Here is a 46755-nt window from a genome sequence, read left to right on the forward strand (position 1 = left end):
GTACTATATGTACGGGATTAGCAGCCAGTATGGGGGCTTTTCTACTCAGTGCTGGCATGAAAGGAAAGCGCATGAGCCTGCCAAATTCGCGAATCATGATCCATCAACCTCTCGGTGGCGCACAGGGACAAGCCACTGATATTGAAATTCAAGCTAAAGAAATCTTGTACCACAAGCGGAAGTTGAACGAGCATTTAGCCGAACATACAGGTCAACCGCTAGAAAGGATCGAGCAAGATACAGAGCGAGATTTCTTTATGTCGCCCCAAGAAGCGATGGATTATGGTTTGATCGATCAAGTTATCGACAAGAAAGCTGTTGGTAGACGACCGATGGCGGCGGTTGGCTAGATTGTTTTGTAGAAACGCGCAACTGCGCGTTTCTAGCTTACACCAATGCGATCGCGCTCGGTTTGCAAATAGTCCAAAAATCCCTGTAATTCCCGCTCGGTCAATTGATGCCGCTTATTCTTGCTATATTTTGCTTGCAGGTATTTAGGACCTTCTTTAGCATCCCATCCAAGTTCCTGCAGCTCTTTGACGGCTTGAGTTGTTTGACTATATAACTCCAAATAGCGATTGAAGTCCCGTGCTTGTAGGGCTGTTAACTCGTAGCGCGACCCTTTACCGTAGTTAGTTTCCAAACATTCGCGTTCGTCGTTTGCCTTCAGCTTTGCTTCCTTCAGTTTGACCTCAATCTTTTGTAATTCCGTAGCTAAGTCCGCAGATGATTGAGTTTCTTCTCTTGTTGTATCATCTGCGATCGCTAGAGATTCATTAGAGGACAAATCTGCGCTTTCATAATTGTCTTTGGATAAAGGCGGTTTACTGCTACTAGCAGCGAATAAGTCAGCAGCAAAATCTCCGCCAAAAATATCTGTTTCCAGTGGTGGTTCGGAATTGGTGGCTAACGATTTACTGTTGCCTCTACCACCAGTACTGATGGAAGTCGATTTTTGTTCTTTTGTAGGGAGTTTTAATTCTGGCATGTAGCTAAAATCTAACTGCGATTCAGTAGGAGTAGGAGGACTAGAAGAATCGCTGGGTTCAGATAGAGATGCAGCTGGTTGCGCCACAGGTATTTCTGGTGGCGTAGGTAATGCAGGAATTGTTTGATTTTTTGGGGCAATTGGGGCGAGAAAATCGTGGTTGAAACAAGCGATCGCTCTTTCTCTCGCCTTATCTTCTGCTGCTTCCAGCGTTTCTGCTGTTGCCATCCCAGTAGCACGAACGACACCATCAACCTGTACCGCTACCCGCACGACAAACTTACCCTGATAAATTGTCAATAACTCTGAAATTAAGCTTTTGTCATTTGTCATTTGTTATTCGTCATTCGTTGTTTGTCAGGAGCCAGGAGTCAGAATTCAGGAGCCAGAATGAGAAGAATATATCAAAATTCTCCCTTGTCTCCCTTGTCTCCCTTGTCTCCCTTGTCTCCCTTGTCCCAAAACACTCTAGCCCCTAGCCCCTTTCCTATATGTCGCTTGTTTCCTAAAATAGAATGGGGATAGCCAATTTTAGTAGATGGCGTACTGCTTACTCAAATGTTACCGACTTTTTGAAGAGAGTGTAACAAAACTGAGTAAATGGTATTTCAACTCAATCGGGCAAATCCTACTGCATCACAAGTGTTACATCTTTTGACACTTCAATCCTCGTTATCTCACTGCCTAGCTGCGATTTATTTGTGGCTATATATCCGTTGGTGAGAGGCGACCGACTCGCACGCAGCATTACTACATCCGTTGTGTAGAGTATAGACCTTGATGATGCAACCCTCTCGCCTTTCCTAGTAACAAAGGTTATTTTGGGAGTTGGGTGAGATACTGCTGTTAGAAGTCCCAACTGTTTCACCCTACCAAAGCCAAAGTTGCGCCCAGTGGTAAAGATCTGGCTAATGGTAGAGATAAAAGGAAAAAGCGTATTTTCCACAGGCAGGAAGAGATAGCTGACTGCCTAACCCAGACAACAAGAAGTATGATATTTTGACCGGAGGTCGGCTCGCTACATGGAGTTTTCAATCGCTACACTACTAGGTAATTTCACAAGTGATAAATTAGTTGCAGCAAAAGCCCTAGAAAAAAAACTAGATTATCAAGACGAAAGTAGTATTCAAAGGTTATTTATTGCCCTAGACGTACTGGAAAAAATCGGTGTTTTGGTTAAGGAACACGGTAAATATCGTCGGGTAAGAGAAGAAGGAACAATTGAGGCTAAACTTCGCTGTTCTAGTAAAGGCTTTTGCTTTGCAATTCAAGAAGCTGAGGGAGCAGAAGATATATACATTCGCGAAAGTCATCTAAGTAATGCTTGGAATGGCGATCGCGTTTTAGTGAAACTGACGAAAGAAGGTAGCCGTCGTCGCAGTCCCGAAGGCGAAGTCCAACTCATTTTAGAGCGGGCAAATCAAAGTCTGTTAGCAAGAATCAAGCAAACAGATACTAATTTTAGAGCTGTTCCTCTAGACGATCGCCTCCTATTTGAAATCGAACTGCAACCCGACGGTCACGACTTAGCACAAGCGATTGACTATTTGGTACATGTAGAAATCCTCCGCTATCCCATTGCCCAATATCCTCCTTTAGGCAGAGTGGTACAAGTTTTAGGCAGCGATGCCGAAGCCGCCTCAGATGTAGAGTTGGTGTCGTGCAAGCACAACCTACCCCGTGCCTTTTCCTCATCCGTGCTTGAAGCAGCGGTCGAATTACCAGCTCAAATTAGCCGCAAAGAATTCAAAACTAGAAGCGATCTGCGTCCGCTCCTCACCTTAAGTTTCCGAGAGTCAGCGGACGATACGACCTATGTTGAAAATGCTTTTACTTTGGAAAAAACGACGACGGGACAGTGGCAATTAGGCGTTCATACTGCCGATCTTGCCTACTTTATCGATCCAGATACGCCTTTAGATCGTGAAGGGTTGAAACGTTCCAGCAGCGTTTACCTGGGAGAAAAAATTCTGCCTTTATTCCCCGATGCGGTGGCGCAACGGAGTGCATTCGAGCCAGAAAGCGATCGCCGTGCCATTTCCGTTCTGCTAACTTTGGATGCAGCAACCGGACAAATCGTGGAGTTTGAAATTCAACCGAGCGCGATCCAAGTTGATTACCAACTCGATGCTGAAGTTGTAGAGAATATTCTAAGCGATCGCAGTGCAGAACTAGGACTACCAGCCGCAGTGGGAGAAAAAGTGGGGCAGCTAGCAGTATTAAGCAAAGCCTTGCAAGAGCAAAGACAAGCTAGAGGTAGCTTTGCCCTCAATTTACCACCTCGTCAGTACTCCTACTACGACGAAGGCAGGTTAGGAGTTCTGACTCAAGGAGAACCCAAACTCTCCGAATTGGTCACTGAGTTGTTGTTATTAGCAAATCAAGTTGTTGCCGAGCATCTAAACGCTTTGGGCGTGCCTGCGATTTATCGCATTCAACCGCCTCCCGATGTCGAAGACGTGCAAGAAACAATCAAGCTAGCAGCTAACTTAGGAGTAGAGCTGGGCTTAGATCGAGAAGATGCCGTCCATGCAGGAGACTACCAAGAATTTACCGAGCAGTTTGCGCGATCGCCCCAAGCAGAACAAGTCTTGACTTATTTGTTACGGGATACGCTAAAGCCGAGTGCCTACAGCAGTAAATTCCAGCCATACTTTAGCTTAGCTCTACCTGGCTACACCCACTCTCACGCTCCCTTGCGGCGGTTTGCCGATCTAATCGTTCAGCGAGTTTTACATACAATATTCGAGCAAGGGCGCGATCGCCGGACTACACGGGCAAAAGACAGCATAAATTTACGTCATAGCTCCTCTCATGGCAAAATTGGCTGGAACGTCTTGCCTCCAGAAACGCAGCAGGAGCTAGAAGTTTATATTGCAGGTGCGATCGCACAGTTGAACGAGCGAGACAAGGAAGTTCAGGAAGCCGAAGACGATTTAGTTGGGTTACAAAAAGCTCAACTGATGAAACAGCGCATCGGCGACGTGTTTGAAGGCATTATTACCGGAGTCCAGTCCTACGGCTTTTTCGTGGAAATAGAAGTCTCCGACACTAAAGGCAGAACGTTGCGAGTTGAAGGCTTAGTCCACGTCAGTTCTCTCAAAGATGACTGGTACGAGTATCGCGGCAGACAACAAGCTTTATTTGGGCGGAAAAACCGTGCTGCATATCGTTTAGGCGATCGCGTTTCCGTACAAGTCAAGAGCGTAGACTACTACCGCCAGCAAATCGACTTAGTGACAGTCAACGGCGATCGAATGCTTAGTGGCGATCGGCTAGAGGACACCTCACCCCTCGATAACGACTTGAGCGACGACTCAGATACGTATTTTGACGATGAGGAATAATCTACCGCTGATCCTGGGCGTCAGCGGGGCATCAGGATTAATTTATGCCGTGCGAGCGGTGAAATATCTCTTGGAGGCAGACTACGAGATCGAGCTAGTTGCCTCCAAATCAGCCTACATGGTTTGGCAGGCGGAACAAAATATTCGGATGCCTGTAGAACCCTTGCAACAAGAGCAATTTTGGCGACAGCAGGCAAGGGTAGAATCTCTAGGAAAACTCCGCTGCCATCCTTGGGGAGATGTAGGCGCTAACATTGCCAGCGGCTCGTTTCGTACGCTAGGCATGATAGTCATGCCTTGTAGTATGAGTACGGTAGCAAAGCTTGCCAATGGTTTGAGTTCCGACTTGCTCGAACGCGCTGCTGATGTCCAGTTGAAAGAAGGGCGCAAGCTGATTGTCGTGCCTAGAGAAACCCCCTTTAGTCTGATTCACCTCCGCAACCTCACCACGCTAGCAGAGGCAGGCGCTAGAATTGTGCCAGCAATCCCTGCTTGGTATCACAATCCAAAAACTGTCGAAGACTTAGTGGATTTTGTCGTTGCTCGTACCTTAGATCAACTCGATATCGACTGCATTCCAATCGAACGATGGCAAGGACGATAATAGGGAGTAGGTAGCAGGGAGTAGGGAATAGGGAAGTTAAAAATTAAAACTTAAAAGGAGCCAGTGTGTTGGGCGGCTCTGCCGACAGTCCCGCAACTGGCGTTCAAAATTAACTGCTTCCTTGTCTTCCTTGTCCCCTTGTCTTCCTTGTCCCCTTGTCTCCCCTCAAAATTATGGCTGCCATCCGCTTCTTTCTTTTATTGATATTACTGGGAGGTCTGACGGTACTGCTGGTGCAAAACTGGACACCAGTACTGTCTTTGGTATTTTTAGGCGGACAAACTCAGGCATTACCTTTGTCAATCTGGATTTTGTTTAGCGTTGCCGCTGGTGCAATAACCTCAATATTCATTGCCAGTTGTTTTCAGATCGCTAGCTATTTTGCCCAACCGAGAGCGAAAAAGCAGCGCCGTCGAGCCGCAAAAACTTCGACTCGGTTTGCTACAGAAGAGAAAAATCCTAACAAAACGCCAGACCCTCCTAAAACAAATACCTACAGCTATACTGCTAGTTCTCCACGACCAACTCAACCATCCGTGCAGGAATCGGACGGATGGGACACTACAGCTAATGACGATTGGAACTTTACTGAAGATACAGAACCCGCCACGCAAGATCTCGATCGCCAAGAGTATACCGATCGCGCTGTTGCGGACAGAAAACGCAGTAGCAACCTTGATGATGACTGGGATTACGTTCCTCAAGACACTCAGCGTCAACCCCAAGAGCGGCAAAAAAACTATGCTAGCGATGAGACCAATCGCCCAACTAGCAATGATACTAACGAACCTAATGAACCCAAAAGTAGCGATCGCTCTGCTTCAGTTTACTCCTATAGCGCTCGCGAACCAAAAAATTCAGGTATAGGTAGAACCGAATCAGTCTATGATGCCGAGTACCGCGTTCTTACCCCACCCTACAAACAACAAAATACGTCTCCGCCACCACCCAGTAACCGCCCTCAAAATAACGATGACGATGATTGGGGATTTGTGGATGACGAAGACTGGAAGGTGGATAACGAGGACGATTCGTCCCGTTCAGAAAAATAATTTAGCGCCAGACTTAGTTACGTCCGTGATGCGATCGCTACGCTCAAGTGCCTTCGCTTTAGCCGCTCCCGCGATTCCTGTCTAACCCTGCCTTGCATAGCAGCTTCCTGCAATCGCATGAAAGCCAGAAAATCTTCTTGTCCGTAGTGATGTGACATCAGATAACGCAATTTCTCTTCAGCTTCCAATGTCAGATATCCAGTTTTAATTGCCTGGAGAGCTAGGTCGCGAATTTCAGCCATATTCAACTCCTCATGCACCACAATCGGGAAGCTTACTTCCCATTTATCAATCCTAGACTTTACAAGTCTACATATAGTTTCGGTTAACTTAAAGAAAATTTTATACTATGTTGCGTTTTCTTATGGTAACTATACCAACATTATACTCTCAAAGCTTACTACTAAACTTCTTTGAGTAGTTGACTTTATAGTTACAGAGTAATAAAAATCGATAGTCGATCGGTAGTTAGTTGTCAGTGACTAGCAGCTAGTATCAGTGGCTTGAAGAATCTAGTTACCTGATACCTAGTCACTAGACACTTAAGTTGTCTCCTTTGCCCTCTTCTAACTGCCAGTTTGCCAACAACTGTTGTATTCTTAGCCGTTCGATATAAGGCCAACCGCCCGTAGTTTCAACGTCTTTTAGTAAAGCGTAAAGTGCTTGACGATTATCTGGCAAAGATTCTTGAAATAAACCATCCCGAATTTCCCGATGCAATTGCTCTAACTGTCGCAGTAAGGCTAAAAGAGCGAGATTATCTCCCCGACACTTATCGGCTAAACTCAAGACGATAATAGCAATTTGCTGTAACTCTGACTCTTCTAGCTGCCAATTCATGCTGTTTTGGAGGGGGTGAGGACTATTTGTACTGCGTCACTATAGCTCGAATTTGCTCGGCGACCATATCTGTTTGTTCTAACATTGCCAAATGTCCGCATTCAGGAATTTCGATCGCATTTTCGCCACAGGCTTGAAACAAGGGGTGAAAACTGGCAAGATGGCGGACGTATTTTGGTTCCATAATCTTGTCTTTGTCTCCTGCCAGAAAATAAACTGGTTGTTGGAGTTGTGACACGATCTGTGGTAAGCGATTAATTTCAGTCTCCGTAGTAGAGTCTAGAAGCGCTCCTAGAGCTGCTTCTGGATGAGCGATCGCCAGATCGACAATGCGCTGACGACCCCACGAGCGGGCGATCGCCCTGGCGACATTTGCCCGCGTCATCCATAAATCGACTAACGGTAATAAAGGCAACCAACGGGGACGAAGTTTCACCAACTGAGTCCCAACGGCGCGAAATTGCTCGAAAGATTCCTTCAGATAAATTCCGCCACCAGCATTCACGCAAATGACCCCCTGTACGGACTGGGGCATTTGCTGAGCCGTCCAGAGCGCGATCGTCCCACCAAGGGAGTGACCGATCAACCAAGCGCTGGAAATGTTAAGTTCCTGCAATAAACATTTCAAATCGCGAGCATAAGCAGTGGGTGAATAGGGAGAATTATCTTCTTTTGTAGCATTGGAGCCATTTAACGCCAGATCCCGAGTATCTGCTTCAGCCTTCTCTTGAGAAGAAATGGCGTGAGATTGACCAAAGCCACGCAAATCGTAAGATAAACATTGATAGTCTACTGCCAGCCTTTCAATCAGAGGTTGCCAGTAGGCACGGCTGAGAAGCCAACCGTGAACGAATACCAAAGCATGGGGAAAAGTCGTCGGTGCAGTCAACTCGTAAACGTGACGCACTCCCGCAATCTCTATGGTTGCCATGCTTCTATCCTAGCCTTAACGCTACCTCAGCAGTTGTAGAGTTTATCTTTACTTCTTTCTTTTGACAGGACGCTTGCCCTAGAAGTTTCCTTCTTGCCACTTGCCGCTTGCCTCTTACCCCTAATTCCTTTAAGGTGCTAAAGTTAAAAATGGCTGGTTATGAGTAAGCTAGTTGTACTTCAACTCTAATTCTGTGTCTCTCATACTAGGGCATTCATTTGACAACCAAACTGTCGCTTGAATCGGGTGGTGGGAAAGTAGACGTTAGAACTTGGGTAAGAACAGCGAAACTAGAAAAACTAGAAGTATCATACTAGTTCGTGTAGTCAATATCGTTTCTATCTCATAAATTGCATTGGCATGGGTTTTTGGAAAGGCTGGTTTAGCGGTTCTGAAACTGCTACCGGAACCAAGACAGCGCCAGTAGAGGAGGAAGCCGTCGAATCTATGGGCTTTTCTGCTCTAAATGGTGAAAGTATTGTTTTTAGCACCGATCGCAACATCGACCTTTACGAGTTGGAAGAACTTTGCGATGCTGTCGGTTGGGCGCGTCGTCCTCTCCGTAAGGTTAAAAAAGCGATTCAGCACAGCTTTCTCGTCGTGTCGATGTGGCAAGTACGAGGAACTCAGCGAAGGCTAATTGGATTTGCCCGTGCTACTTCAGATCATGCCTTCAACGCTACTATTTGGGATGTCGTCGTGCATCCTAGCTTTCAGGGAAAGGGGCTAGGTAAGGCATTGATGAAATACGCAATTAAAAAACTTCGTGCTGAGGACATCAGCAACATTACTCTGTTTGCCGACCCCCACGTGGTAGATTTTTATCGGGGTATGGGTTTTATGACCGATCCTGAAGGGATTAAGGGGATGTTTTGGTATCCCAATTAGCTAGGGAAGGGAGTAAGGAGCAGGGAGTAGGGAGTAGGGGAGAAAATTTTTTTCTTGCAACTGGCGCGAAATGTAGTGACTTTGACTAAGTGCTTGCATAAATCCAGGAGCCTCTGGTAAACTAGTAAAGTTGCAAAAACGCAAAAGGGTCGCTAACTCAACGGTAGAGTACTCGGCTTTTAACCGAATAGTTCTGGGTTCGAATCCCAGGCGACCCATATTTTTAACTCGATATGTTTGTTTAGCGTTCAAGTCACAGTAGACGCTGGACAAATTGGCTTTGGCTCCAAGGTAGCAATAAAGCGATCGTGGTGAAGATATCCCAGCACCTTACCTCATCTCTAAATCTAAGTCTCTAGTAATGATCTGAAATTTATCTTAAGATTAGCGTAATAAACACGCTTGTTCAAAGCAACTAGCTGATAACAAAACTAGGAGGACATTGTATGGCGCTCGTACCAATGCGGCTGATGTTGGATCACGCGGCAGAGAATGGATACGGCATTCCAGCTTTCAACGTGAATAACATGGAGCAGATCCAAGCAATCATGCAGGCTGCTAAAGAAACAGACAGCCCCGTGATTCTACAAGCCTCTCGTGGCGCTCGTAAGTATGCAGGTGAAAACTTCCTGCGTCACCTAATTTTGGCAGCAGTAGAAACTTATCCTTATATTCCTATTGCCATGCATCAAGATCATGGTAACGAGCCTGCTACTTGCTATTCAGCAATCAAGAACGGCTTTACCAGCGTCATGATGGATGGTTCTCTGGAAGCTGATGCTAAATCCCCAGCTAGCTATGAATACAATGTCAACGTTACCCGCGAAGTTGTAAAAGTAGCTCACGCTCTAGGCGTTAGTGTAGAAGGCGAACTCGGTTGCTTGGGTTCTTTAGAAACTGGCATGGGTGAAGCTGAAGACGGACATGGTTTTGAGGGTAAATTGTCCCAGGATCAATTGTTAACCGATCCAGATCAAGCAGTTGATTTCGTAGAGCAAACTCAAGTAGATGCTTTGGCAGTGGCAATTGGAACCAGCCACGGCGCTTACAAGTTTACCCGCAAGCCAACAGGCGAAATTTTGGCGATTAGCCGCATTGAAGAAATCCACCGTCGTTTGCCCAACACTCACTTAGTCATGCACGGTTCTTCCTCAGTACCCGAAGACTTACTGGCTCTAATCAACCAGTACGGCGGAAAAATTCCCGAGACCTACGGCGTGCCAGTAGAAGAGATTCAAAAAGGAATCAAGAGTGGAGTACGGAAGGTAAATATCGATACCGACAACCGCTTGGCAATCACTGCTGCGGTACGGGAAGCTCTAGCTAAAGATGCTAAAGAATTTGACCCCCGCCACTTCCTGAAGCCTTCCATCAAGTACATGCAAAAAGTCTGTGCCGATCGCTATCAGCAATTTAGCGCTGCTGGCAACGCTAGCAAGATCAAGCAAATTTCTACCGATGATTTTGCTGCTAAGTATGCTAAAGGCGAATTAAACGCTATCACCAAAAAGACTGCAACCGTGTAATTCAACACAACGTTGCGAGACAAGCGTAAGGTGGGCATTGCCCACCTTACATTTTTGCTTGAATTATCGGTCATCAATCCGATGACCGATTAAACAAACACCCGATGCTGTAACGAAGGCATTTGACGACGGACTTGTTCGAGACGAACGGGATTAATTTCCGCGATCGCTACGCCTGGGCGATCGCCTGCATCGGCTAAAATCACCCCCCACGGATCGATAACCATTGCATGTCCGTGAGACTGACGTAGGGCGTAATGTTTCCCTGTCTGCGCGGGGGCAAGAATATAACAAGTATTTTCAATTGCTCTAGCTTGTAACAAGATTTGCCAATGGTCTTTACCAGTGTATGCCGTAAAAGCCGCTGGGATAAACATCACATCGGCTCCCTTGTATGCTAAGTGGCGGTAGAGTTCGGGAAAGCGGACATCGTAGCAAATGGAAAGCCCTAGATGACCCAATTCTGTAGAGGGATAAACCACTGGTAACTGCGTTCCAGCTTGTACGGTACTGGATTCGTGGTAAGTATTGCCATCAGGTAAGTTGACATCAAATAAGTGTACCTTTTGATAGCAGGCGAGTTCTTCCCCACTTGGTCCAATCAGTAAGGCTGTATTATAAACTTTGCGCTCGTCAACTGGTACAGGAAACCCGCCACCGAGAATTGTTACTTGAAACCGTTGCGCGACAGTTCGGAGAAATTTTTCGCTTTTCGAGGCGATCGCTGCTGCTTGGGCAATTTTATCCTCTTCCCGTCCCAAATAGGAGAAGTTTTCCGGCAAGGTGACCAACTCCGCGCCTTGGCGGACGGCAAGTTCGATTAATTCTTCAGCCTGTACCAAATTTTTCTCTAGGTCAGGCACGCTAGTCATTTGAACGGCAGCAGCGAGATAAGACTTCATGTATATTCCGATAAGACAATCTGAAGTAGATTATTAAAAATATATCCTTCAATAGTGCCTTTCGCGTATCTCAGAAAAGTTCTGTTCTTCTCCTGTCCCCTGTCTTCTGCTAACGACAAAGCGCTATTAACCAACAACAGGTTAAGTCCGTGCTGTTTGAGTTTGTTGCTCCCAAAACTTATTAACTAGGATAACAAGGGAACTCAAGAATGTGCCGCTACCACTTTGAGAATTGGGTAGAGTGCTGTCGGCTTTCTATCTACAATAGCTTTGACATACTCCCCAGCATAGCAGGACGCGGCTTTAAACCGATTTTCTTGGTAACAGTGCAAAAGGCTGCTCGAACTTTGAAACAGCCTTTCTTTAAAGAGGAGATATTAACAGTGACTCCCAAGCCATCCCTCATAGTTGTGTTTTTGAGTCAGAGAGGGATTTTCTACTGGAACAACTTGATAGCGACTGGGACGAGGAGCAGCTAAAGTCACAGTATGAGTACATAGTTCTTCTTGATGGAAAACAGTAACTTCGATCGCGTCTCCTGGTTGATAATCTCGCAGGCGATCGCTCAGATTATTTGCTGTTGCTTTTAAGCCATCAATGGCTAGTAATTCATCCCCTGGCTCGATTCCGGCTTGCTGCGCTGGTGCATCGATTTCCACAAATTTAATCGCGTCCTTGCCATTTTCTGCTTGCACTTTCATACCTATATAAGGTAAGAATTCCTCATCTTCTGCGACTAATTTCAAACCAAAAGGTTCGAGATAACGATCGAAAGGTAACTCTTCCGTACCATCAACGTAGCGTTTAAAGAAATCATCTAAATTTGTTTCAGCCACAGATTCAATCACCTGTTTTAACTGTGCAGGAGTAAAACCAATTTCATCTTTGCCGAATTGCTCCCACATCTGACGCATAACATCATCTAACGATCGCCGATTTTGATGTTTCTCTCGGATCGATAAATCGAGTAAAAGCGAGACTAATTCCCCTTTTAGATAATAAGAAATTTGGGAATTGTTAGTATTACTATCGTAACGATACAACTTAATCCAAGCATCAAAACTTGACTCAGAAGCAGGTTGTACGAGTCGTCCTGGCGTAGTTTGTAGGCGAGTAATTTCCTTACTCAAATTCTTCAAATAAGTCTTATCGTTATAAATACCCGCCCGTAAGGGAATAGCTAAATCATAATAACTAGTCGTCCCTTCAGAAAACCATAGCGATGGTGTGTAATTCTCGTTATCGTAATCAAAAACCTCTAACGCTTTCGGACGAATCCGCTTGACATTCCAGAGATGAAAAAATTCGTGGGCAACAAGTTGCATGAAGCGCTCGTACTTCTCGCGATCGCGAAATCCAAAGCGAGAATAAATCAACGAGCAAGCAAATTTATGCTCTAACCCGCCATTATTTTGCGATGCTAGATGCAACAAAAATATATATTTGTCGTAAGGTAAACCACCAAATAGTTCTGCTTCCACCTCGATAATCTTTTTAATATCGGGAATCATCTTGGCAGCATCGGCATTACCTTTACCCCAAATTGCCAGTTCGTGCGACTTACCCAGCACCTCAAACTGATGCGATTGGTGACAGCCAATTTCAAACGGACTGTCTACCAACGTATCAAAATCTGTGGCAGTAAACGTGTTAGTTTGCCCCGCTACTGCTGGTAGAGGAGTCGTGACGCGCCAATCCGATCTCGGTGGTGCGATCGCGACTTGGATCGGTTGCTGTTCTAGTCCTGGGAGGCGAAAGAAGATAGCCGCACCGTTAAAATAGCCGTGAGTCGCATTGAGGTGATTCGTCCGTACTGATAGCTCGTTAGCGTGGATGCGATAGCGTACAGTAATGTCAGGGCGATCGCCTGTTTCTACTTGCCAGTGATTTTTACTTAACTTCTGCCACGCTAAAGTCTGTTCCCCCGCGCTGGCAGAAAAATCTTGTAAGTGTTTGGCATATTCTCGCACCAAGTAAGAACCTGGTGTCCAAACTGGCATTTTTAAATCTACTACTGGCAATTTCCAACCGCTTAAATGCAAAACAACCTCAAACAGATGATTTTCTGGTTGAGGCATGGCAACTTGATAATGAATTGTTGGTGTAAAGCTAGAAATCTTACCAACTTGAGTTAATGTAGCTTCAGTCATCAATGGTAGTGAGTTGTTGGACTTAGGATAAATCTAACAACTCTTTAGTAATTGTTGGTTGATTGACAGTAGAGAGTGACTAGTGAGGAGTGGCTAGTGGAACTAGAATTGCTCCCCCCCTCTCCCTTGTCTCCCCTGCTCCTGAAGCTCCTGAAGCTCCCTGCTCCCTCATAATGCAGGTCACTGCTTCAGCTGTTCCAATTGCCGCTCTACGTTTTCGATGATTTGATTGAGAGCGAGGAGAGATTGGTATCGTTCGCCATGTTCTTCAGCGTCGATGCTAGCTCGTTCTTGCAGTTGGCGCAACTTTTTCTGAAGCTGGTTGGCGATCGCCATTGCGTCGCGGCTTAAAGTATCTATTTGTTGTTGTTGATAAAACTCTAAGGCTTCTCCGCGCAAAACTTGTAAAGTTGCTTGTTCGCCGTTGCTACCTGGCATGACGCGCAGGCGCAATAAGACTCGTTCGCCATGATAAAAACGCTCGATCTCTACCTGTTTTGCTTCCTTCGCTGGCGCAAGAGGCATGTGCGTCAATTCTTTCAGTTGCTCGATCGCGTCCTGAAACAGCTTTGCTGGAACCTCTGTTAGCACGCACTGCAAGTTTCCATCTTGGCTACACACGATCCGCCCTTGCTGTAGCGATTTACGCTCGAAATAAAGCCGTCCAATGCCTTTTTCTAAAACCCGTCCGAGTAATTCTCGTACGAGTTTCTTGGGAGGTAGGGTTTTGAGGGACTCGACTGAGTTAGTAGAGTAACTAGCTGGTACTTTAATCGCCGACAAACCTGATGGAGTTGGGTTTGCTGGAGATTTTTGCTGGGACTTTGGCGTTCCGATCCCGCCTAAACCAGATGGTTTAGCAGCAGTTTGTTGAGATTGTGCCGATTTAATTCCACCTAAACCAGAATGTCTAACAGCAGATGGTTGGGATTGCGGTGTCTTAATTTCACCCAATCGAGAAGGTGTGGGTTGTGGCGTTTGTGGCTGAGAAGTCTTCCGGGCTACAATATTTTCTCGCTCGTCAGCTAAAATAAGCGTCGGTTTGTCATTCGGGCTGAGTCCTGTTAGTCTGTCAGTTATAGGTTTAGCAGCAGACGCACCAGGATATCCCGCAGCAATGGAGTGCAGCTTATCTGAGCTTAAATCGTTGTTTTTTGAGCGATTTAAGTAGGCTGACATGAGCTGGCGGTGGTCTTCTGAGTCGAGCGCCTGGGGAATTAAAGTGTATTTTAAATATGCAGCGATCCGTTCGACGTATTCTATGGCAGCAGTATCATCTAGATTTACCATTCCCAAAATCAGGTTTTGTCCCTCTACAGCTACAGGCAAAACTTGATGGTACAAGCAAGCTTCAAAAGGCAACATTCTATCAATGAGGGTGTAGATTTGCTCGGTATTTAGTTGCAATCTACCGCTTGCTGGCTCATCATTTTGGGAAGAAGAATCTACCATAAAATTAGAATATTTGTCTGTATACTAAGTTCCAATATATTCGCGTTCAGTGAAAACACGCAACGGTTAAGCACTTTAGTTTACAGAGATTTGAATGGAGAAACGGAAATAAGAAGTCGAGGTAAAATTCCTCATGCTTGGCTGCGCATTTCTTGAGCTATCAAGTAGAGTTTACCCCATTCAGTCATAACCTGATGGCTCTTTAAATTCAAGGTTTTCGCAATTTCTTCATTATTCTGATTCGCTTTTTTCAACTGGACGATTTGTTGTTGAATTGGAGTTAATTGCCTTAAAAAGTCTTCCCACTGGTTTTGTGTCAGTCCCATGTTGTGTTCTATGAGGGAAGTCTCTAGCCATTCGCTCACGAGTTCTGGTTTATGTTTGAGTCCAAATACTCGTACGGCATGGTAGTTAATTTTCTCCCGCAAACGATAGATCTCTTTAACTGAGATGTTTAACTGAGCAGCGATCGCTTCTTGCGACTTACCTTGTAAGTAAAGCTGGAGCCATTGTGCGGCAGTAGTTCCCAGATTTTCTTCGAGATAGCTAGAAAATTCTTGTTTCACTAGCTGTCGCGCGGTTTGCTGTTCTTCTAAGCTTTGTTCTTCTTGATAGTCTGCGACTGCTTTGGGATCTAACAAGCTAAAGGAGTTATCGCTATCATCGCCTAATATTTCTTCAGACAGCAGGCGTAATTTATTATTGACAGGAACTTGTGTGACTCCTCCCCGTGCCGTGCGGCGCAAATAATTGACAAAGCGATAGACCAATAAGGGTTGACTGCGGATCGGGCGCAAGCAATATTCTTCTAAACTAGCAAATAGCAGAGCGTTGCGTAATTTTAGGTCGTCCGTACACTCAGCAATCCAAGCTATTTGCTGTTGCATGTAGCGATCGCTTTGCAATAATTCTTGTAGTACTTCTTGCAATACTTCTGTAACTTGACGCTGGCGATCGCGACTCATTGATACGAGCGTGCGGATTTTATTGCGCAACAACTCCAAACTACAAAGCCTTGTCATCAATTGACGATAGGCGCGCTCTGGTGGCATTCCTAAATAACGTTGCTTGAAGATGCGAAAGCGATATTCCATCGCTTGTTTGGCGATCGCTTGTTCGTTGGTATTAAGTTGTTCCCAATCTTCGATCGCGTTGCCGACTAACCAACGAATGATACTCTCTCTCGTGGCATCGCTTTGTTCTGGACATTCAGTGCCTAGATGCGATCGCCAACTTTGTATCAGGTCTGTTGCCAACTTACTCATGAGATGGCACTCCTCCAATCCCTGCTTTACAGTTTGCATAACAACCTGCATTCTTCCTACCTACTACCTTTTGGAGCTGCTTGGGTTGGCAGTACGTGGTGTTTCAGGTCGTAATGATGAAACTTTCATCTCTTTTTATTCAGCAATCTTACCGACGCTGTGACTAATAGAGTGAGTTCCTAGCTAGAGAGGCATCAAACTTTACATTTGGAAGTCTTGTCAACGTTCTCCCCATGCGTGTCATGACCCTAGCTAGCCTGTCATCAGTACGAACTTCCACCCATATACTGTGAGTAGCGGTTCATTTACCCAATGGACACTTATGAACCTCTATTTATTTCTCAAGTCTCAGTACAAATATCGTGCAATAATTTATATTAATTTACATTTGCTCTCAATGGTAGGATATTTTTTAGAAATGATTGGATAAATCACTAATATAATATCAAGTAACGATGCATTAAGCATACCAATTTGTCAAGATTCAATGTTGAATTTTGTCTTAAATCATCTCTTTTTCGTCTAGCTCGAAAAAATTCTGTATTTTTAACTACAGCAGAAATATTTTTTGATGTATCGTTTTAGTAAAGCCGCGAAATGTTTTAGAAGGGCGATCCGAAGGGTCTTATGAGTCAGTTAGTGTCTGAGTTTCATGCTCAAAAAGTAGAGATATTTTAGCTAGTAATTGCTAGATAACTGACTATTGCTCGATCGCGATTGACAAATAACTCGCAAGCGATTCTGTTGCTCTAATAGTGAATCGTTTCCAGAAATACAGTATATGATGAAGATTGCTATATTTTCGCCAGCTATTTTAAGAAGTATTTAGCTCTATTATTGCTCCAATATGCAAGCCGAAGTTCATGCGATCGATCATCCATTAATCCAACACAAATTGACGCTGATGCGGAAAGCCGAAACTAGTACGGCAAAATTTCGCACGTTGTTAAAAGAAATCAGCTTGTTACTAGCTTACGAAGTAACGCGGGATCTACCGCTCAAAACCGAACAGATCGATACACCAATTGCCTCTACAAACGCGCCAATGCTAGCTCCCGATAAAAAGCTAGTGATAGTATCGATTTTACGGGCAGGGCAAGGAATTTTGGATGGAATGTTGGAGTTGATGCCTTCCGCACGAGTAGGACACATAGGCTTATATCGCGATCCTAAAACTTTAACAGCGATTGAGTATTATTTCAAAGTTCCCGATGAGGTGGAAAAACGAGATGTCTTAATTGTCGATCCAATGCTGGCAACCGGAAATTCAGCTATAGCCGCCGTGGATCGCCTCAAAGCTATTAACCCTAACTCTTTAAAATTTGTCTGTTTGCTAGCTGCGCCCGAAGGAATCAAACATTTCCACTCTCAACATCCTGATGTACCAATTTATACTGCGGCAATTGACGATCGCTTAGACGAACATGGTTATATCGTTCCTGGCTTGGGAGATGCAGGCGATCGCTTATTTGGCACGAGATGAAGTGTAGAGACGTTACATGTAACGTCTCTACACTGGTTGCTACTCACTTTTTTCCTTGAGATAGGGAAGACCTAAAGCAGATGGGGGAGAAGATTTTCCGGCTAAGCCGACTAGGGCGAGAAGGGCGATCGCGTAAGGTAGCATGACCAAAAATTGATAGGGAATATTAACACCCAGAGCTTGAATGCGAAGTTGGAGAGCTTCGGTAGCGCCAAATAGCAAGCAAGCCAAAGTAGTACCAATGGGATGCCATTTACCAAAAATTAGGGCGGCGATTGCAATAAAACCTTTACCGGCACTCATCCCCTCAGCAAAAAACTTGACCTGTACCAAACTTAAGTATGCTCCTCCCAACCCCGCCAAACAACCGCTGAGAATGACGCTGAAATAACGCACCAGTTGTACGGAAACTCCAGCCGTATCCGCAGCACGGGGATATTCCCCTACAGCACGCAGGGTTAAGCCAGGATGAGTGTAGAACAATAAGTAATTCGTAAATACAACCAGAAAAATAAGCAAATATACTAGAATATTTTGCGCGAATAATAGAGAACCAATTATGGGAATATTGACTAACCCAGGAATGGCGATCGCCTCAATACCTGGTAATTTCTGCGCACCACCACTAAAGATCAGCCGCGCCAGAAAAGATGTCAAGCCAGCAGCAACTAAATTAATTGCCAACCCAGAAACTAACTGATCGACACGCCAAGACACGCTCAGTAGTGCGTGCAGTAGCCCTACCATACCTCCAGCTAGAATAGCCGCTAATACGCCCAGCCAAACGTTGTTACTGTAAAATGTTGCAGCCGCGCTAGCAAAAGCACCAGCGAGCAACATCCCTTCTAAGCCAATGTTTAATACCCCAGATCTCTCTGAATAAAGACCCCCTAAAGCTGCAAATGCTAGCGGTACGGCAAGGCGCACGCTAGCAGCTAGATAATCGGCAAAGAAAGATTCATTAGTCATTTGTCACTGGTTATTTGTCATTTGGGAATAGCTAATTTTGAACGCCAGTTGCGGGACTGTCGGCAGAGCCGCCCAACGCACTGGCTCCTTTTAACTTTTAACTTTTGACTTATTCCTTGCCAATTATCTGCTGGAGAATTAAAACAGTTTAGCTTTGTTCGATTGCGCCACAGGCAAGCCGACCACCGCCCGATTGTGCTGCCGTGCCTCCAGATATCATTAAATCGGGTAATTGGTGAACGATAATAGCGCTGCTATCTTCATCAAATAGAGAGACGGGGCTTTCGTAAAGGGTAATACGACTTGTAGCAGTTATCAGTCTGCCCTCACCTTTCTGATTAATATCTATATTTGGTAAATCTCCTAAATGATAAGGGTGATTTTCTTGGACAGGTAAGGAGCTACCGAATGGTCCTGGATCGAAATGTCCGCCAGCAGTACTAAATCGGGGTTCTGCTCCTTCATCACAAATAGCTTTTTCGTGGAAGTGAATGCCGTGTAATCCTGGTGTGAGAACGCTAGGATCTCCTTTCAGATAAAGATCGACAAGAGTAACTCCATTACTAATTTGTCGTAGCTTTAATTCTCCAGCAATATCGGGACCGAAGATCTTTGCTTTGGCAGTAATGGGGCGAGAATCCTGAGCAAAACTTCCTTTAGAGGCAATGGCGAGGACGAACATTGACACAGCCATTACGATTAGTACAACCCTAAATCCGAATTTTCTCATATAAATTAGTTCTGAAAACAGCACGGAGAAAAGCCGCTGAAGGCAAATTTCAACAGCTATGGCAGATTTTTGGCGATCGCAAAAAGTTCATCGAATTGAGAAACTCGATACATTAAAAATTACTACAGGGCTGGTACGAGTTTTTACGAAGATTTTCTGAAGATTGTCAGCAAATTTAGATAAACGAGTTAAACATCGAACTCTATCGATCTGACCAATAAAAAACAGGAGAGTAGCGATCGCCACTCTCCTGCTCTAAAACAGCGCTGTTTTAAACTTGACACTATTTAATGACATAACTAGCGGTTAGAACCACGGGGAGCAGTAAAGGCATCCCAAGCGGCTTTAGCTGCATCTGCCAGCCGATCGCCAAATTCGTGTATTTCTCTGGCGACCGATTCCCAGTTCTTCTCGGCTTCTTGCTTGAGGTGTTCGTAGGAGTTCTCCAGGCGATCTCTTTCGATCAAAGGCTGATTCCGTTCTACAAACTCCCTTGCCTTACGTACAGCTTCTATGTACGTTTCGCGAGTGAAAGAACCGGCAGATTGTGCCTCTAGTTGAGCGCGGGTTTTAATTGCTTCAATCAAGGCTTTTGTTTCGTTTTTAATTTCATCGCTTTCCCCAGGCATTTGCTCGTCAACAAGAGCGCTGCTATCTTGGGGAATGATTTCGATTCTCACGGAGTTGTCTTCTTGATTGCCAATTTCATTAGTCATGGTTCGATCTCCTAAATGAGTAACTTGCGATCTATTGCTTGCTTAACTGATGACTACTGACCGAAGGAAAACTTAGTAGACTGCGGTAACTCTCTTTCCAATTTTAAAAGTTGCTCGATCCGTGCTTCAGTTGAAGGGTGGCTGGAAAACAATCCGCTCATGAATTGTCCTGAAAAAGCATTAACAATGAGTAGCGGTTCAAAAGCAGGATTACCCACCATCGGTGCCTGTCTAGCAGCACTTTCCAACCGCTGTAGCGCTCTTGCCAAAGCCCGAGGATTGCCAGTCATCCGTGCCGAACCAGCATCAGCCGAGAATTCGCGCGTCCGCGAAATAGCGAGTTGAATAATTGTTGCTGCAACAGGCGCAAGTACAACTGTCAGTAATATTCCAATCGGGTTGGCACCACCGCGATTATCTCTAGATGTTGGTGCAGAGAACCATAAACCATAGCTAGCCATTTGAGCTAAGAAAGAAATTGCCCCTGCGATCGTCGCTGCAACTGCTTGCGTCAGGGTGTCGCGGTTTGCAACATGAGTTAATTCATGAGCAATGACACCTTCTAATTCATCTTCTGGCAATAATTCTAAAATTCCTTCCGTTACAGCAACAGCTGCGTGTTCGGGGTCGCGTCCAGTTGCAAAAGCATTCGCTGCCCGCGAGGGAATGAGGTACAGTGCAGGCATCGGCAATTGAGCGCGATCGCACAACCGTTTTACCATTTGATATAGTCCTGGTGCTTGCTGGGGACTAATCGGTCGGGCGCGATAAGCTGCCAGTGCGATCTTATCTGACTGATACCAAGATACTAGGTTAGTAATTGCAGCAATGGCAATCCCAGTTATAACACCAGCGCTACCACCAAGAATCCAGTAGCTGATTGCAATTAATAAACCACTTAATAAACCTAGCAGTGCAACTGTTCTGAACTGATTCTGCATATATTTTCTCCTTGTAATGCTGTTATTAACGCTGAATTTGTATAGCAACAACATTACTCAAAGCGCACTCTAATTGTATCGACCTTGATTCAGATTTAGGAGGCAGATAACCTCCCCCTTGAGTACGGATCTACTCACCTTTATGAGGGGTGAGAGAACATTATTGTGTCATGCCACAATTTTTTCTCAAGGAAATTACTTAATTGCTACTATCTATACAGATTTTGAATCTATCGGTAGTAATAAATATGAAGACCGATCGAGAATCAAACGTTAAAAAACAGTATTTTAAGAATATCTGATAACTAGAATACAAAAATATTGGTATTCATAACTGTTGCGTTCCAGAACTACTGACTACGATCGCTGTAGTAGCGAGCGATCGTTTGTAGATGACAGATAATTTTATAGTAAGGTGAGCCATGCCCATCTTACTACCAACTACTCATGATTATGAGTTGGAAAGATTTAATCCAACTGTTAGCACTGCAACAGCCAGCAATTCGCAATCCGATCGCGATTAGTTTTGGTGCGATCGCTGGAGCTTTGAGCCGCTATTATCTGACTTCATGGTTTGTGCAACGCTTCGGTAGGTTTTTTAGGTTCCTACACCACCTTTTCCACCTATGGCTTAGATACGGTAACATTAGCAAGAAACCATCAAATTGCAACTGCTAGCCTCTATTGGTTAGAAAGTTATCAGTTGACAGTGGAACCAGTGGCTGGATTCTTTTCTAGTCACTAGTCACCAGTCACTAGCCACTCACTACTTACTACTCACGACTCACTTCCCAATGACCAATAACAAATTACTCAGAATTCTAGAACCGGAAGTGATGGACTCTTGGGAAGAAGCAGTTGAATACGATGCGATGGATTTCGTAGAAGTCAACACTGCTTTTGCTCAAACCGCAAGTGAGTTATGTCGGATGGACACAGCTAAAGTTCTCGATGCGGGGACTGGTACAGCTCGAATTCCAATTATTCTCAGTCAAATGCATCCTCATTGGCAAATATGGGGAATTGACTTGGCAGAAAATATGTTGAAATTAGGTTTTCAGAGCGTCAAAGCCGCAGGCTTGCAAGAGCGAATTAGTTTGGAAATAGTAGATGCTAAGCGCCTACCTTACCCTGACGATTACTTCGATCTAATCATTTCTAACAGCCTCGTTCATCACTTACCGAACCCCTTGCCTTTTTTGCAAGAACTCAAACGAGTATTGCAACCCAAAGGAGCCATTTGTATTAGAGATTTAATTCGTCCAAATGATGCGGCGACTATAGATCGGTTAGTTGAAGGAATTGGTACGGAATACAGCGATCGCCAGAAAGATTTATTTCGCGATTCTTTGCACGCAGCTTTTACAATTGATGAGGTCGAACAACTCGTCACTCAAGCCGAAATTCCGGGTGTGAGGATTTATCAATCAAGCGATCGTCATTGGACTGTAGAGAGAGTTTGGAATGGGAATTAGAGTATTTTGGGACAAGGGGGATAAGGGAGACAAGGGGGACAAGGAAGCAGGGGAGCAGGGGAGCAGAGGGGCTTAAGGTGCAACTACCAACTACCAACTACCAATTCCCTACACCCTTTCTTCACGCACCACGCACTACTCTTTACTGATAACTGATAACTGAAAAAGTGGATATTTACAAATCTGCAATTAGACCGTTTCTATTTGATGGCATTAAAGCCGATCCTGAGTGGATGCACGATCGCGTCATTCATTCTTTAGATTGGCTGGATCGAAATCGCGCGCGTCCTGGTGTGAAACAGATTTTAGAACAACTGCAAAAATCTACAGGTTTGCAAGACAAGCGATTGCAACAGCAACTTTGGGGAATTGATTTTCCTAATCCTTTGGGATTAGCTGCTGGGTTTGATAAGGATGGGGTAGCGGCTCATATTTGGTCGAATTTTGGTTTTGGCTTTGCCGAAATGGGGACGGTGACATTTCATCCTCAACTAGGAAATCCTCGTCCGCGTCTATTTCGATTGCCTCAAGACTTTGCCGTTCTCAATCGCATGGGTTTTAATAATCATGGCGCAGCGGTGATGGCGCAACGGTTAGCTGAGAACAATAATTCTCCTACTTTTAGACCAATACCACTAGGCATTAACTTAGGCAAATCAAAAATTACTCCCTTAGAATCAGCCGCAGCCGACTATCTCAACAGTTTTCGGTTGTTGAAAGCCTGGGGTGACTATTTTGTGGTGAACGTTTCATCTCCAAACACTCCAGGGTTGCGATCGCTCCAAGACGCAGCTCAGTTAGGCTTAATTTTAGATGCCTTGCAACAGGAAAATCAGGGAAGAAAACCGATTTTAGTGAAAATCGCTCCCGATTTAGAGTGGGAAGCGATCGTCAATATTCTTGACATTGCCCAAACTTATCAATTGGCTGGAATTATTGCCACTAACACCACAATCTGCCGTGATGGATTAAAAACGCAGATAATTGCTAAAACTGGCAAATCAATTGTCGAAGAAGCTGGAGGAATCAGCGGTTTACCCGTACGCGATCGCTCTACAGAAATTGTTCGGTTTATCTACCAACAAACTCAAGGACAGTTACCAATTATTGGTGTTGGAGGAATTTTTACGGCTGAAGATGCTTGGGAAAAAATTATCGCTGGTGCTAGCCTAATCCAGGTTTACACTAGCTGGATTTACGAAGGAATCGGTATAGTCAACCACATCCTCGCGGGATTGCTGCAAAAAATGGCAAAACACGATTTAAACTCTATTTCCGAGGCTAGAGGAAGTCAGTTATCAGCTCGTCGAGGCAGCGACTAGTGGCTGGTGACTAGTGATTAGATGAAGAATTCTACTACTAGCTACCAGCCACCAACCACTCGCTAAATTCGATAAAACTCCTTAGTTTCAGCCGAAAATCCCCAAGAAATGCCATCAGGATCGCGACTGCGAGTCCACTCAGGAAAATCTGGATCGTCTCGCCGCTTATACACAGTGCTGGAATAGACATTCAGCCGCTTAGCCAGTTCTGACTGGATCAGGGTTTGGGGTAAAGGTTGATTTTGGTTGTGGGATATTGATTGTTCTGTAGCTACTGCGATGTCGTCCGGCTGTGGCAATTGTATGGAGGTTGCGCTTTCTGGAGCATTAGGAGTAGGAGAAAAAGCTGAGACAGTTTCTAAAGGAAGCGATTCGGCTTGCTTAACTGACTGTGAGGCAATTTGCTGAGCATTCTGAGCTTTTTCTTTTGCTGGCTCTAACTCCTTAAGCGGTTCGCTCTTGTCCAGCATACTGCCTAAAGTGCTGGAGGTGATAAAGTAATAGACTGTCCCTAAGTCTTTATATTCCTGTCGCTGAGCGCCAAATTCGGCTGCTTTACTATCTAAATAGTATTTAGCTGTAGCAGCAGACAAATTTGCCTTGATTGCTAAATCTAATGGCGCGATCCGACCTTGATTAGCTTGAATGACTTGCAAAAAAATGGGATTAACTTGCCGACTCCATTGTTGCCACTGATAGTACTGCCATACTTTATAACCAATACTAAAGATTGCTAGCCCCAGCAGTAAAGGCCAAGTTGTAAAGAAGATGACGATCGCGAATGCTATCGGCAACAGCAAAATCAGAAAACCATCGACACCTCTTTCTAAAGATTTTTCTTTCATTGCAATTTTGGCAAAAAGATCCACTTGTTGGCAAATTAATCATAAACTTGGCAAAAGTAGAGCGCAATTTTTGTAACTCTTAACAATTGCGATCGCCTTGGGCTTTTTTGCCAACGGCAAAATTAGCAACTATCTATAGGGTGATTTTATAGATATAAAGGCGTTTCCCGCAACATCTCTACATCTGTCAAACCTAGTAACGTTACTTCCCAAACAAGTCGAGGCTGGGCATAACAGAGTAAGTAACGCCTAGTTGTCTCCAGTTTTTCCAAGGGAAAGTGCTGCATTTCTCTAGCCAAAAACTTTTGCCAGTAGCAATACTGAAGATAGTCTACCAACCAAATTTGAGTTTCTAAATCCAGAGTGCGATCGATTTGACGTGCAAGATCTAGGGCTTCATCGCAAGATGGAGAAATCTGCTGAAGTTTTGCCAGTAATTCAGCCGGAATTACCTCTAGCTTTTGCCAAGCCGCGATCGCTGCCCCTGGGCTGCCCTGCGCTAGTGCCAAAATAGCTGGTTGGCTCAAAATATGCGCGTAGCCGACTTGTTGTAGTACTTGAGCTAAAGACTGAGAGTCCAAGCGATAAAAAGGAATGCGCTGACATCTCGATACCAGTGTTGGCAATAACGATGCAGTAGAGGGAGCGATCAACACAATTGTCGCCTGTCCTGGCTCTTCCAGGGTTTTTAATAGCGCATTTGCCGCTGCCTCTGTCATAGATTCGGCTGACTCGATCGCGACTACAGCACGAGGTGCTTCCAGAGGTGGACGACTGAGAAATTGCTCGATATGGCGAATTTGTTCGATGCGGATAACTGGTGCTGCTTTGCGTTTTTCTTCAGGCTGAGGCGGTTCGATCCACAAAACATCGGGGTGATTGCCCAACTGCAAGCGCTGGCGCACTTGTTGCTGCTTGGAATCTGGAATTTGAGAGCAGAATAATTGTTCTACAAAGTATTTGGCTGCCATGCATCTTCCCACGCCCTCCGGTCCCGCAAATAAATAAGCTGGAGCAACGCGATTTTGCGCGATCGCCTGAGTCAATAATTCTACTGCTTGATGCTGTCCGATAAGTTGGGCAAAAGAAGCGGTCATGGAGAAGTTGTAAGTCGTGAGTCGTAGGAGCGGGTTTAGCGAATAGTTCGACAACTGAGGCAGTAAATCTTGGGACAAAACCCGCCCTTATAGAAGTCGTAAGGGTAGTTTTAGCAAATAGCTCGACAACTGAGGCAGTAAATCTTGGGTCAAAACCTGCCCGTACAGAAGTCGCAAATCGGAAGCATCTAGCCACCAGCCACCAGTCACTAGTCACTGATAACTGTCAACACCTGCCAGACGATCTTGGGATGGTAGAAGCTAAGTGGCGATTTGAGCATTTGCCCTACCTCCAACACTAAGGCATGTAGTTCTGGTCTAGAACTCGTACCTTTCATCAACTGCCGATTATACCAACGCATGAACTTGCCTAGCTTGCCTGACGATGATTTATTTGAATTGTTAGTTGGGTGCTGCTCTGTTTTGAGAAAGCCTAAGTCTTGAGTTGTTGCTATAGTCCAAGCAAGAGAATTTTGTTTAGCCAAACGTTTTTGAAAGTCTGAGGTATCTAAATCTAAAGCATTTACATTAGAGGCATATCCTTGCTTTATCCAGTCGCGTAATGCGATCGCTCCCATAGCGCTGACTGTCATCCCCTGCCCGTAAATCGGACACAGGGCGCAAACTGCATCGCCTAAAGCAACAAAACCTTGCGGTAGTCTAATTTTTTCGTACTGGTACAATCTGTTAGCAGTCGCACGATGAGCGTAGGTAGGGGACACAGGCTTGGCAGATGCGATCGCCTCGTAAAATCTCTGACTGGGTAGACTGCGGGCAAATGCTAAAAAGCCTTCATCGTCCAATGGCGGAAAATCTTTGCTGTAGCCGCCTAGTGTAGCAATCCATTCTCCTCCCTCGATTCTGGCTAAATATCCCAATCGTGTATTCTCTGGTGGAGATTGGGATATTAACATAATTTTCCAATCTGCATCAAATCCTACCGGAGCGCGGTAGCGGCGCGTTGCATAACCGAGAAATGGATTGACGACGGTTTCATCTGGTGGGGTAAATCCCGCGCTTTCTAGCCATTGTGGTGCTTGGGAACGACGACCGCTAGCATCGACAATTAATGTAGCGACTAGTTCGCTCTCTGTGACTTCACTCACGGGACGTAGGCGAATACCTGTAACGCGATCGCCATGAGAATCGCGCACCAAACCCGTTGCGCGATGTTTGGCAATAATTTCAATATTAGGTATCTCTAAAATACGCCGTCTAATTGCCCACTCTAGCAGCGGACGACTGCAAGTGCAGGAAATGATTTCTGAGGCAGATGTCGTGTTGGCACTCCAGTTACCGTAGGTAAAGTGATGAAACTCCCGCAACCAATCAATTGATAGTGCGCCAGCAGTAGAGAGTTCAGCACCGATTCCCGGAAAAAGTTCTTCTAATATTCTGTACCCTTTGGCAAACAAAACGTGAGGTTGTACTGATTGGGGTACGCCTTTTCTAGGTTGAGGCTGGCTGGGTAGCATATCTGTATCGACGATCGCGACAGTCGCAAAATCATCTGCTAGTACCCGTGCAGCCAGCATACCAGCAATGCTCCCTCCTATGACAACAGCACGATCTTGTCCGTGTCTCCGTGTTGAGTTCATCGTTGCAGTATTTCAGCTAAGTTTTGGCGCAAAATCGTCTGAATCTGTTGACGAACTTCGCTTTCACTCAAACTAGCATCAACTCGTACAATGCGGTGCGGATCTTGTTGAGCTAATTCTAAATATCCCTGTTGAACGCGACGATGAAAGGCGATCGCCTCTTGTTCGATGCGGTCGTTGCTTCCCCGTCCTTTAGTTCTGGATAAACCGACTTCTACATCGAGATCTAACCAAATTGTTAAGTCGCTTTCCAGACCAGCAGTTGCGATCGCGTTGAGTTGATGGATTAAATTTAAATCTAAACCGCGACCGTAACCTTGATAAGCAATCGTGGAATCGGTATAGCGATCGCACAGAATAATTGTGCCAGAAGCGATCGCCACCTTGAGCGTTTCTTCTACATGCTGAGCGCGATCGGCGGCGTACAATAACAATTCAGTCGTGCTGAGTATGGGTGCTTCACCTCTAGATTCCAGCAGCAAGGAGCGCAGTTCTGCTCCTAATTGAGTCCCCCCAGGTTCCCTCGTTACGATGACATCTCGTTGAGGAATCGCAGAGCTGAAAAGCTCCTGAAGCCAGGATTGTGTGGCTTGAATTTGTGTTGTCTTGCCACTACCTTCAACACCTTCAAATACAATCAGTTTGCCTGGTGAGTTCAAATTCGTTCTTTATCAGTTATTAGTTATCAGGGGTAAGGGAGCAGGGAGTAGGGAGCAGGTGGCAAAATTATTTGTTGGTAATAGCAGCTTTGAGACTGCGGCAAAATTCGGCGATCGCAGCGAGTCCTTGCTCTGGTGTCCCTTCAGCTAGACGTTTCACTACGGCACTACCCACAATGACTGCATCTGCACCCCACTGTTTTACTTGTGCTGCGTGTTCTGGCTGAGAAATGCCGAAGCCAATTCCGATTGGCTTATCGCTCATCTGCCGAATTTGTTGTAACAAGTCCTGCGCTCGTGCTTCTAATCCAGTTCTAATCCCAGTTACGCCAGTCACGCTCACCAAATAAATAAATCCTTGGGAATGCCGTGCGATCGCCTCAATTCGTTCTGGCGAGCTGGTAGGAGCCACTAGTAGTATAACTTCTACCCCGTATTGGGTTGCCACCTGCAAGACGTATTCCGCCTCTTCTAGAGGCAGATCTGGTATGACTAACCCTGCGACCCCGGCTTGAGAGATCTGTTGAAAAAACGACTCGATTCCTCGGTATAAAATCGGGTTGTAGTAAGTAAATAAAATAATTGGCGATCGCAAATCTGACTTGACAGCCGCGACTACCTCCAAGACTTGCTCTAACTTTGTTCCCCGTTGCAAAGCGCGGGTAGCTGCTGCTTGGATCGTCGGTCCATCAGCCAGTGGATCGGAGTAAGGAACGCCCAATTCGATAATATCTGCACCAGCCGCATCCAAAACCCGTAGTGCCTCAGCGGTCGTTGCTAAGTCAGGATCGCCTGCTGTAATAAATGGGATCAAGGCACACTCATGGCGATCGCGCAAAGACTTAAAACACTCGGAAATAGCAGTCATAAATTAGGGGTTACGAATTAATCTTTTCTTCTTTTTCCAGTTCGGCTTGCAGCTTTTCCAGTTCTTCCGGTGAGAGTTCGTCTAACTTTTTTTGCCAGAAAGCTTCTTCATAGGCGCTTCGCTGCTGGTGATAGGTCATCTTCTTCCCCATCACGCGAAAGACATAGCTTAGCAGCCATCCAATCAAACCACCTACTAATAATAGCTGGCTCCAGATCCCGGCTTCTAGATTATCTAAGCCAGCAACTTTTAAAGTAACGTATGCTAAGCCTCCAGCAGCAAAGACTCCTAGAGTCACTCCTATCGCGTCAATTCGTCGCATTGCAACTGTGTCAAACACTCCTATGTATTCTTTACCTATGTCTGAATTTGGCGGCGCTTGGGTCGAAAGTTGAGAAAGGGCGATAAAACCAATAAACCTGGGAAGAAAAAGAATACCATAAAGTACATAAAACCGCGCTCGAAGGAAGTAGCCGTATACCACCTGAGATTTAAGTAGAGCATTAGTGCGATTGGGACGACAAGCAAGTATGCTCCTGCCAAAGCTAAGTACAGTAGGGCTACCATCATAAATTTTTTCCCAAGTAGGTATAAATGAACGAGCGATCGCCTAAGGCGAGTTCTTTGTTAACTAAGGTGTATTCCCTGTTTTTAGATATTGTACCGCTCTTCAGTTATCAGTTATCAGCGATCGGTGAGGTGAGTGGGAGGTGGTAAGTTGTTCCGACTTACGAATTTTCCCTTGTCTCCCTTATCTCCCTTGTCTCCCTTGTCTCCCTTATCTCCCTTGTCTCTCTTGTCTCCCTTGTCTCCCTTGTCTCCCTTGTCTCCCTTGTCTCCCTTATCTCCACACCTACTTTCTTTTTTTAGTTGCATAAATTCCCCTTTAGTGCTGGAATAGTAAAGCGGGGTAGACAACCCTGTCACAACTCACACTAATAGCTAAGGGGGCGTGGCGGAATGGCAGACGCTACGGACTTAAAATCCGTTGACCTTAAACGGTCGTGAGGGTTCAAGTCCCTCCGCCCCCATAAGATACTTTAAAAACCTACGCTAACAGCGTAGGTTTTTGTGCTTTAATTACGTGTTTACGTGTTTGCTCCGATTGCAATTGTCTGCCAACTTTTCCATTGAAATAGCTATAAACTATCCCGCAATATTACTCAGAAATCTTCCTTTCTCGAACCCCTCTACCCGTAATTTTACGGATGTTTGTTTACCACATGTTTACGATAAAATTGCACAGAAATACTCTACTGTACTAAAACTTTTTAAACTATAGTTCATACTATATAACACCTAATTCGAGCGCGAACAAAATCGCTTCCTACATGGAAAGGCATTGTATGGTTAAGCCTACTATCTTCGATGCTACTGGTTCGTCCAGCGAAGCACAAACTGCAAGCAATCTTACCTCGCGGCAAACAAGCAACTTTGAAGAAGCACAGGAAACTATATATGCTTACTTGTTAGATATTATTAAGCAGTGGTCGCCTGAAAATGTTTTGAAGGAATTCAGACATTTATTTATTCAAGATGATGACCCAATTAACTCCAATGTCATCCGCTCTATATATGAAATTGTGTTTGCCAACGATCGCCAAGAATTTCATTATACGCTCAAACGGTCGTGTTATATTCTCGTCAATAACTGGGTTTCTAAAAGAAAATTTAAATACATCCAACAGCTACTGGAAATTTTAAACGATCCGATTACTAAGCGAAAGTCTCTTTCGCCAATGGTCGACCGCTTAAGAGGTTGGATGCAAGCTTTTGCTAAAAGCGACGATTATCAAAAATTAGAATTGTATGCTCAGGCTAAATTTCAAGAACACGCTCGTTGGAATTCTCGCTATGCACCAATCTTGCTCTCAACTCAATACAACGACTTAAGAAACCCAATCGAACAACGAGAAGCAGCTAGAAATCGAGCATTACAACTACGGTGTAGATTTAAGTTTGACTTGGCGATGTATATGGCACGGTTTGAATCTGCTGGAATCGACAGCCAAATTCAAAATCCGACAGATGTAGGAGATGAAATTCTCCGAGTCATTAAGCTTATTGTAGCTAAACGCGATTCTTATAGCTATGCAAACATGGCTAACGTATTTAGCAAAACAACTCAAGGACAAAACTACAAAAAGTTTAAGCAAAGTTTAAAAGACTATCTACTCTGCTATGGAGAAAGTCAGGAGTTTTCTGATACCTTAAAACTCAATTTATGGCATAAATTAGATTCGTTATATGAAACCTGGCACGATCAGCCACTAACCGATACAATGTTGTTGAAAACATGCAATAAACTGATAGACTATTTAACAACAGATAAGCGAAAACAGCCTTCACCACTACTAGAATCATTAATATCGCAAGGTAATCCGCTCACGGTTGTCATACTCTTATTGAAGATTGTCTTAATTTGTCAACCCGCACGAATACGTTTAGAAGCTTGTGTTGCCGACTTAATTATGTATCATGAAAAGTCTCCAGAAAGTTGCGTTTGGATGACTAATTTTATTGAAATTTTCACGATTATCTTTGCAATTTATGCAGACAATATGACAATATCAGTTAAATGATATCTTATTAAATTTGTAGAACATTTGTATGGTGAGCATTGCTCACCTGATTTTTATTGATATTTGTAGGGCGAACAATATCCACAGAGTTATAAAAAATATCTATTATTCGCCAATGATTGAAAATTGCTACTATCTGTCATTCATCATTGATGATTTGCAGGTAACTAACCACCAACCATCAATTACCGACGATCGATCTCTCATTTAACCAAGCCAATCCCGCGCCAGCAGCTTCAGCAGTAATACTAATAAAGCGATATAAAGCGATCGCGCTAATGACTGCACCCGTAGAAAAACTGTGTTGCAATAAAGCGATCGCCGTGACTTCAAAGACTCCTAAACCTCCAGGCGCACCAGGAATTACTAATCCCAGTACCCAAGCTAAACTAAAAGCAGCAAATAATAAAGGAATACGCTCTATTGATAGCGGAATTATAGCTAGTAAAGTTAGTAAAAAACCCGTTCCTCGCAATCCCACGAAACCCAATTCTCCCAATAAAGGTCGCCAAGGATAGCGTTTAATTTGACAGAGAACGCGATCGCTTGTATTTGTAGTAGTCGATTGAAATTTCATTCGACTGAGCAGCCGCATCGCCAAGTTTAGCAAATGAGGGTGAATTGCTAACAATACCCCAGCCAAAACAAAAAATAGTAACAATCGGATATAACTTTGAGTTAGAGCGATCGTCGATTGGATTCCCAGCAAAGCCAACACGATTGCAGCAGCCGCCATTAATAGAGGTTCTAACAATACGCTTAAAGCTGCTATGCTGGTAGGAATACCAGCAGTTTTTGCCGCAGAAATTCGACCGTAGTAATGCCAGACATTCCCTGGTAAATATTTAGCAATATTTGTTTGTAAATACACTCGTACGAATTGAGGAATATTGACGGTCTGGTTGAATTCCTCTAATATCCAAGTCCAGACCCATCCAGACCAGATATGGGCAAGTAGAGTCACGCATAAAGCGATCGCTAAAGTTAGCCATCCTAAAGTAGCAATCCGAATTGCTGCTACTTCTTGCCAATTGTTTTTGAAAGCTGTTATTAAGAAAAATAAAGTCCCGCCTAGTATTATCCAGCGCAAGTAAGGTTTCAGGCGTGACAAAATGTGCTGCATTCAGTTTCCAATGTGAATCTCTCTTGAGTTAGAAACAAATTGAACTATAGCGATTGCAAAATGCACCCTTTGCTAGAGGTAGCGATCGTTCGTAAATGCCTAAGATTAGCAATCGTTGGTCAAATTCGAGCCACTTTATACAATAACGCCAAAATGCTCTTGACACACATATAAGTAAGTCTAATTGAAAGCATGAAATTTAGCACGCGGCTGAGATTAACAGTACTAGTGTTTATTGCAGCACTTAGACCAAGGGCATTTGGCGGACTGGTTCAGTAAATAGGAGGGTTTTATGCAAAAGTTAACTACTTTGTTCAAAAAACTAAGATTGCGCCAAGTGCTGACAGTATGCCTAGTCAGCGTATTACTGATCTTCAGCGCAGCTTGTAGCAATGCAACGACAGCCCAAGGTGCAAATCCTAATAACCCTGCTGTACAAGCGGGTGGCAACAACAATCCTCACAAAAATCCTGGGGTTAACTACAACAACGTAGATAAATATACTACCGATCCCACAGTTAAAGAGACACCCGATAAATCGCCAACTAATCGCGCTAGTTTAGATGGATATTCTCTGCTTGTAGCAGCTAACAGCGAAGGACTTCTTTACCCTGGAGCAGAAACCCCAGCCGGTAGAGCAGAAAAAGAAACTGAATTACCAATCAAAACAGCGAAAGACTTTAGACAACCCGAAGCAGGCGGGTTGAACCAAAGAAATGAAGATTTAGGAGAGCGGCTTGGTAACCGTTTAGAAAAGGTGCAAGAAGCTTTTAAAGAGGCATCGAAGTTTACTCAAGAAAAAGCAGCAGAAGGTAGCAGAAGACCAGAAGCTCAAAGCAATCCTGCTTTAGGTCAATAGGTTCCAATCGAGTAGCAAAATTTTGTGGCGAAACAAGAACAAAAAACATCTTGCTCTCACAAATAACTCTATCCAATTAAAGGGAGTATTAACATGAACAGGATCGTAACTGCTGTGAAAAAAGTTCATCTAGGACGAATTTTGGTCACCTGTATGGCAGGAATTTTACTCTTCGTTAGCACTGCTTGCTCTAGTGCTGTACAAGCAAAGAGTCCTGATGCAGGAGTTGTGACTGGAAGAAGACAGAATGTCCCTGCTGGGAAATTAGCCGTCCCAGGACAGGAGAATCCTAGACCAGAAGTTCCAGGTGGTACGGCAACTTCTCCCGATTCCGGCGTGGTGAATAAGTTCGAGGGAGGACCGACAATGAATGAATTTAGCGATGTCGATCCCAGAGCCAGAGATTTAGAGAAGGCAGCTAACAAAAAGGCTAATGCCTTAATCGAAAATGCCGAGCGCAACGTCATCGACCAAACAAGTGATGTTGGCGAAAACACCAAGCGAATTCTAGGTAAAAAAGGAGAGAACGCAGAAGATTTCGGTAAGAATGTTAACCGAAATACCGAGAGTCTCCAAGACAAGATCAAAGGTACTGCTGAAGACCTAGCCAAAGGCGCAAAGCGCGGTACGGAGAATATTAAAGACAACACCTCTGATGCCCTACGAGGAGCAGACAGAAACGTCAGCCGTGCTGCTGAAGATGCCAAAGATACAGCTAGAGATTTAGGCAAGAGCGCTCAACGCAAAGCTGACGAGGCAGCTCAAAACACTCAACGTAGTTTGGATCGCGCCGGACAAGCTGCTAGAGATGCAGTTGACTAATTTTCTTGAATAAGTTCTGTAGCTGAGGGTGAGTCTATGCTCACCCTATTTTTTGCTAAAAACAAACTCAGTGATTTGACTAATTTACTCAAGTTCTTTTCTATGAAGAGCCACACAGTAAGCAGAAGCCATTTGGTTGAAACGATTAAAAATTTGTTCTAGCCAGTGAGAATCGGCATTTGGAAATAATTGCTGAAGTCCGACAAAAGTAGAATACTCAACAATCGCAAGTTCAAGTGCAATTTTTTCGTCAATTTGTCCCATCTCACCAATTAAGCCGACTAAATATTGAATTCTCTGCTCGTCAACCTGCTTGAGGACGAGTTGCACTCGTCGATCGACTCCCGACCAATTTCTAATTGCTCGCTCAATATGTCTGTCTATTCCTGCTGCTAGACGGTCGAGTTCTCGACGGCGATCGCTCAGATTGTCAAGTTGCTCGACGGTTGTGATAATCCGGTTTGTATACTCGGACTGCCAATACTCAAGTAGTGCGTTAATAAATTCGCCGTGATTCTTGAAGTGGTGGTAAAAGGAACCCTTTGTCCGACAGGTGACTTGACAAAGGCGTTCGATGGTTAAAGCTTTTTCCCCCTCAGAACCCAATAGTTGCAAGCCAGTATCGAGCCAGTCTTTGCGGGTCAATCGTTCAGCCGTGGTCATGTTGAGAACAAACCTAAAAATCCCAGTAGAGTAATGGGGATGAAGAATACCCACTGCGGGTAATCAAGCGGTTTTAGCCTCCGTAGAGTTATTAATCCCACATTAAGCAACGCACAAGCAGCTGAAATACTGGTTGCAGCTAGAGCTAAAGGAATATTAGTTGGCAACAGTGCAGCCCAGGCATACGTACAGGTCAAAAATAACAGCGCGATCGTCACAATGTGCCAGCAGTAGTACATTGTCAGCTTGGGTATTTCTTGGAGATCTGAGGCATCAAGTAATGGTATTACCACCTCACGTCCACCCCAAAAAAGATGAGCGAGGAAAGTAATTAGCGAGATAACGGCAGCAGCAAAAAGAAACCAGTTCATGACATTCTCCTTCTTTGCCGAGATATTCATACAATACCATACCAAATGGTATGTTTAAGTTTAGCTGAATTCGCTCAGCACAAATTTCTAAAATATTTTCATTCTGAATTCTGTTCGTACCAAGCTTGCAGCGCTAATCGATGAACTTCTCGCCAAGGGAGACCGTGCCGTCGAGCAATTTGCCAGCAATCTTCGTATTCTGGCTGGACGTTAGTAATTTGACGCTCTGTGGCTGTACCAGTCCAAGCAATTTTAACTCGCACCGTACCGTAGTCGGTTGTTACAGATTGGATTTCGCGCTGTAAAGCCAGCCGTTGTTGAGTATAGTGGCGAATACCTAAAGTTGTAGTTTCTCGAAAGACGATCGCCTCAAGATCGGTCACCTTGTCAGGGTAGCAAATTACAGTGAGCAAAATGCCAGGGCGAGATTTTTTCATCCCAATTGACTGCGTAAAAACATCCAACGCTCCAGCCGCTAGCAGCGCCTCCAAGGCGTAGCCGATCGCCTGGGGGTTGAGATCGTCGATCTGGGTTTCCAGTACCGCGATCGCCTCTAGAAAGGGGCTAGTATTCGATCCTTGTAGGGGCGCATCATGCAACGTCTCCACACCCAGCCACAAGCGCAGAATATTAGGAATCGGTAGATCGATGGAACCCGCACCCTGTCCGATCCGCTGTATCGTCATGGTGGGTGGAGAGCCAAAATCTGTAGCTAAAGTGGTGGCGATCGCGGCTCCCGTAGGCGTAACTAATTCTTTTTGGATACCATTGCTATAAACCGGGCAAGCCCGCATCTCCCACAATTTCAACACCGCTGGTACGGGAACCGCCATCTGTCCGTGGGCGGCTTTAACTGTCCCGCCTCCCGTGGGTAAGGCAGAACAGTAAATCTTATCTATCCCCAACCAATCTAAACCCAAGCAAGTACCGACAATATCTACAATGGCATCCACCGCACCAACTTCGTGAAAGTGGACTTTCTCTGGCGCAATACCATGCACTGCTCCTTCCGCAACAGCTAGCTGACGAAAAACAGCTAAACTCCAAGCTTCAGCACGAATTGGTAAATTAGCTTTGAGGATTAAATCTTCAATCTCGGGCAAATGACGACCGTGATGATGGGTATGATGGTTGTGGTGGTGATCCTCGTTACCCAGTAAATCGACATGAAATTTTGTTGCTAACTGCCCGTTACGGTGAACGGATTCAACCCTTAGTTGGTATTCTCGTTCGATTCCTAAACCCTTAAGCTGTTCTTGTAAGTATTCTAGCGGCACGCCAGCATCTACCAGCGCTCCTAAACACATATCACCAGCAATGCCAGTAGGACATTCGAGGTAAGCTAGTTTTGTCATAAGTTAGTGGTGCGTGGTGAGTGGTGCGTGAGGAGAATTCGGAATTCGGAATTCGGAATTAATGCGTGAATGCGTGAATTGCTCCCCTGCTCCCTACTCCCCGATCATGGCTACAGTCTACACAATTCATCCCGACAATCCTCAAACTCGCACCGTGGAAGAAATTATCGCAGCGCTGCGCGATGGTGCAGTCATGCTGTATCCGACTGATACTGTCTACGCGATCGGCTGCGACCTTAATTCTAAATCGGCAGTAGAGCGAGTGCGCCAGATCAAACAGCTATCAAATGATAAGCCGCTAACTTTTTTGTGTCCTTCTCTCTCTAATGTGGCAACTTATGCGATCGTCAGCGATCCTGCTTACCGGATTATGAGGCATTTAATCCCAGGGTCTTATACTTTTCTGCTCCCCGCCACCAAGCTCGTACCGAAATTAGTCCAAAATCCCAAGCGCAAAACGACGGGCATTCGAGTCCCAAATCATAAAATTTGTGCTGCTTTATTAAATACTTTGGGTAATCCGATTATTTCTACCTCAGCTCACTTGCCTCAAAATGGCAACGGGCGCTCTGCTCCGGCTGAAGCTAACTTATCGCGAGTCGAGTTATTCGATCGCCTAGACAACATAGTAGACGCGATCGTCGATGATGGCTCGGAGCCAGAAGATGAAGTCTCGACAATTATTGACATGACGACAGACGAACCAGAAATTATCCGCCAAGGTAAGGGCTGGGAAGTTGCCGTAGCATGGGTGTAATAAATTCGGAATTCGGAATTCGGAATTCGGAATTCACGCATTAGTTTGTACCCCACACCCTTTCTTCCCTGATAACTGATAACTGGTAACTGATAGCTGAATTGACTCATCGAAAATTCTCATCAGCCGAATCGTGCCATTAAGTGTATTGTTTTGCTAAGTTAGTCTTAACATATTGAAAAGAAAGTCTTCCCCCAGATCGCTGCGATCGCTCCAAATTAACTTCCAATTGCGGAATAGGTAACGAGTGATACACAGATATAAGTGGGCAGTATGTTAGAGAAATTAAACGAACGTCTATTCGTTCTGAGGCGGTTATGGCTGTCTATTATGCCCAGACTTTTAATTCATTGAGCCAGCAGTTGCAGAGAGTTTTTCAGACAATTGATGCTGAAAGTTGCCCGCTAACTTTCAACTTCCACATGCACACGGTATATTCTGACGGTAGGTTAGAACCGGAAGAAGCGATCGAGCAAGCAATTTCAATCGGGCTGCGAGGCTTGGCAATTACCGACCACCATACTATAGGTGGGTATCGAGCTGCTCAGCGTTATTTAGCCCAATGGCAATTGCATCATCCAGATTTAGAAGACTGCGTGCCTCAGTTATGGAGTGGAGTTGAGATTAATGCCGGATTGTTAGATACAGAAGTGCATATTCTGGCATATGCATTCGATCCCCAACACGCACGTATGCAGCCCTATCTCCAAAGACGTACTGCAACCGGAGAAGCATATTGTGCTGCTAGCATTATTAGTGCAATCCATGAAGCAGGGGGATTAGCAGTGTTAGCTCACCCAGCTCGCTACAAGCGATCGCCTTTCGATCTTATTGCTGCTGCTAACCAACTGGGAATTGATGGGGTAGAAACATATTATGCCTACAACAATCCCCATCCCTGGCGACCTAGCCCGAAAGAAACTCAACAAGTACGCGCTCTGGCTCAACAATACCACTTGTTAAATACCTGCGGTACGGATACCCACGGTCGTAGCCTGCTCCAGCGTCTGTAACTGGCAACTAATAACTGGTCACTGGTCACTGGTCACTGGTAACTGAACTTGTTCCCAAGCAGTCCCCTTATAACCGTAGGAAAATATTTCTGGATGAAGAATCTCGGCGAGAATTTCTAGGGAATCGACTAAGCGTGGACCCGGACGATTGAAATAAGCGTTACCGTCAGTAGCATAGACTCTGCCACTTCTAACTGCTCGTAGATGCTGCCATTCTGGGCGCTGCGTTAAAGGCAACATTTCTGCCTGGGTACGGTTGAGGTCAAGACCGCAAGGCATGACCACAATAATACTTGGATCGGCAGCTATCAGGTTTTCCCATCTTACTTGAGCGGATGCCTGACCGGAAACACTAAATAAGGATTGACCCCCGGCGATCGCCACTAGTTCGGGAATCCAGTTACTTGCTACCATGAGAGGATCGATCCACTCAATACATACGACTGTTGGTAATTCCGACACCGATAGCCCGCGAACCTTTTGCCGACAAACTTCAATCCGCGACTGAATATTTTCAATTAATCTATTTGCATCGACTCCAAGCGTCTGAGCTACACGCTCTATATCTGCCCACACGTCTGCTAAAACGTTGGGTTGAAGAGAGATGATGTGAGGTTGAGAATGCGTTAGGTTAGCAACTGCTTTTTCTACTTCACCCAGACTTACGGCACAAACATCGCACTGGTCTTGAGTGACTATGTGGGTTGGCTGTAACTGTTCTAAGAGGTCGGTTTCAATTTGGTAGATGCTCAGTGCTGATTGGATTAGTCGATCGACATCCTGATGAATCTCAGCGCTACTACCGTTAGAGTTAATTCGCGCCCGCGTACAAGCCGGACGGTTGAGTATTTCTGGAGGAAAATCGCATTCGTGCGATCGCCCGACCACCACGTCTGTTAGACCCAATGCTGCTAAAATCTCGGTAGCACTAGGAATCAGCGAGACTATTCTGAGATCTTGCTTTTTCATCAGTCGCTCCTACATCTCAACTTGAATCCTGTAACTTCAGCGTTAAACTTCAGCTTTTAAGCAAAAAATTATACAATTAGCACAAATATTTATTAACTATAATCAAATTCTACTTGAGATAGCACTGCTATTAATCAATCTCTGGTATTACATCCGAATAGTTAATGGGAAACTCTTATATATCGCCTCTTGACGCTAAAAAGCTATTTGTTTTCTAATGAAAGAATTAAAGAAAACATACAGAAAAATGTCACTAACACACCTACTGGCTGAAGAACCTGACTGAAAAAATAACTAAGAATTTCACGACTGAGAAAAATTTAGATCGGAGGCACGATAAAAAGTAGAGTTGGCGATCGCAGCTAAAATTGCCTCACTGCGAAACTACTAAAATTCTTGGGCTGAATGAGCAATCCTGAACGACAATTTGTAACGCACGTAAACCCAGCTCCACTGAAAATATTATTAGTGGGGCAGCCTAGTTTGGAGCGAAGAATTCGGGAAATGCTACGGGCAGTCCAAACCCCGTTACAACTCGTTTGGCAAGAGCGGGTGCAGGCAGCTTTAGCGGATCTCAAAACAGAATCAGCTAGTGTTGTTCTACTCGAACTCGATCGAGCTGGGCAAAAACTCAAACAATTGCGGTTAGCTTACCCGCACATGCCAATTGTTGTTTTAGGAGAAGACGAAGCAGAAAATGCCCAAACAGCATTAGCCCAAGGAGCGCAGGAATATTTAGTCAAGGCAGAAGTAGAGGCGCAGGGATTGCTGAGGGCATTGCGCTATGCAATCGAGCGCCAGCAGTGGCAAACTCAGTGGCGACAAACTCAATCCCAGCTGAAGCAAGCCGAGGAAAAGTTAAGCCTTTACCAAGAAGTTGTTGCGAATTCTAATAACGCGATCGCAATTTATGACTCTCAAGGCAATTTTGTCGAACAAAACGCCGCTCACCGCACTCTATTAGGGTACGAAGATGAGGAACTGTGCGGACAGAAAAAAGACGAAATTTTCTCGTCGAAAGCACAGGTGGCGGAGATTTCTACTCAATTGCAAAATGGTGATAATTATCGGGGAGAAGTGACTCTGCGCCGTCGGCAAGGATGGTTGGTGACAGTAGAGTTATTTGCTTTTCCCCTGCGCGATCGCTCGGGAGAACCAGTTTACTACGTAGGAATTGGACGAGATGTCACGGAAAGGTTGCAGGCAGAATCTACCCTCAAAGAACGCGATCGCCTGTTGGCGGCTGTTGCCACCGCTAACAATCACCTGTTAACTACCACAGATTTCTCTGCTGCGATCGACCTAGCCTTGGAAACTTTGGGTCAAGCCTGCGATGTCGATCGAGTTTACGTATTTGAAAATCATCTTCATCCCAGCACGGGCGAACTGTTAATGAGTCAGCGTTTTGAGTGGACTAGTTCTACCGTCATCGCTCAAATCGACAATCCAGAATTGCAAAGCCTGTCTTATCAGACCTGCTCTCCTGTATGGTATGACAACTTAGTTGCAGGTAAACCAATTGGTGGACTCGTCAAAAATTTACCGGCGCACGAACGCGAAGTTTTAGATCGGCAACAGATTATCTCCATTTTAGTCGTGCCGATCTTTCTCGAATGTCAATTTTGGGGTTTCGTCGGCTTTGACGACTGCCATCGAGAACGTCAGTGGACGGAAACCGAACGAGCGATCCTCAGTGCCGCAGCGGGTAGCATTGGTGGTGCGATCGCGCGCCAGCAAACAAAAGTGGCGCTTCAAGAAAGCGAATTGCAATTCCGTGCCATTTTTGAACATTCCAGTATTGGGATCGGTCTTTCAGACTTGAAAGGAGGGCAGATTGATAGCAATCCAGCCCTGTGTCACATTCTGGGTTACAGTCGGGAAGAACTGTTAAAAATGAGTTTTACTGACTACACTCATCCAGATGATATTGCCGCAGATGTCAAACTTTTTTACGAACTGGTCATGGGTCAACGCGATCGCTACGAGATCGAGAAACGATACACTCGTAAAGATGGTTGTCAAGTGTGGTGTCGCCTGAATCATTCACTAGTGCGAGATAGCGCGAATCGCCCTCAGTTTGTCATTGCTTTAGTAGAAGATATTACCATTCACAAACAGATAGAAAATCATTTACGCGATAGCAAGGAAGCAGCAGAAGCAGGTAGTCGGGCGAAAAGCGAATTTTTAGCAATTATGAGCCACGAACTACGCACGCCTTTGAATGGAGTTTTAGGGCTATCGCAGCTGCTAGGGCAAGAGTTATTTGGTAGTCTTAATGCTAAGCAAAAAGAATACGTGAGTTGCATTCACAGCAGTGGCGAACACTTACTAGCTTTAATTAACGATGTCCTCGACCTCTGCAAAGTTGAAGCAGGTAGGGAAGAACTCACGCTGGTGCGGCTAAATGTTCGGGATTTATGCACTTACTGTTTGAGTGTCGTGCGCGATCGCGCCGTTGCCAAGCAGTTGCAATTACTCAGTGAAATCGATCCGCAAATCGATAGCTGCATTGCTGACGAGCGCCGTGTCAAGCAGATGCTATTAAATTTACTGGCAAATGCGATTAAATTTACTCCTAAAGGGCAAGTATCGCTACGGGTAGAACAAGTCAACCAGGGAATTGCTTTTAAGGTTGCAGACACGGGAATAGGCATTGAGCTATCGCAGCTAAACCTATTATTTCAGCCGTTCAAACAGCTGGATAGTCGATTAAACCGACAGTATGAAGGCACGGGATTAGGTTTATCGTTAACCCGTAAGTTAGCGCGGTTGCACGGCGGCGATGTCACTGTCCGCTCGACTGTAGGTAAAGGCAGTGAATTTACCCTATGGTTGCCAAACGCTTACCCGAACGATCTATGTCAAGAGCCAGCCAAGGAGCGATCGCTCCTATCACCAACCGAACCAAAGCTATCCCGTAAACGTCCTGCTAGCAGATGTCGATCGCCAATCGCTAAACGGATTCTCATTGTAGAAGACGACGATCGCAGCGCCCTACTATTGCAAGATTATTTTGAGATCGTTGGCTACCAAGTCAAGCATCTCAAACACCCTCATAACTTTCAGGGGATGTTATATCTCTACCAGCCAGATTTACTGCTATTAGACGTACAGCTACTAGGTGGTGTGTCAGGAATGGATTTGCTTTGCAGTTTGCGCCAGCAACCAGAGTGGCAAAAATTACCTGCGATTATTCTTACTGCTTCGGTAAAGGCAGGAGAACGCGATCGCTTTTTAGCAGCTGGAGCCAACGACTACTTCAGCAAACCCATAGGCATTGCTCAAATTGAAAAAATCTTGATGCAGTATTTAAGCTAGTGGCTAGTGGCTAGTGGCTAGTGGCTAGTGGCTAGTGACCGTCAACCGTCAACCAATGACCTAATAGCAATGATTTTGCGGTTTTTCCTGAGCGGTTTTTGCCGTACCACCAACCAAAACTATTGGATTAGCACCACCGTTGTGAATGTCATATTGACCGTTGTTACTGAAAGTGTTACTACCAGCTAAATCGATCTGTGCTTGAGAACAAGCCGCGATCGCAATTCCATCCCTTTGATTATTTTCGATCGCGTTGTTGCGTAGTACCGGACGCGCTTCCTGAGAAACGAAAATTCCATCTCTGTTGTGAATAATTTTGTTTTCCACGACTACAGGTGCAGCCATACCACCGATTGCTAGTCCGAAACCAGTGTCTTGAAACACGTTGTTGCGAATCTCTCCTTGAGCTTCGCTAGCCAAAGACATGCCGTTACCACCGTTTTTTACAAAGACATTTGCCGCAATTTTAGGTGTAGCAGTCCCAGTCACAAAAATTCCTTCTCGATGGTTGTTGGTGAAGGTGCTGTACTGTACGGTGGGATTAGTTGATTCAATCCACAATCCCGTCCCGCGTAAGTTGGAGTTACCAATTGTCACACCAATAATTGTGCTATCTTTTTCAGCAACGACAGCAACATTCTGACGCGCAAACGTGCGGCTGAGATAGCGTCCGCCACCATTAATCACAACGTTCTGACCGTTAGTAGCAACATCACCTTTGAGCGTCACACCCGATTTGAGTTTTAGGGGAAATACTTCACCACTGTGAGCCGAGTACGTACCAGCAGCTAACTGAATTAGGGTTCCAGGTTGTGCTTGTTGTAAAGCAAAAGCAATCGTACGGAACGGAATTGAGGGGTCTTTACCTGCTGTGATAGCATCTATACCTGTTGCAGAGTTAACGTAAATTATCTGCTGACTCGGTAGGGTTTTGACTCCAGAAATAGAAGCTTGGTGCTGTACGGGATTTGGTTGTGCTTGGGTGGGAAAATTCACCATACCAATACACAAAGATCCGGCGATCGCGCCAACTTGACAAAACCTGATGATTGTGGGAGAGTTCATACGTATCCTAGACTTATACTTCCTGATTGTTTGCGTGCCAGCCTGACTTACAGCAGTTAGAGGAGAAGATGCACGTCTTCAGCAGGTATTAACCTACAAATTGCGATCGCAGTTTGTCGCGATCGTCCTCTTGCTACTAAAAAAGTAATTAGCTGTGTTATTTGATATTTCTCGTGAGGTTTCTCCTGCTACCGTTTGCTCACTCAGAAACGCTTTCACACACCACAATTGAAAGCTCGTCCACACACCAGAATTAACTAGGCAGTTAAGGAGTATCCAGCGCCTAAACTTGCGACTGGCTCAATTTGCAGCAGCAACCTTTATGCACCGATGAAATAAACCTTAAACTCTCAGCTCTGGCTTTGACAGTCGGTAAAAGTCATCAAGTATGTCAGTCAGAAAAAGTCATAATGAAGTCGTAAGTTGTAAGTCGTAAGTCGTAAGTTGGAGTGGCACAAGTGCTATGAGATTTACTAGAGCCACGAATGTATAATTTTGTCAATTAACAAAATATTAAAATTGCTGACTAAAAGAAAGATTAGTGGTTATTCTTATTGGTCATTGGTCATTGATATTTTCTCTACTCCCTACTCCCTCTCAATGGATGTCGAATTAGGCTTAAAGATTGTCGAGCAAATTTTGGAACAAAAACGCTTGTCTAAAGTGCAGGAAATCTTATTGCAACAGTCTTTTGTAGGGCATTCTTACGTAGAAATCGCTAAAATTTCTGGCTATGATGCTGGCTATCTTAAAGATGCAGGTTCCCAGTTGTGGCAAATTCTCAGCGATGCTTTGGGAGAAAAGGTAAGCAAAAATAACTTGGTTGCCGTACTAAAACGTAATTCTTGTCGCTATGTACGTACAGAATCAGATAGACAATTCAATTCACAATTAAATTCCACTGCCTATTCGATTCCCGACTTCTCAGTACGAATGCACGACTGTGCGCCCCTACCAACTCCCGATTACCGAAATCGGAAACAAGAAATTGATATTTCTTGTTTCTACGGACGCAGTAACGAATTATCTTTACTAGAACAATGGATTTTAGGTGAAAATAACTCCATTTCCCGCTGTCGGGTAGTCGCAATCTTGGGAATGGGTGGTATCGGTAAAACTGCTTTATCTACTAAATTAGCAACTCAGATTCAGGATAAATTCGAGCGCACGATTTGGCGATCGCTACAGTCTGAACCTTCTCTGTCTGAATTATTATTAGATATAATTCAAAGCCTCACTCAACTCCATGAATCTTATCTTCCAGAAAAATTAAGCGATCGCATTTCGCTTTTAATCTCTTATTTACGTCAACAGCGCTGCCTTTTAATCTTAGATAGTTGGGAAACAATTCTGGCTAGCAACGATCGCTTGGGCTGTTGTCGAGAAGGATTTGAAGGTTATGGGGAGTTGATCGAGCGTTTGGGTACAGAAATTCATCAAAGTTGCTTAATTCTCACTAGCCGAGAAACACCTCAAGAAATTGTCGCTTATTCAGGAGAAAAACTTGCAGTGCGATCGCTACAACTTACAGGATTACAAGCTGCTGAAATTAATGCTATTTATCAGACGATTAATACTTTCTGGGGAACTCCTGAAGTATGGCAACAGCTAGTAGATTATTACGGTGGTAATCCGCTCAGCCTCAAAATAGTTGCATCTACTATTCAAGCTTTATTTGACGGTAATATTTCTCAGTTTTTGCAATGCTGGAGAGCAGAAGTTTTTATCCTTGATGGAATTCGAGATTTACTAGACTCTCAGTTTAATCGCTTGTCCGATTTAGAAACGGAAGTGATGTATTGGCTGGCAATCGAGCGAGAACCAGTTACGGTAATAGAACTTCAAGACGATTTACTTTCCATTCTCTCTAAACAGCAGCTTGTTAATACTTTAAATTCTCTTTGCCGTCGTTGTTTAATTGATAAAAATGGAGGAAAGTTTATCCAGAGTCCATTGATTACAGATTATATTGTTGAAAAGTTTACTCAACAAATATATCAAGAAATAAGTTTAGAAGATAGAGAGGTTTTTGGCGATCGCCTCTCGTTAAGATCTCAAATTTAAGCAGCTTATACGTTTTTATGAGTTTGCTATTAGCTTGTCAAGTCTCTCTAATACTTGACGCTGGAAATCGCTAGAAATTTCATTAAATTGCATCTCGATCGAAAAACACAGTAATAATAATTGAGCTAGTAGGATGCGTTGTAACGCACCCTCCCTGTTTAAATTCTGCCCGCAAACACGCGCTCTGCCGCACCCGTCATGTAAAGTTTTTGGTCGTGCGACCATTCAATTTGCAGACAGCCACCTGGAAGTTCTACAGTAGCAACGCGATCGCATTTTCCTGCTAACACTCCAGCCACCAGGGAAGCACAAGCACCCGTACCGCAGGCTAAAGTTGCCCCAGCACCGCGTTCCCAAACCCGCATTTTCAGGTAATCTCTGCTTGTGGCTTGAATAAATTCCGTATTCGTGCGCTGGGGAAAAACTGGATGATGTTCAAACTGGGGTCCGATTTCCTCTAGGGGAATAGCAGCCACATCATCAACAAAGGTAATACAGTGAGGATTACCCATGCTGACACAGGTAACTGACCAAGTCTGACCTGCAACGTTTAGAGATTGGTTAATAACTTTCTCTCTAGCAGTGACAAGAGTTGTCGGAATTTCCTCGGCTAACAATCTTGGTTCTCCCATGTCTACCTTGACCTGACCATCAGCAGTGAGTTGGGGAACGATGATACCAGCTAAAGTATGAATGCGGAGGCGAGAGGTAGGATTCGTGCTTCCCTCTAAATCTGCTAAAAATTTGGCAAAACAGCGAATTCCGTTGCCGCACATTTCCGGTTCCGAGCCATCAGAGTTGAAAATCCGCATGGTGTAATCAGTACCGTTGGTTCCAGGTAGTGCAAAGATGACACCATCAGCACCAATCCCAAAATGGCGATCGCATAATTTGACAGCTTGCTCTGGCGTAACGATTGGTTCGCTAGAGGCACGATTGTCAATCAAAATAAAATCGTTACCTAACCCGTGATATTTAACAAATTCGATAGTCATGTTTAGAACAGTGAATAGGGAGTAGGGAGTAGGGAGTGGGTCAACAATTCCTGACTTCCGACTCCCCATTTTTAACTTTTAACTTTTAACTTTTAACTTTTGACTTTTAACTGCTCTTTACTCACTCCTCCTCTCCATGAGATTTGCTCTA

General features: G+C 44.7%; 44 protein-coding genes, 2 tRNA genes and 1 pseudogene. 20 read left to right on the forward strand and 27 right to left on the reverse strand.

All coding sequences use genetic code 11. The features are described from left to right. A partial coding sequence (locus tag C7Y66_RS12010) for an ATP-dependent Clp protease proteolytic subunit (RefSeq protein ID WP_199197401.1) occupies positions 1-350 on the forward strand: 350 nt, incomplete at its 5' end. A 32-nt stretch (positions 351-382) separates the two neighbouring features. Here C7Y66_RS12010 and C7Y66_RS12015 read toward each other — a convergent pair. Then, on the reverse strand, positions 383-1321 hold the full coding sequence (locus tag C7Y66_RS12015) for a hypothetical protein (protein ID WP_106545755.1): 939 nt from the start codon (positions 1319-1321) through the stop codon (positions 383-385). 689 nt (positions 1322-2010) lie between these two features. On the opposite strand from C7Y66_RS12015, the gene C7Y66_RS12020 reads away from it, so the two are divergent. The 3 genes from C7Y66_RS12020 to C7Y66_RS12030 all read left to right on the forward strand — a co-directional run bounded on the left by C7Y66_RS12020 (position 2011) and on the right by C7Y66_RS12030 (position 5991). Continuing rightward, positions 2011-4335, forward strand: a complete 2325-nt coding sequence (locus C7Y66_RS12020) for a ribonuclease R family protein (RefSeq protein WP_106545756.1) — start codon at positions 2011-2013, stop codon at positions 4333-4335. Further along, the gene (locus tag C7Y66_RS12025) at positions 4325-4939 is read left to right on the forward strand and encodes a flavin prenyltransferase UbiX (RefSeq protein WP_015156804.1); all 615 of its coding nucleotides are present in this window, start codon (positions 4325-4327) and stop codon (positions 4937-4939) included. Before C7Y66_RS12020 ends, C7Y66_RS12025 begins: the two co-directional genes overlap by 11 nt. Before the next feature lie 173 nt (positions 4940-5112). Then, the gene (locus C7Y66_RS12030; RefSeq protein ID WP_106545757.1) at positions 5113-5991 is read left to right on the forward strand and encodes a LapA family protein; all 879 of its coding nucleotides are present in this window, start codon (positions 5113-5115) and stop codon (positions 5989-5991) included. A gap of 17 nt (positions 5992-6008) precedes the next feature. On the opposite strand, the gene C7Y66_RS12035 is transcribed toward C7Y66_RS12030, so the two are convergent. From C7Y66_RS12035 to C7Y66_RS12045, 3 genes are all read right to left on the reverse strand, one after another. After that, positions 6009-6233: a hypothetical protein gene (locus C7Y66_RS12035; RefSeq protein ID WP_015156802.1), complete on the reverse strand. Its 225-nt coding sequence runs from the start codon at positions 6231-6233 to the stop codon at positions 6009-6011. A gap of 292 nt (positions 6234-6525) precedes the next feature. Then, positions 6526-6831 (reverse strand): hypothetical protein, encoded by a 306-nt coding sequence (locus C7Y66_RS12040; RefSeq protein ID WP_015156801.1) that lies wholly within the window; start codon positions 6829-6831, stop codon positions 6526-6528. 22 nt (positions 6832-6853) lie between these two features. Further along, positions 6854-7762, reverse strand: coding sequence for an alpha/beta fold hydrolase (locus C7Y66_RS12045; protein ID WP_106168786.1), 909 nt, complete (start codon positions 7760-7762; stop codon positions 6854-6856). A gap of 360 nt (positions 7763-8122) precedes the next feature. Here C7Y66_RS12045 and C7Y66_RS12050 point away from each other — a divergent pair, with 360 nt between their 5' ends. The 3 genes from C7Y66_RS12050 to fba all read left to right on the forward strand — a co-directional run bounded on the left by C7Y66_RS12050 (position 8123) and on the right by fba (position 10176). Then, a complete protein-coding gene (locus C7Y66_RS12050) occupies positions 8123-8650 on the forward strand; it encodes a GNAT family N-acetyltransferase (protein WP_015156799.1) in 528 nt (175 codons plus the stop codon). 146 nt (positions 8651-8796) lie between these two features. Beyond that, positions 8797-8868 (forward strand) — tRNA-Lys (locus C7Y66_RS12055). A gap of 228 nt (positions 8869-9096) precedes the next feature. Next, on the forward strand, positions 9097-10176 hold the full coding sequence (gene fba / locus C7Y66_RS12060) for a class II fructose-bisphosphate aldolase (protein WP_015156797.1): 1080 nt from the start codon (positions 9097-9099) through the stop codon (positions 10174-10176). An 89-nt stretch (positions 10177-10265) separates the two neighbouring features. Here the strand turns inward: fba and C7Y66_RS12065 are convergent, their stop codons facing one another. From C7Y66_RS12065 to C7Y66_RS12080, 4 genes are all read right to left on the reverse strand, one after another. Then, positions 10266-11078: a carbon-nitrogen hydrolase family protein gene (locus tag C7Y66_RS12065; RefSeq protein ID WP_015156796.1), complete on the reverse strand. Its 813-nt coding sequence runs from the start codon at positions 11076-11078 to the stop codon at positions 10266-10268. A gap of 377 nt (positions 11079-11455) precedes the next feature. Then, positions 11456-13228, reverse strand: a complete 1773-nt coding sequence (locus C7Y66_RS12070) for a M61 family metallopeptidase (RefSeq protein WP_106545758.1) — start codon at positions 13226-13228, stop codon at positions 11456-11458. 180 nt (positions 13229-13408) lie between these two features. Then, the gene (locus C7Y66_RS12075; protein WP_106545759.1) at positions 13409-14680 is read right to left on the reverse strand and encodes a hypothetical protein; all 1272 of its coding nucleotides are present in this window, start codon (positions 14678-14680) and stop codon (positions 13409-13411) included. A gap of 131 nt (positions 14681-14811) precedes the next feature. After that, entirely contained in the window at positions 14812-15996 is a 1185-nt protein-coding gene (locus C7Y66_RS12080) for a HetZ-related protein 2 (protein WP_041462615.1), read from the reverse strand. Between the two features lie 796 nt (positions 15997-16792). Here C7Y66_RS12080 and upp point away from each other — a divergent pair. After that, entirely contained in the window at positions 16793-17428 is a 636-nt protein-coding gene (upp, locus tag C7Y66_RS12085; RefSeq protein WP_015156791.1) for a uracil phosphoribosyltransferase, read from the forward strand. A 39-nt stretch (positions 17429-17467) separates the two neighbouring features. Here the strand turns inward: upp and C7Y66_RS12090 are convergent, their stop codons facing one another. The 4 genes from C7Y66_RS12090 to C7Y66_RS12105 all read right to left on the reverse strand — a co-directional run bounded on the left by C7Y66_RS12090 (position 17468) and on the right by C7Y66_RS12105 (position 20784). Then, on the reverse strand, positions 17468-18397 hold the full coding sequence (locus C7Y66_RS12090; RefSeq protein WP_106217843.1) for an ABC transporter permease: 930 nt from the start codon (positions 18395-18397) through the stop codon (positions 17468-17470). 148 nt (positions 18398-18545) lie between these two features. Continuing rightward, complete coding sequence (locus C7Y66_RS12095; RefSeq protein WP_106545760.1) at positions 18546-19091, reverse strand: superoxide dismutase family protein; 546 nt, start codon at positions 19089-19091, stop codon at positions 18546-18548. A 335-nt stretch (positions 19092-19426) separates the two neighbouring features. Then, a complete protein-coding gene (locus C7Y66_RS12100; protein ID WP_106168180.1) occupies positions 19427-19843 on the reverse strand; it encodes a hypothetical protein in 417 nt (138 codons plus the stop codon). Positions 19844-19896: 53 nt separating this feature from the next. Then, positions 19897-20784: a M48 family metalloprotease gene (locus C7Y66_RS12105; protein WP_015156787.1), complete on the reverse strand. Its 888-nt coding sequence runs from the start codon at positions 20782-20784 to the stop codon at positions 19897-19899. Positions 20785-20926: 142 nt separating this feature from the next. On the opposite strand from C7Y66_RS12105, the gene C7Y66_RS32915 reads away from it, so the two are divergent. The 4 genes and pseudogenes from C7Y66_RS32915 to C7Y66_RS12120 all read left to right on the forward strand — a co-directional run bounded on the left by C7Y66_RS32915 (position 20927) and on the right by C7Y66_RS12120 (position 23581). Continuing rightward, positions 20927-21061 carry a hypothetical protein gene (locus C7Y66_RS32915; protein WP_255409974.1) on the forward strand — a complete coding sequence of 45 codons (135 nt, stop codon included), beginning with the start codon at positions 20927-20929 and terminating at the stop codon, positions 21059-21061. Between the two features lie 176 nt (positions 21062-21237). Next, positions 21238-21529: pseudogene (locus C7Y66_RS32455) on the forward strand (CrcB family protein). A 49-nt stretch (positions 21530-21578) separates the two neighbouring features. Beyond that, positions 21579-22259, forward strand: coding sequence for a class I SAM-dependent methyltransferase (locus C7Y66_RS12115; RefSeq protein ID WP_106545761.1), 681 nt, complete (start codon positions 21579-21581; stop codon positions 22257-22259). Between the two features lie 167 nt (positions 22260-22426). Continuing rightward, complete coding sequence (locus tag C7Y66_RS12120; protein ID WP_106545762.1) at positions 22427-23581, forward strand: quinone-dependent dihydroorotate dehydrogenase; 1155 nt, start codon at positions 22427-22429, stop codon at positions 23579-23581. Positions 23582-23643: 62 nt separating this feature from the next. Here the strand turns inward: C7Y66_RS12120 and C7Y66_RS12125 are convergent, their stop codons facing one another. The 8 genes from C7Y66_RS12125 to C7Y66_RS12160 all read right to left on the reverse strand — a co-directional run bounded on the left by C7Y66_RS12125 (position 23644) and on the right by C7Y66_RS12160 (position 29524). Beyond that, positions 23644-24426: a hypothetical protein gene (locus tag C7Y66_RS12125; RefSeq protein WP_015156784.1), complete on the reverse strand. Its 783-nt coding sequence runs from the start codon at positions 24424-24426 to the stop codon at positions 23644-23646. Between the two features lie 146 nt (positions 24427-24572). Next, positions 24573-25523, reverse strand: coding sequence for a DNA polymerase III subunit delta' (gene holB / locus C7Y66_RS12130; RefSeq protein WP_106545763.1), 951 nt, complete (start codon positions 25521-25523; stop codon positions 24573-24575). A gap of 209 nt (positions 25524-25732) precedes the next feature. After that, positions 25733-27121: an NAD(P)/FAD-dependent oxidoreductase gene (locus tag C7Y66_RS12135; RefSeq protein ID WP_106545764.1), complete on the reverse strand. Its 1389-nt coding sequence runs from the start codon at positions 27119-27121 to the stop codon at positions 25733-25735. Continuing rightward, on the reverse strand, positions 27118-27780 hold the full coding sequence (gene tmk, locus C7Y66_RS12140; RefSeq protein WP_106545765.1) for a dTMP kinase: 663 nt from the start codon (positions 27778-27780) through the stop codon (positions 27118-27120). The genes C7Y66_RS12135 and tmk overlap by 4 nt, the downstream gene beginning before the upstream one ends. Positions 27781-27847: 67 nt before the next feature. Continuing rightward, the gene (gene trpA / locus C7Y66_RS12145) at positions 27848-28648 is read right to left on the reverse strand and encodes a tryptophan synthase subunit alpha (protein WP_106545766.1); all 801 of its coding nucleotides are present in this window, start codon (positions 28646-28648) and stop codon (positions 27848-27850) included. A 10-nt stretch (positions 28649-28658) separates the two neighbouring features. Then, on the reverse strand, positions 28659-28970 hold the full coding sequence (locus C7Y66_RS12150) for a DUF3007 family protein (RefSeq protein ID WP_106545782.1): 312 nt from the start codon (positions 28968-28970) through the stop codon (positions 28659-28661). A 35-nt stretch (positions 28971-29005) separates the two neighbouring features. Next, positions 29006-29218, reverse strand: a complete 213-nt coding sequence (gene ndhL / locus C7Y66_RS12155; protein ID WP_106545767.1) for an NAD(P)H-quinone oxidoreductase subunit L — start codon at positions 29216-29218, stop codon at positions 29006-29008. A 114-nt stretch (positions 29219-29332) separates the two neighbouring features. Then, entirely contained in the window at positions 29333-29524 is a 192-nt protein-coding gene (locus C7Y66_RS12160; RefSeq protein ID WP_106545768.1) for a hypothetical protein, read from the reverse strand. 70 nt (positions 29525-29594) lie between these two features. Between C7Y66_RS12160 and C7Y66_RS12165 the strand changes: the two genes are divergently transcribed. After that, positions 29595-29679: transfer RNA gene (locus tag C7Y66_RS12165), tRNA-Leu, on the forward strand. Positions 29680-29994: 315 nt separating this feature from the next. After that, positions 29995-31230, forward strand: coding sequence for a hypothetical protein (locus C7Y66_RS12170; RefSeq protein WP_106545769.1), 1236 nt, complete (start codon positions 29995-29997; stop codon positions 31228-31230). A 181-nt stretch (positions 31231-31411) separates the two neighbouring features. Here C7Y66_RS12170 and C7Y66_RS12175 read toward each other — a convergent pair whose 3' ends face one another. Beyond that, positions 31412-32353, reverse strand: a complete 942-nt coding sequence (locus C7Y66_RS12175) for a lysylphosphatidylglycerol synthase domain-containing protein (protein WP_106545770.1) — start codon at positions 32351-32353, stop codon at positions 31412-31414. 292 nt (positions 32354-32645) lie between these two features. Here C7Y66_RS12175 and C7Y66_RS12180 point away from each other — a divergent pair, with 292 nt between their 5' ends. Next, positions 32646-33212 (forward strand): DUF6658 family protein, encoded by a 567-nt coding sequence (locus C7Y66_RS12180; RefSeq protein WP_106545771.1) that lies wholly within the window; start codon positions 32646-32648, stop codon positions 33210-33212. Positions 33213-33305: 93 nt separating this feature from the next. After that, a complete protein-coding gene (locus tag C7Y66_RS12185) occupies positions 33306-34034 on the forward strand; it encodes a DUF6658 family protein (protein WP_015156773.1) in 729 nt (242 codons plus the stop codon). A gap of 84 nt (positions 34035-34118) precedes the next feature. Here the strand turns inward: C7Y66_RS12185 and C7Y66_RS12190 are convergent, their stop codons facing one another. The 3 genes from C7Y66_RS12190 to larC form a co-directional block, all read right to left on the reverse strand. Then, the gene (locus tag C7Y66_RS12190) at positions 34119-34697 is read right to left on the reverse strand and encodes a TetR/AcrR family transcriptional regulator (protein WP_106545772.1); all 579 of its coding nucleotides are present in this window, start codon (positions 34695-34697) and stop codon (positions 34119-34121) included. Continuing rightward, entirely contained in the window at positions 34694-35068 is a 375-nt protein-coding gene (locus C7Y66_RS12195) for a hypothetical protein (RefSeq protein WP_146149779.1), read from the reverse strand. Before C7Y66_RS12195 ends, C7Y66_RS12190 begins: the two co-directional genes overlap by 4 nt. 98 nt (positions 35069-35166) lie before the next feature. Beyond that, positions 35167-36423, reverse strand: a complete 1257-nt coding sequence (gene larC, locus C7Y66_RS12200) for a nickel pincer cofactor biosynthesis protein LarC (protein ID WP_106545774.1) — start codon at positions 36421-36423, stop codon at positions 35167-35169. Between the two features lie 106 nt (positions 36424-36529). Between larC and C7Y66_RS12205 the strand changes: the two genes are divergently transcribed. Beyond that, positions 36530-37180: an L-threonylcarbamoyladenylate synthase gene (locus tag C7Y66_RS12205; RefSeq protein ID WP_106545775.1), complete on the forward strand. Its 651-nt coding sequence runs from the start codon at positions 36530-36532 to the stop codon at positions 37178-37180. Positions 37181-37497: 317 nt separating this feature from the next. Further along, positions 37498-38193, forward strand: a complete 696-nt coding sequence (locus tag C7Y66_RS12210) for a PHP domain-containing protein (protein WP_106545776.1) — start codon at positions 37498-37500, stop codon at positions 38191-38193. 18 nt (positions 38194-38211) lie between these two features. Here C7Y66_RS12210 and C7Y66_RS12215 read toward each other — a convergent pair whose 3' ends face one another. Next, positions 38212-39162, reverse strand: coding sequence for a cobalamin-binding protein (locus C7Y66_RS12215; protein WP_106545777.1), 951 nt, complete (start codon positions 39160-39162; stop codon positions 38212-38214). Between the two features lie 483 nt (positions 39163-39645). Between C7Y66_RS12215 and C7Y66_RS12220 the strand changes: the two genes are divergently transcribed. Continuing rightward, the gene (locus tag C7Y66_RS12220) at positions 39646-42480 is read left to right on the forward strand and encodes a PAS domain S-box protein (RefSeq protein ID WP_158265911.1); all 2835 of its coding nucleotides are present in this window, start codon (positions 39646-39648) and stop codon (positions 42478-42480) included. 60 nt (positions 42481-42540) lie between these two features. Here C7Y66_RS12220 and C7Y66_RS12225 read toward each other — a convergent pair whose 3' ends face one another. After that, on the reverse strand, positions 42541-43545 hold the full coding sequence (locus C7Y66_RS12225) for a DUF1565 domain-containing protein (RefSeq protein ID WP_106545779.1): 1005 nt from the start codon (positions 43543-43545) through the stop codon (positions 42541-42543). A gap of 600 nt (positions 43546-44145) precedes the next feature. Between C7Y66_RS12225 and C7Y66_RS12230 the strand changes: the two genes are divergently transcribed. After that, on the forward strand, positions 44146-45609 hold the full coding sequence (locus C7Y66_RS12230) for an NB-ARC domain-containing protein (RefSeq protein WP_106545780.1): 1464 nt from the start codon (positions 44146-44148) through the stop codon (positions 45607-45609). A 158-nt stretch (positions 45610-45767) separates the two neighbouring features. On the opposite strand, the gene dapF is transcribed toward C7Y66_RS12230, so the two are convergent. After that, a complete protein-coding gene (dapF, locus tag C7Y66_RS12235; protein WP_106545781.1) occupies positions 45768-46604 on the reverse strand; it encodes a diaminopimelate epimerase in 837 nt (278 codons plus the stop codon). Between the last annotated feature and the right edge of the window lie 151 nt (positions 46605-46755).

Source organism: Chroococcidiopsis sp. CCALA 051 (assembly GCF_003015105.1).
In the GTDB taxonomy this organism is placed as follows: Bacteria; Cyanobacteriota; Cyanobacteriia; order Cyanobacteriales; family Chroococcidiopsidaceae; genus Chroococcidiopsis; species Chroococcidiopsis thermalis.

Bases quoted from the DNA above. Each gene is read 5' to 3' on its own strand.
- C7Y66_RS12215 (WP_106545777.1), bottom strand. From the start codon at position 39,162: ATGAAAAAGCAAGATCTCAGAATAGTCTCGCTGATTCCTAGTGCTACC.
- C7Y66_RS12015 (WP_106545755.1), bottom strand. From the start codon at position 1,321: ATGACAAATGACAAAAGCTTAATTTCAGAGTTATTGACAATTTATCAG.
- C7Y66_RS12160 (WP_106545768.1), bottom strand. From the start codon at position 29,524: ATGCAACTAAAAAAAGAAAGTAGGTGTGGAGATAAGGGAGACAAGGGA.
- C7Y66_RS12075 (WP_106545759.1), bottom strand. From the start codon at position 14,680: ATGGTAGATTCTTCTTCCCAAAATGATGAGCCAGCAAGCGGTAGATTG.
- C7Y66_RS12065 (WP_015156796.1), bottom strand. From the start codon at position 11,078: ATGAAGTCTTATCTCGCTGCTGCCGTTCAAATGACTAGCGTGCCTGAC.
- dapF (WP_106545781.1), bottom strand. From the start codon at position 46,604: ATGACTATCGAATTTGTTAAATATCACGGGTTAGGTAACGATTTTATT.
- ndhL (WP_106545767.1), bottom strand. From the start codon at position 29,218: ATGATGGTAGCCCTACTGTACTTAGCTTTGGCAGGAGCATACTTGCTT.
- C7Y66_RS12180 (WP_106545771.1), top strand. From the start codon at position 32,646: ATGCAAAAGTTAACTACTTTGTTCAAAAAACTAAGATTGCGCCAAGTG.
- C7Y66_RS12150 (WP_106545782.1), bottom strand. From the start codon at position 28,970: ATGCGACGAATTGACGCGATAGGAGTGACTCTAGGAGTCTTTGCTGCT.
- C7Y66_RS12230 (WP_106545780.1), top strand. From the start codon at position 44,146: ATGGATGTCGAATTAGGCTTAAAGATTGTCGAGCAAATTTTGGAACAA.
- C7Y66_RS12030 (WP_106545757.1), top strand. From the start codon at position 5,113: ATGGCTGCCATCCGCTTCTTTCTTTTATTGATATTACTGGGAGGTCTG.
- C7Y66_RS12035 (WP_015156802.1), bottom strand. From the start codon at position 6,233: ATGGCTGAAATTCGCGACCTAGCTCTCCAGGCAATTAAAACTGGATAT.
- C7Y66_RS12195 (WP_146149779.1), bottom strand. From the start codon at position 35,068: ATGAACTGGTTTCTTTTTGCTGCTGCCGTTATCTCGCTAATTACTTTC.
- C7Y66_RS12205 (WP_106545775.1), top strand. From the start codon at position 36,530: ATGGCTACAGTCTACACAATTCATCCCGACAATCCTCAAACTCGCACC.
- C7Y66_RS12025 (WP_015156804.1), top strand. From the start codon at position 4,325: ATGAGGAATAATCTACCGCTGATCCTGGGCGTCAGCGGGGCATCAGGA.
- trpA (WP_106545766.1), bottom strand. From the start codon at position 28,648: ATGACTGCTATTTCCGAGTGTTTTAAGTCTTTGCGCGATCGCCATGAG.
- C7Y66_RS12045 (WP_106168786.1), bottom strand. From the start codon at position 7,762: ATGGCAACCATAGAGATTGCGGGAGTGCGTCACGTTTACGAGTTGACT.
- holB (WP_106545763.1), bottom strand. From the start codon at position 25,523: ATGACCGCTTCTTTTGCCCAACTTATCGGACAGCATCAAGCAGTAGAA.
- C7Y66_RS32915 (WP_255409974.1), top strand. From the start codon at position 20,927: ATGAGGGGTGAGAGAACATTATTGTGTCATGCCACAATTTTTTCTCAA.
- C7Y66_RS12040 (WP_015156801.1), bottom strand. From the start codon at position 6,831: ATGAATTGGCAGCTAGAAGAGTCAGAGTTACAGCAAATTGCTATTATC.
- C7Y66_RS12080 (WP_041462615.1), bottom strand. From the start codon at position 15,996: ATGCAGGTTGTTATGCAAACTGTAAAGCAGGGATTGGAGGAGTGCCAT.
- C7Y66_RS12125 (WP_015156784.1), bottom strand. From the start codon at position 24,426: ATGAAAGAAAAATCTTTAGAAAGAGGTGTCGATGGTTTTCTGATTTTG.
- C7Y66_RS12050 (WP_015156799.1), top strand. From the start codon at position 8,123: ATGGGTTTTTGGAAAGGCTGGTTTAGCGGTTCTGAAACTGCTACCGGA.
- upp (WP_015156791.1), top strand. From the start codon at position 16,793: ATGCAAGCCGAAGTTCATGCGATCGATCATCCATTAATCCAACACAAA.
- C7Y66_RS12135 (WP_106545764.1), bottom strand. From the start codon at position 27,121: ATGAACTCAACACGGAGACACGGACAAGATCGTGCTGTTGTCATAGGA.
- C7Y66_RS12090 (WP_106217843.1), bottom strand. From the start codon at position 18,397: ATGACTAATGAATCTTTCTTTGCCGATTATCTAGCTGCTAGCGTGCGC.
- C7Y66_RS12020 (WP_106545756.1), top strand. From the start codon at position 2,011: ATGGAGTTTTCAATCGCTACACTACTAGGTAATTTCACAAGTGATAAA.
- C7Y66_RS12210 (WP_106545776.1), top strand. From the start codon at position 37,498: ATGGCTGTCTATTATGCCCAGACTTTTAATTCATTGAGCCAGCAGTTG.
- larC (WP_106545774.1), bottom strand. From the start codon at position 36,423: ATGACAAAACTAGCTTACCTCGAATGTCCTACTGGCATTGCTGGTGAT.
- C7Y66_RS12225 (WP_106545779.1), bottom strand. From the start codon at position 43,545: ATGAACTCTCCCACAATCATCAGGTTTTGTCAAGTTGGCGCGATCGCC.
- C7Y66_RS12170 (WP_106545769.1), top strand. From the start codon at position 29,995: ATGGTTAAGCCTACTATCTTCGATGCTACTGGTTCGTCCAGCGAAGCA.
- C7Y66_RS12190 (WP_106545772.1), bottom strand. From the start codon at position 34,697: ATGACCACGGCTGAACGATTGACCCGCAAAGACTGGCTCGATACTGGC.
- C7Y66_RS12100 (WP_106168180.1), bottom strand. From the start codon at position 19,843: ATGACTAATGAAATTGGCAATCAAGAAGACAACTCCGTGAGAATCGAA.
- C7Y66_RS12105 (WP_015156787.1), bottom strand. From the start codon at position 20,784: ATGCAGAATCAGTTCAGAACAGTTGCACTGCTAGGTTTATTAAGTGGT.
- C7Y66_RS12070 (WP_106545758.1), bottom strand. From the start codon at position 13,228: ATGACTGAAGCTACATTAACTCAAGTTGGTAAGATTTCTAGCTTTACA.
- C7Y66_RS12115 (WP_106545761.1), top strand. From the start codon at position 21,579: ATGACCAATAACAAATTACTCAGAATTCTAGAACCGGAAGTGATGGAC.
- C7Y66_RS12185 (WP_015156773.1), top strand. From the start codon at position 33,306: ATGAACAGGATCGTAACTGCTGTGAAAAAAGTTCATCTAGGACGAATT.
- C7Y66_RS12175 (WP_106545770.1), bottom strand. From the start codon at position 32,353: ATGCAGCACATTTTGTCACGCCTGAAACCTTACTTGCGCTGGATAATA.
- fba (WP_015156797.1), top strand. From the start codon at position 9,097: ATGGCGCTCGTACCAATGCGGCTGATGTTGGATCACGCGGCAGAGAAT.
- C7Y66_RS12095 (WP_106545760.1), bottom strand. From the start codon at position 19,091: ATGGCTGTGTCAATGTTCGTCCTCGCCATTGCCTCTAAAGGAAGTTTT.